51 protein-coding genes and 2 pseudogenes are annotated in these 42,930 nt (G+C 59.4%); 22 read left to right on the forward strand and 31 right to left on the reverse strand.

Going from position 1 to position 42,930, the window contains the following annotated elements; all coding sequences use genetic code 11:
* Window positions 1-332, forward strand: a 332-nt coding sequence (locus HK44_RS29120; RefSeq protein ID WP_031319799.1) for a methyl-accepting chemotaxis protein, incomplete at its 5' end; no start/stop codon positions are given.
* A 269-nt stretch (window positions 333-601) separates the two neighbouring features.
* Here HK44_RS29120 and HK44_RS29125 read toward each other — a convergent pair.
* Window positions 602-1,627: an IS110-like element IS1383 family transposase gene (locus HK44_RS29125; protein WP_019692570.1), complete on the reverse strand. Its 1,026-nt coding sequence runs from the start codon at window positions 1,625-1,627 to the stop codon at window positions 602-604.
* Window positions 1,628-1,922: 295 nt separating this feature from the next.
* Between HK44_RS29125 and HK44_RS29130 the strand changes: the two are divergent.
* Window positions 1,923-3,173: pseudogene (locus HK44_RS29130) on the forward strand (IS256 family transposase).
* A gap of 180 nt (window positions 3,174-3,353) precedes the next feature.
* Here HK44_RS29130 and mobF read toward each other — a convergent pair.
* The 3 genes from mobF to HK44_RS29145 are packed head-to-tail and all read right to left on the reverse strand — an operon-like array spanning window position 3,354 to window position 8,176.
* On the reverse strand, window positions 3,354-6,308 hold the full coding sequence (gene mobF / locus HK44_RS29135) for a MobF family relaxase (protein ID WP_019692571.1): 2,955 nt from the start codon (window positions 6,306-6,308) through the stop codon (window positions 3,354-3,356).
* Complete coding sequence (locus HK44_RS29140; protein WP_019692572.1) at window positions 6,309-7,847, reverse strand: type IV secretion system DNA-binding domain-containing protein; 1,539 nt, start codon at window positions 7,845-7,847, stop codon at window positions 6,309-6,311. It abuts the gene before it with no gap.
* A complete protein-coding gene (locus HK44_RS29145; RefSeq protein ID WP_019692573.1) occupies window positions 7,847-8,176 on the reverse strand; it encodes a hypothetical protein in 330 nt (109 codons plus the stop codon). The genes HK44_RS29140 and HK44_RS29145 overlap by 1 nt, the downstream gene beginning before the upstream one ends.
* Window positions 8,177-8,669: 493 nt before the next feature.
* Between HK44_RS29145 and HK44_RS29150 the strand changes: the two genes are divergently transcribed.
* The 4 genes from HK44_RS29150 to HK44_RS29165 all read left to right on the forward strand — a co-directional run bounded on the left by HK44_RS29150 (window position 8,670) and on the right by HK44_RS29165 (window position 11,190).
* On the forward strand, window positions 8,670-9,032 hold the full coding sequence (locus tag HK44_RS29150; protein WP_020723543.1) for a hypothetical protein: 363 nt from the start codon (window positions 8,670-8,672) through the stop codon (window positions 9,030-9,032).
* Between the two features lie 3 nt (window positions 9,033-9,035).
* Complete coding sequence (stbB, locus tag HK44_RS29155; RefSeq protein WP_019692575.1) at window positions 9,036-9,740, forward strand: StbB family protein; 705 nt, start codon at window positions 9,036-9,038, stop codon at window positions 9,738-9,740.
* A gap of 18 nt (window positions 9,741-9,758) precedes the next feature.
* Window positions 9,759-10,142, forward strand: coding sequence for a plasmid stabilization protein StbC (stbC, locus tag HK44_RS29160; RefSeq protein ID WP_232881935.1), 384 nt, complete (start codon window positions 9,759-9,761; stop codon window positions 10,140-10,142).
* Window positions 10,143-10,410: 268 nt separating this feature from the next.
* Window positions 10,411-11,190 carry a SprT-like domain-containing protein gene (locus HK44_RS29165; protein ID WP_019692577.1) on the forward strand — a complete coding sequence of 260 codons (780 nt, stop codon included), beginning with the start codon at window positions 10,411-10,413 and terminating at the stop codon, window positions 11,188-11,190.
* A gap of 46 nt (window positions 11,191-11,236) precedes the next feature.
* Here the strand turns inward: HK44_RS29165 and HK44_RS29170 are convergent, their stop codons facing one another.
* From HK44_RS29170 to HK44_RS29235, 14 genes are all read right to left on the reverse strand, one after another.
* A complete protein-coding gene (locus HK44_RS29170) occupies window positions 11,237-11,482 on the reverse strand; it encodes a hypothetical protein (protein WP_015272406.1) in 246 nt (81 codons plus the stop codon).
* Between the two features lie 60 nt (window positions 11,483-11,542).
* Window positions 11,543-11,719 (reverse strand): hypothetical protein, encoded by a 177-nt coding sequence (locus HK44_RS29175; RefSeq protein WP_019692578.1) that lies wholly within the window; start codon window positions 11,717-11,719, stop codon window positions 11,543-11,545.
* 70 nt (window positions 11,720-11,789) lie between these two features.
* Window positions 11,790-12,044, reverse strand: coding sequence for a hypothetical protein (locus tag HK44_RS29180; RefSeq protein WP_015272405.1), 255 nt, complete (start codon window positions 12,042-12,044; stop codon window positions 11,790-11,792).
* Between the two features lie 657 nt (window positions 12,045-12,701).
* Window positions 12,702-12,914, reverse strand: coding sequence for a hypothetical protein (locus HK44_RS29185; RefSeq protein WP_153334493.1), 213 nt, complete (start codon window positions 12,912-12,914; stop codon window positions 12,702-12,704).
* 47 nt (window positions 12,915-12,961) lie between these two features.
* Window positions 12,962-13,312, reverse strand: coding sequence for a TrfB-related DNA-binding protein (locus tag HK44_RS29190; RefSeq protein ID WP_015272403.1), 351 nt, complete (start codon window positions 13,310-13,312; stop codon window positions 12,962-12,964).
* A gap of 60 nt (window positions 13,313-13,372) precedes the next feature.
* Complete coding sequence (locus HK44_RS29195; RefSeq protein ID WP_015272402.1) at window positions 13,373-13,876, reverse strand: hypothetical protein; 504 nt, start codon at window positions 13,874-13,876, stop codon at window positions 13,373-13,375.
* Between the two features lie 16 nt (window positions 13,877-13,892).
* The gene (locus HK44_RS29200) at window positions 13,893-14,321 is read right to left on the reverse strand and encodes a hypothetical protein (RefSeq protein ID WP_015272401.1); all 429 of its coding nucleotides are present in this window, start codon (window positions 14,319-14,321) and stop codon (window positions 13,893-13,895) included.
* Window positions 14,322-14,376: 55 nt separating this feature from the next.
* Window positions 14,377-15,213, reverse strand: a complete 837-nt coding sequence (locus tag HK44_RS29205) for a DUF932 domain-containing protein (protein ID WP_015272400.1) — start codon at window positions 15,211-15,213, stop codon at window positions 14,377-14,379.
* Window positions 15,214-15,893: 680 nt separating this feature from the next.
* Window positions 15,894-16,154: a hypothetical protein gene (locus tag HK44_RS29210; protein ID WP_015272399.1), complete on the reverse strand. Its 261-nt coding sequence runs from the start codon at window positions 16,152-16,154 to the stop codon at window positions 15,894-15,896.
* Between the two features lie 127 nt (window positions 16,155-16,281).
* Window positions 16,282-16,443 carry a hypothetical protein gene (locus tag HK44_RS29215; RefSeq protein ID WP_015272398.1) on the reverse strand — a complete coding sequence of 54 codons (162 nt, stop codon included), beginning with the start codon at window positions 16,441-16,443 and terminating at the stop codon, window positions 16,282-16,284.
* A 6-nt stretch (window positions 16,444-16,449) separates the two neighbouring features.
* Window positions 16,450-16,887 carry a type II toxin-antitoxin system VapC family toxin gene (locus HK44_RS29220; protein WP_012477632.1) on the reverse strand — a complete coding sequence of 146 codons (438 nt, stop codon included), beginning with the start codon at window positions 16,885-16,887 and terminating at the stop codon, window positions 16,450-16,452.
* Window positions 16,884-17,120 (reverse strand): type II toxin-antitoxin system VapB family antitoxin, encoded by a 237-nt coding sequence (vapB, locus tag HK44_RS29225; RefSeq protein ID WP_012477631.1) that lies wholly within the window; start codon window positions 17,118-17,120, stop codon window positions 16,884-16,886. The genes HK44_RS29220 and vapB overlap by 4 nt, the downstream gene beginning before the upstream one ends.
* 9 nt (window positions 17,121-17,129) lie before the next feature.
* Window positions 17,130-17,555, reverse strand: coding sequence for a DUF192 domain-containing protein (locus HK44_RS29230; protein ID WP_015272397.1), 426 nt, complete (start codon window positions 17,553-17,555; stop codon window positions 17,130-17,132).
* A gap of 622 nt (window positions 17,556-18,177) precedes the next feature.
* The gene (locus HK44_RS29235) at window positions 18,178-18,828 is read right to left on the reverse strand and encodes a DNA-binding protein (protein WP_015272395.1); all 651 of its coding nucleotides are present in this window, start codon (window positions 18,826-18,828) and stop codon (window positions 18,178-18,180) included.
* A 194-nt stretch (window positions 18,829-19,022) separates the two neighbouring features.
* Here HK44_RS29235 and HK44_RS29240 point away from each other — a divergent pair, with 194 nt between their 5' ends.
* Window positions 19,023-19,235 (forward strand): hypothetical protein, encoded by a 213-nt coding sequence (locus HK44_RS29240; protein WP_015272394.1) that lies wholly within the window; start codon window positions 19,023-19,025, stop codon window positions 19,233-19,235.
* Between the two features lie 438 nt (window positions 19,236-19,673).
* Here the strand turns inward: HK44_RS29240 and HK44_RS29245 are convergent, their stop codons facing one another.
* The 11 genes from HK44_RS29245 to HK44_RS29295 form a co-directional block, all read right to left on the reverse strand.
* The gene (locus HK44_RS29245) at window positions 19,674-20,795 is read right to left on the reverse strand and encodes a replication initiator protein A (protein ID WP_187682511.1); all 1,122 of its coding nucleotides are present in this window, start codon (window positions 20,793-20,795) and stop codon (window positions 19,674-19,676) included.
* Window position 20,796: 1 nt separating this feature from the next.
* Complete coding sequence (locus HK44_RS29250) at window positions 20,797-21,414, reverse strand: recombinase family protein (protein WP_015272392.1); 618 nt, start codon at window positions 21,412-21,414, stop codon at window positions 20,797-20,799.
* Complete coding sequence (locus HK44_RS29255) at window positions 21,407-21,613, reverse strand: zinc ribbon domain-containing protein (RefSeq protein WP_015272391.1); 207 nt, start codon at window positions 21,611-21,613, stop codon at window positions 21,407-21,409. Before HK44_RS29255 ends, HK44_RS29250 begins: the two co-directional genes overlap by 8 nt.
* Before the next feature lie 136 nt (window positions 21,614-21,749).
* Window positions 21,750-22,010 (reverse strand): hypothetical protein, encoded by a 261-nt coding sequence (locus HK44_RS29260; protein WP_015272389.1) that lies wholly within the window; start codon window positions 22,008-22,010, stop codon window positions 21,750-21,752.
* A gap of 10 nt (window positions 22,011-22,020) precedes the next feature.
* On the reverse strand, window positions 22,021-23,109 hold the full coding sequence (locus HK44_RS29265) for a DNA cytosine methyltransferase (protein ID WP_019692580.1): 1,089 nt from the start codon (window positions 23,107-23,109) through the stop codon (window positions 22,021-22,023).
* Window positions 23,110-23,112: 3 nt separating this feature from the next.
* A complete protein-coding gene (locus HK44_RS29270) occupies window positions 23,113-23,463 on the reverse strand; it encodes a hypothetical protein (protein ID WP_019692581.1) in 351 nt (116 codons plus the stop codon).
* Window positions 23,463-23,831: a hypothetical protein gene (locus HK44_RS29275; protein ID WP_015272386.1), complete on the reverse strand. Its 369-nt coding sequence runs from the start codon at window positions 23,829-23,831 to the stop codon at window positions 23,463-23,465. Before HK44_RS29275 ends, HK44_RS29270 begins: the two co-directional genes overlap by 1 nt.
* Window positions 23,832-24,463: 632 nt before the next feature.
* Window positions 24,464-24,805 carry a hypothetical protein gene (locus HK44_RS29280; protein WP_019692582.1) on the reverse strand — a complete coding sequence of 114 codons (342 nt, stop codon included), beginning with the start codon at window positions 24,803-24,805 and terminating at the stop codon, window positions 24,464-24,466.
* Window positions 24,806-24,815: 10 nt separating this feature from the next.
* Entirely contained in the window at window positions 24,816-25,127 is a 312-nt protein-coding gene (locus tag HK44_RS29285; RefSeq protein WP_019692583.1) for a TrbM/KikA/MpfK family conjugal transfer protein, read from the reverse strand.
* A 4-nt stretch (window positions 25,128-25,131) separates the two neighbouring features.
* Window positions 25,132-25,548 carry a hypothetical protein gene (locus HK44_RS29290; RefSeq protein WP_019692584.1) on the reverse strand — a complete coding sequence of 139 codons (417 nt, stop codon included), beginning with the start codon at window positions 25,546-25,548 and terminating at the stop codon, window positions 25,132-25,134.
* Window positions 25,549-25,551: 3 nt separating this feature from the next.
* The gene (locus HK44_RS29295; protein ID WP_019692585.1) at window positions 25,552-25,824 is read right to left on the reverse strand and encodes an H-NS family nucleoid-associated regulatory protein; all 273 of its coding nucleotides are present in this window, start codon (window positions 25,822-25,824) and stop codon (window positions 25,552-25,554) included.
* A gap of 44 nt (window positions 25,825-25,868) precedes the next feature.
* Here HK44_RS29295 and HK44_RS29300 point away from each other — a divergent pair, with 44 nt between their 5' ends.
* The 14 genes from HK44_RS29300 (at window position 25,869) to HK44_RS29360 (ending at window position 37,854) form a co-directional block, all read left to right on the forward strand.
* Complete coding sequence (locus tag HK44_RS29300) at window positions 25,869-26,741, forward strand: lytic transglycosylase domain-containing protein (RefSeq protein WP_019692586.1); 873 nt, start codon at window positions 25,869-25,871, stop codon at window positions 26,739-26,741.
* Window positions 26,742-26,916: 175 nt separating this feature from the next.
* Window positions 26,917-27,216 carry a hypothetical protein gene (locus HK44_RS29305; protein ID WP_019692587.1) on the forward strand — a complete coding sequence of 100 codons (300 nt, stop codon included), beginning with the start codon at window positions 26,917-26,919 and terminating at the stop codon, window positions 27,214-27,216.
* A 75-nt stretch (window positions 27,217-27,291) separates the two neighbouring features.
* Complete coding sequence (locus tag HK44_RS29310; protein ID WP_019692588.1) at window positions 27,292-27,582, forward strand: VirB3 family type IV secretion system protein; 291 nt, start codon at window positions 27,292-27,294, stop codon at window positions 27,580-27,582.
* On the forward strand, window positions 27,582-30,230 hold the full coding sequence (locus HK44_RS29315; RefSeq protein ID WP_019692589.1) for a VirB4 family type IV secretion/conjugal transfer ATPase: 2,649 nt from the start codon (window positions 27,582-27,584) through the stop codon (window positions 30,228-30,230). Before HK44_RS29310 ends, HK44_RS29315 begins: the two co-directional genes overlap by 1 nt.
* A 1-nt stretch (window position 30,231) precedes the next feature.
* Window positions 30,232-31,005 carry a type IV secretion system protein gene (locus HK44_RS29320; protein ID WP_019692590.1) on the forward strand — a complete coding sequence of 258 codons (774 nt, stop codon included), beginning with the start codon at window positions 30,232-30,234 and terminating at the stop codon, window positions 31,003-31,005.
* A gap of 5 nt (window positions 31,006-31,010) precedes the next feature.
* Window positions 31,011-31,256, forward strand: coding sequence for an EexN family lipoprotein (locus HK44_RS29325; RefSeq protein WP_019692591.1), 246 nt, complete (start codon window positions 31,011-31,013; stop codon window positions 31,254-31,256).
* A gap of 12 nt (window positions 31,257-31,268) precedes the next feature.
* A complete protein-coding gene (locus HK44_RS30265) occupies window positions 31,269-32,312 on the forward strand; it encodes a type IV secretion system protein (RefSeq protein ID WP_019692592.1) in 1,044 nt (347 codons plus the stop codon).
* A 92-nt stretch (window positions 32,313-32,404) separates the two neighbouring features.
* Entirely contained in the window at window positions 32,405-32,596 is a 192-nt protein-coding gene (locus tag HK44_RS30340; RefSeq protein ID WP_032491391.1) for a hypothetical protein, read from the forward strand.
* Complete coding sequence (locus tag HK44_RS29335) at window positions 32,593-33,315, forward strand: virB8 family protein (RefSeq protein ID WP_019692593.1); 723 nt, start codon at window positions 32,593-32,595, stop codon at window positions 33,313-33,315. The genes HK44_RS30340 and HK44_RS29335 overlap by 4 nt, the downstream gene beginning before the upstream one ends.
* Window positions 33,315-34,193 carry a TrbG/VirB9 family P-type conjugative transfer protein gene (locus HK44_RS29340; RefSeq protein WP_019692594.1) on the forward strand — a complete coding sequence of 293 codons (879 nt, stop codon included), beginning with the start codon at window positions 33,315-33,317 and terminating at the stop codon, window positions 34,191-34,193. The genes HK44_RS29335 and HK44_RS29340 overlap by 1 nt, the downstream gene beginning before the upstream one ends.
* On the forward strand, window positions 34,190-35,347 hold the full coding sequence (gene virB10 / locus HK44_RS29345) for a type IV secretion system protein VirB10 (protein ID WP_019692595.1): 1,158 nt from the start codon (window positions 34,190-34,192) through the stop codon (window positions 35,345-35,347). Before HK44_RS29340 ends, virB10 begins: the two co-directional genes overlap by 4 nt.
* A gap of 11 nt (window positions 35,348-35,358) precedes the next feature.
* Window positions 35,359-36,390 carry an ATPase, T2SS/T4P/T4SS family gene (locus HK44_RS29350; RefSeq protein WP_019692596.1) on the forward strand — a complete coding sequence of 344 codons (1,032 nt, stop codon included), beginning with the start codon at window positions 35,359-35,361 and terminating at the stop codon, window positions 36,388-36,390.
* Window positions 36,391-36,441: 51 nt separating this feature from the next.
* Window positions 36,442-36,993, forward strand: coding sequence for a hypothetical protein (locus tag HK44_RS29355; protein WP_019692597.1), 552 nt, complete (start codon window positions 36,442-36,444; stop codon window positions 36,991-36,993).
* 360 nt (window positions 36,994-37,353) lie between these two features.
* Window positions 37,354-37,854: a hypothetical protein gene (locus HK44_RS29360; RefSeq protein ID WP_141651785.1), complete on the forward strand. Its 501-nt coding sequence runs from the start codon at window positions 37,354-37,356 to the stop codon at window positions 37,852-37,854.
* Here HK44_RS29360 and HK44_RS29365 read toward each other — a convergent pair.
* Both HK44_RS29365 and HK44_RS29370 read right to left on the reverse strand, forming a co-directional pair.
* A pseudogene (locus tag HK44_RS29365) lies at window positions 37,831-40,798 on the reverse strand (Tn3 family transposase). The gene HK44_RS29360 and the pseudogene HK44_RS29365 sit on opposite strands and share 24 nt — an antisense overlap.
* A 3-nt stretch (window positions 40,799-40,801) precedes the next feature.
* Window positions 40,802-41,374, reverse strand: a complete 573-nt coding sequence (locus HK44_RS29370) for a recombinase family protein (RefSeq protein ID WP_011078028.1) — start codon at window positions 41,372-41,374, stop codon at window positions 40,802-40,804.
* Window positions 41,375-41,599: 225 nt separating this feature from the next.
* Between HK44_RS29370 and HK44_RS29375 the strand changes: the two genes are divergently transcribed.
* Window positions 41,600-42,930: HAMP domain-containing methyl-accepting chemotaxis protein (locus tag HK44_RS29375; protein WP_019692599.1), on the forward strand; the 1,331-nt coding region annotated here is incomplete at its 3' end.

The raw sequence follows: 42,930 nt of genomic DNA on the forward strand, positions 1-42,930 counted from the left end.
AAAAGCTGCAGAGCGGCGCAAATCGTGCTGTTGCTGTCATGGAAAGCAGTTGCAGCAAAGCACAAGCTGGTAAGCAGCAGGCTGCCAGTGCAGGCCATATGCTGGAGCAAATCAGTAATGCTGTGGCGACCATTAATGACATGAATGCCATGATTGCTTCTGCAGCTGAGGAGCAAAGCTCTGTCGCGGAGGAGATCAGCCGTAACGTTACCAACGTAAGCCAGATTGCCGAAAAAACTAGCGAAGCCTCACGTCAGAATGTTGCCACCAGTACGCAATTGGCTTCTCTGGCAAGCCAACTTCAGCGTCTGATGCACATGTTCCGTCTTTAGGGAAACTCTTATATGGACGCCTCCCGGAGCTCAATAGGTAGCCATGCTGGCGCGTAGGTAGGAGCAGTCTTATATCCGGCCTGTTGTGCAGGCCGAAAAACCTGCTGGCCCTGATGGAATCCGCTGACGAGGCCCTCATCTGAAAATCGAGCTGAAGGCTGTGCCCGTGGCTCATATTCCCTACCAGGTTTACCCCGTCACGGTCTGACCTATTTCGCCATCACGTGCTTACCGCCTGTGCTCCTTGTGAAGTCTGTTGGTTACTGTTTTCAATGCCCCGTAGGGCATGCCGTAAAGAGTTCGGCCCGATACGTAGAGCCCTTGGCCAACACGGCCCAAAGGGTTCTGGCGAGCTTGTTAGCCACTGCGGCGACCGCCACGTTATAAGGCCGCCTGGTCAACAAGCGTTCAACCCACTCTGACCGGTGTCCTCTATTGAGGATCGAGCGAGCACCATGCATCAACAGCGTTCGCAGATAGGTGTCTCCGCGCTTGCTCAGCCCCAGTTGCCGAACTCTGCCACCGGTGCCCGTTTGTCGAGGAACCAGTCCCAGCCAAGCCGCGAACTGGCGACCAGAATGGAAGGTTGTCGCATCTCCCAGTGAGGCAACAGCGGCTGTAGCGGTCAACAAACCAATTCCGGGAATCTCTGCAATTTTCTGGCAGTCGGAGCTCTCACGCAGGCACTGTTTCAAACGCAGTTCGATTTTTCGAATTTCCTCATCCAACTGGATAATCCGAGTCCACTGATCGCGTAGGCTGTCCAACAACATGGAAGGCACTCGATGCTCAGCATCGGCGAAGGCCTCCGGAACGGCCTTGCTCAGCTGGGTATAACCTTCTGGCAGCACGATTCCGAATTCGTAAAGCAGCCCACGTAAGCCATTGCTCTGCATGATGCGAAATTTCAGCAACTGGGAGCGGATACGGTGTAGCGAGAGGATCGCCTGCTGATCCGCCTGCTTGATTGCCACCAGGCAAGCGCCGGGCTGCTGCACCGCTGTCCAGATGGCTTGAGCGTCAGCCGCATCGGTTTTGTTTCGCAGCACAAAGGGGCGTACTGAACGAGGGGCGAGTAGTCGTACCTCATGCCCCTGCTGTTGAAGCTGACGTGCCCACCAGTGGGCACTGCCACAGGCCTCGATTGCCACCAGGCTGGTCGGATAATTTGCAAAGAACGCCAGCACTTCATCACGGCGCAGCTTGATACGCTCGATCCTCCCAGTGCACTGATCAACGGTGTGCAGCTGGAAAACCTTCTTGGCGATGTCCATGCCAATTACGCTATGTTTCATGGTGGATCCTCCTGCTCAAGTGGTGTTTGTTATCCACTCTCCACTTTGGCACCTAGATGCCGGGGCAGCGAGGATCCTCTATTGATGTAGAGGTGCTGCGGTCGGCCCGCTGCCGGGGGGAGGCGTCCATACCATCTGAAAAGCCCCAGCTTCGCGGAATTGATGCGCTGTAACCCGCTCGGCTGCTGGGCTCTTTTTCCCGAGAAAGGACTTCCTCAGGCCATCCTGAGGAGGGTGTTTTTAACTTTGTGTAAACGGTCATTTGGCAGGAGACTGCCAGCCTCAAGGAGTACCCATGACCGTAGTAAAACGCACCAAGCGAGCGAAGCCCGACCCTGAACTCGTTAAGCTCGCCGACAGCCTGCTGGTCAATTACAAGAAACCGGAAGATTTGATTGGCGAAAACGGCCTGCTCAAGCCAGCTCACCAAGATGCTGGTCGAGCGTGCGCTGGAAGCCGAGATGACCGAGCACCTGGGCATGGCAAGAGTGGATCGATCTTCAACGCCGGCGGTAATGCCCGTAACGGTCACAGCGACAAAACCCTCAAGGGCGATTTCGGCGAACTGCCGCTGGCCATCCCTCGTGACCGCCAGGCGCTGTTCGAGCCGCAGCTGGTGGCCAAGCAGCAAACCCGCTGGACGGGCTTCGACGACAAGATCATCTCGCTGTACGCCCGCGGCCTGAGCGTACGAGAGATCCAGGGGCACCTGGAGGAGATGTACGGCACCGAGGTCTCCCCAACCCTCATCTCGACCGTCACGGACGCGGTAAGCGACGAGGTGAAGCTCTGGCAGGGCCGTCCACTCGATCCGCTGTACCCGATCCTTTATCTGGACTGCATCCACGTCAAAGTGCGCGATGCCGGCGCGGTGCGGACCAAGGCGGTGTACCTGGCTATCGGGGTCAATATGGACGGGCACAAGGAAGTGCTGGGGCTGTGGATCGCCCAAACCGAGGGTGCCAAGTTCTGGTTGCAGGTAGTCACCGAGCTGAAGAACCGTGGCGTGCAGGACATTTTTATCGCCTGCGTGGACGGCCTCAAGGGCTTCCCCGAGGCGATCGAAACGGTCTATCCGAAAGCCTGCGTGCAGTTGTGTATCGTGCACATGGTGCGCAACAGCCTGAACTTCGTGTCCTGGAAAGCGCGCAAGGAAGTGGCCGCCGATCTGAAGCTGGTCTACACCTCGGCGACGGTCGAACTGGCCGAGCAACGGCTGACGGAGTTTGAAGAAAAGTGGGGTGGTCAGTACCAGTCAATCGGCCTGTCCTGGCGGCGTAACTGGGCACGGGTTATCCCGTTCTTCGACCATCCGGCCGAGATCCGCAAGGTGATCTACACCACCAACGCCATCGAATCGATCAACATGAGTTTGCGCAAGGTGATCAAGACCCGGGCCTCGTTCCCAACTGACGAGGCCGTGAGCAAGCTGTTTTATCTGGCGCTGAACAACATCAGCAAGAAGTGGACGATGCCGATACGGGACTGGAAAGCGGCTCTGAATCGCTTCAGTATCCAGTTCGAAGATCGATTGATGCAGGATTAATAGAAATCCCGTTTACACATAATCCGGGACACCCTCATCCTTAGCGTACGTTATTTTCCGGATTCTGCGGGCTCCCCTGCTGGCCAAACTCGCAGGCGTGTCGCATGAGCGCATCGCAGACATGCGCCGGTCGAGAGGCGTCTAGCGGGCAGCAAAAAGGGGCCGAAGCCCCTTTGCTGATTACAGACCGAATGCCCTGCCCTTTTCTTTGGGCTGTTTGGTCGGCAACTGCTGGCCTTGCTGCTGCTTCTGCGCGGCATCCTTCTGTTTGCCGGCCTGGTCGTGGCCTTTGCGCTCGAGCGCGTGCCGCTGGAGCTGCTTGATATCCAGGGCGCCGGCCTTGGCGTTCAAGCGGCTGATCGCGGCCCCCAGCTTCTGCCGGTTATCGGTGAAGATTTCCGCCGCATGCCGTGCGCGGCTGATCGCCACGTAGTACACGTCCTTGGCGGTCGTGCGCGACTGGGTTTCTAGGTTGATGAGCACCTTGTCGCAGGTGAGGCCCTGGGCGCTGTGAACGGTCGAGGCATAGGCCAGGCCGACGAACATAGCCGACGCGGTGTCCAGCTCGACCTGGCGGCCCTTGTCACCTTCGAGCACCACGCGGTCGCTGTGGATCTCCTTCACCACGAATCGGTCGCCGTTGGCCAAGTCCTTTTCGGCGTCGTTTCGGGTGATTTTCACCTGATCGCCAGGGGCCAGCTCTGTTCTTTCGACGCTGTAAACCGAAAGCTTGGTGCAACGAGCTGGGGTGAATTGCAGCGTCTCGCCTTCCGGCCCGCGCACCGTGAGTTTGTTGCCGGGGCCGGTGTCGAGTACCACGTATTGCACGCCCCGTTGCAGCCCGTTCTTGTAATCGACCTCGGGCACGACAATGCTGCCCTTGCCGTAGTATTTGCTGTGTCGGCGCTCGGCCTGGGTCGTGTCCAGGCGATTGAGCAATGGATACTCCGCGCCCTGCCCTTTCAGGCCCAGCGCCTCCCGCACGCCTTCGTTGATCTCGATCCGACTGGCGTTGGTACCGGTGATAATCAGAGCCTGGTCACGCTCGGCCTTTGGCATCGAGGCGTATGCGTCGACAATCGCCTGGTAGCGTGCCCCGTCCTCCTTGATCTCGTGTATCTCGTTCACCAGCGGCAGCGATTGCTTGGCCTTGCCCTCGGCGGCTAGCTTCACCGCCTCCAGCAATTGCGGGTCTTTCTGCCGCTGAATGTCGGTGAGCCTTGACGTTTCCATACCGGCTTTCATCAACTGCTCGAATGGCTTGCCGGCCTCGATGGCTTTGGTTTGTGACACGTCGCCCAGGAAGACAACGCGGGCGCCGGCAGCCTCGATGGTTTTCATGGCTTCGTGCATCTGCCGCGCAGGAATCACGCCGGCCTCGTCGATGAACACGACGGTGTTGCTGTCGATCTTCTTGTCGCGGGCCTTGAGGAACGATTGCAGCGTGCGTGCTTCCAGGCCCTCGGCCTGGAGCGCTTTCACCTGGCTACCATAGGGCGCCAGGCTGGTGACACGGTATCCGTTCGCTTCCAGCAGATCCTTGGCCGCAACAGTCATGTAGCTTTTGCCGACGCCGGCAAAGCCCTGGACGCCGATGAACTGGTTTTGTGTGCGAGCGATCCGCATCACCGAGGCCTGCTGTTCTGCCTTCAAGCCCCGATCGGCAAGGAAGGCTTCGGCGGCTTCCTTGGAGATCCGCGGCTCAACCGTACCGCGCCCCATTCGCTCGATTTGCAGCACCTCGCGCTCGCGCTTCTGCGCGATGTGCGTGGTGAAACGGTTTTCACCCTGGCGCAGCCGTCCCGTGCGGATACCCTCATCAACGAGCCTGGCGGCCTCTGAGCGCGATTTGCCGGCGCGGACAAGGTTTGCCACCCATTCCTTGCGGCTGAGCTGTGGCGCCTCCTGGCGGGCCTTCTCGGCGGCCTTCCCCTTCTTTCCATCGGCTGGGTTCTGTGAGGCGTACAGCGGTTCCTCGCGGATCAGATGGCCAGATGCGGCTCGCCGCTCGATGCCGGCGCGCACGTCGTCAATGGTGAGGGCGCCGTACCCGTGGCGCAGCGCGGTATCCATCAGCTCCTTCTGACCGATCACCGCTTGGCGTTCGGTCAGACTCTTGATCGCGAATTCGATCACCTGGTCGGCACGGTATTCCAGGGGCTTCTCGATCTGTGGAGTGGCTGCGCTGTTTCGCTCCCTGCCGCCCTGGGCATCGGCGCCGACGCCGGCCCACTCGCGGCTGTGGTAGTCGATACCCAAGGCCCTCGACCGCTCAAGCCACACCTGGCGCAGCTCTTCGCGGTCGATTCCACCCTGCTTTTTGTCGCGGGTGGCCAGCGCGGCCTGGTTCTTTTCGGCATACGAAGCCGTGCTGCGGTCCAAGCCTTTCGCCGCTAACGCGGCCTCGATCTGCTGGCTGCGCGAACTGAACTCGCGGATCTGCTCGTCAGAGAAATGCGCCAGGTCAAATGTACCGTTGCGCTCATAGCGCAACTGGAAACCGGCCTTTTCCAGTTCGCGGGCCAGCTCCGCCTTGTAGACGTTGCCCAGGAACATGGACGAATTGAACACGCCGTCGTTTTTCAGCGCCCGCCATTCGCCGTCGCTACGCTGGGTCATATTCAGCACGAACGCATGGGTATGCAGGTCGGGGTCCAGGGCACGTGACGTTTCGTGTCGGAACTTGGCCACCACCAAATTGTTGGTGTTCTCGGTGCCGGTCTTCTTGTTGACCGTTATCCGGGCCTGGGACAGCCGTTCGGCTTCGCGAATGGCCGCTGCCACGGCCTTGTCGTGAGCTTCGATAATACTGGCGTCCCCGTGGACCAAGGCCTGGAGCGACACGCCTTTGGGCGCCGAAAAGGTGAGGTCGTACCCCAGCCTTTCCTTGCTGACCACTTTGCCGTCCGCTTCTTTGACGGTCCGCATGAGCTTCGTGCTGTCGCTAATGCGGCCATCCAATAGCTCACGGAACCGGGCCTGCTCTACCTCCCCGGACAGGCCCAATGCCTCTGCGCCGGCACCTTGCCATTGCATGGCGCCGCCGTCCTTTGCGTAGTAGTCATCCGCACCGTCCGCGTAGTACGACACGACTTTGCCCAGTGACTGCCGAGAAATGGTCGTGATATCCAGCATTTAGATGATCTCAAGGTTTGGGACGATGCCCGGTACCGGGTTCGTGCGAGTGAAGTTGATCGGCTCGATGGCCACCCGTGCAATCGGGATGCTACCGGGGAACGAAAGGAAGCCTTCGAGGTTGTTCAAGGCCATGATTTCCGACGACATTACGATGCGCTCGGGTTTCACATCCTCGTTCTCACTGCGAGTGCCCCAGTCACCCCAGCGCGAGCTGCGGCCTTCCTTTGTGCGCAGCACTTCATGCTCGCTCAAGGCTTTGGACATGCGTTCGGCGGTGGCCGTACCCATGCGGCCAACGGCCAGGGCGACCATCGTCCGGTGGTTGGCCAGCATGGTTTCGGCCAGTTTCTCGCCATACACGGATTCGAGCTGGGTGTAGGACTGGTAGCCCGATACCACGCAACCGCCCTTCTTCCGGCCCCGAGTCAACATGTCGCCCAAGGTGGGCAGCCGTTGCAGCGACTCCAGCTCGTCGAGGTAGGTCCAGATGCGGCGTTTGGGGTTGGATTTCATCCCAAGGATGCTGGTGAAAATGGTATCAACCCAGCAACTAATCAATGGGCGCAGCGCTTCGCGCATGTTCTCGTCCCAGGTGATAAACAAGTTGCCGCCGTTAGGATCTTCGCACCACTGACGCAGCGAGAAGTTGCCTGGTGGCATATCAAAATGCGCAGGTAGTTTATTACTGAGGACAAAACGAACGCTGCCTGTAGCGCGTTCGTTTTCAGTGAACAACGATACGGCACGGGTGCCTTTTACGAATCCCTGGAGCGCTTCCGAACTGCACTCGTTAGTCCATCTGAATACATTCCTCATGCCAGGATTGCGCGTGGTGTTGTACAGCTTTTTGGCCACTTCTGCGAACAGCAGGCGACCATACTGGTTCCACTCTTCCGAGTCGTTACTGTCTGATACTTGAATAATGGATTTTGCGTAGCGCTCGAAGTCGTAGTGACTACGGATCTCGTTATAGAAGTTCCAACCTTCGGTTCTGGCGTCATAGGGATTCAAGATTTTATCCCCCTTGCGATAGAAGGTGGATAGGAATTCCCCATCGGGATCAAGGATTACCATTCGATCTTTCCGCTGCATGCAGCCGTACATCATTTCGCGGAAAATCGTACTCTTACCCGTACCTGTAGCACCGCCCACTGAAAAGTGCGTCGCCTCGGCGGCAATAGGAACAGGCACCCCGGCAATAGTTATTTGTTCCTCTTTCTCCTTTGTCAGTCGTTTAAGCTCACGCTGGGAAACAAGTTGGCTACCACGGAAATACTTATCAAAGTGAGCGCCGGCAAAAGTCGTCTTGCTCAACTTCACGATAAGCACGCACAACGCAATCGCGAGTATCAGTCCACCAACTAAAGCAACCGCAAGCGGCCACAAGGCGAACGTGTTTTTCGCCAGGTAAAACACCCTGTCGCGGGCACCTTGCTTTTCAATCCCATACAGCAGCTTTGCGGTAAAGAACCATGCGAACAGTGGCACCAGCACCAGTACGGCGAGGCAGATTTGAGATCGTTGGCGTTCGTTCATCAGCTATCCCTCTTTGATGAATCCCATACGTCGAAGCCCAGGCGCTCGACCTCGGCCTGGGCTTCCCTCTTAGCATCCGGTTTGGACGCGGTGCGCAGGAGCAACAGCAGCTCGATCAAGATGGCCATCGACTGACGGTCGATCCCAGCGGTCGGTTGGCCGTCACTGCCAGGCCGTTGATCGAGGCGCTGGAGGATCATTTCTAGCGTGTCCTCCTGCTCCATCTGCCGGAAAAGCTGCCGGCGTACATACTCCGAAATGTCGCCTTGGGACCGCTCTTCCAGCTCGATTTTCTGTGTTTCGGTGCATCGAAAGCTCACTGTGGGCACGGATGGCCTCCTTGTCTGACGTGTGTAAGACACAAAATACAGCAAAATCAGGGCCTGCGCCTACTTTTGTCTTACGCAGGTATTACGCTTTTTCGCAAGTCGTTGAAAATGCTTTATTTTTCAACGACTTAGCGATGCGAAGCATTGCGTATGGTGTATAGCTCGTTAAGGGAAAATACCGCTCTGCTTTTAAGGGAAAAAATAGTCGTCTGCACCCCTCGGAGGCCGCAAAAAAGCGTCCTCCTGATCCCTCACGCGCAGCGTGAGGGGCTTTCGCCGCCCAGGGGTGCCACTGAGTACGCTTTGAAGACAACCGAGAGACGACGTGAAGACAACGAAGAGACAAAAAAGGTACTTGCCAGACCAAAAAGGGACGGCTAGAGTACGGATCAGAGACAAAGAGGGGACAAAAGTGCCCGAGGTCGATAACGAGGGGTAAGCGATGCCACTGTCGCGACTAAAACCACGGAGCGATTCGGCCCTGGTGCGGAACATGCTCGGCGAGATCGAGGCCGCACTAACAGCCGGAGCCTCACGGGAGGATGTATGGGAAACGCTCAAAAATGAGCACGGGATGACCATCGGGTTTAACGGGTTTTGCAAGGCGCTGATGCGAGCGAGGGCCGCCAGGCAGGAGCGAGCTGGACCACCAGCGGCGACCACTCCACCACTCCCCCGTCTGGAAAGCGGTGGCCAGGGGAATGACGTGGATTGCGCAATCCAGAAAGCAGAATCCACGCCACCCGAGGCGGGCGCACCCTTAAAGGGCCGCATCGTCACCAGTAGCGATTTTGAGAAAGTCCATACCATGGACTTCTCGGATCTTGATGATAAATATACGGGCAAAAGGAAATAGCGTATGAAACGAGCGATCTTGAACTACAGCGGTAGCATCGGCAAAACCACTATCGCAGCGCACCTGCTCTACCCTCGCATGCCAAGTTCGGTATTCTTTGCCATCGAGTCGATTAACCAGTCTGCTTTGGACCTGGGCATTGCTGAGGTCAAGACCATGCGTGGTCGCGAAGTTGGCGACCTGATCGAAGAGCTGGTACTTGAGGACGTGGCGATTATTGACATTGGCGCGTCGAATATCGAGTCCTTCTTTGAAGCCGGTTCGCGCTACCATGGTTTCATAGATGAAATCGAACAATTCATTGTTCCGGTAACGCCAGAGCAAAAAGCGTGGCAAGAGAGTTTGAAAACTGTAGAAGCGCTGGCGACGATGGGCGTTACGGCTGATCGCATTATTCTGCTGCCGAACCGCATTCAAGATAATCCCGAAACTGAGATCCCGTCGATCTACAACTATGTGAAGAAAACCAAAAAGGCCACTATCAAGCCAGGCGCGTTCCTGTTCGATAGTGATGTATATGGCTATCTCGCTGCTAATAAAATGTCATTCGATCAGTTGATTGGCGATGACACCGACTACAAGGCGCTGGCACGGGCCGAAGCGGATGAGGTCCAGCGCAGCAAGTATGTAAGCCTCTATCGCTGGACAAGTTATGCAAAGCCTATTCGTCAAAACTTGGACGAATGCTACGCCGCTCTGACGGCATAAGCGACCGGAGTACCAGTAATGGATTCTAGGAAACCGAGAGAAGAAGTATTAATTGAGTGGTTCCTGGGCGACTCTAGAGAGATTGTGGTCGATCTCCAAAGCGCGGTTGCGGCGGCCCGCGAGGTCCACCAGTCGATGCAGGAGGCCGGCGCAAGCCTGGCCTCCACGGTCGAGGATGCGCGTGCCGAGCTGGTGACGGCTCACCGGGAGCTGACCGCCGCGATTCGAGAAACCGAGGCGCGGCAGGACAAGGCCCTGGAGAAGCTGGACCGCCAGGCCAAAAGCCTGTTGGCAGCGACCCAGCGCCGGACGGTGTGGGTGGCGGCGGTCTGCGCCGGCATTGCCGGCCTGGCCGGAGGCCTGGGCGGTGCCCTGCTCTTCTACCGTCTGGTTGCCGGCTAGCGCCGGGTTGTGACACACACTGAGGCCGCCGCAAGGCGGCCTCGCCGTTTGTGGGAGTCGCCGCAGGCGCTCCCGTGCGGCAAGCGGAGCGCGCAGCGCCTGGGAACCGGGCGCGGAGGCGAGAGGGATGGAAGCCCGAAGGGGCGAGACGCGGCGCAGCCGTGGCTCGATGCGCAGCACGACAGCCCGCGCCGAAGGCCTCGCCCTGGATTGCGCAATCCACTTCTATTAAACTGGATTGCACAATCCACAAGACAGGATCGTCACCATGTCGCTACTGCCGACTCATGAGGTCTATGCCGAGCTGCAACTGGCGTATGAACACTTCAACGTCCAGCTGTTCGACGGCCAGCTACCGGACTGCCTTATCACCCTCCAGCGTGAACGCCGAACCTACGGCTACTTCTCGCGCAAGCGTTTCGCCCGTCGTAGCGGTGAAATGACCGATGAAATCGCCATGAACCCCGGCTACTTCGCGATTCGCTCATTGCGCAAAACGCTGTCGGTGCTGGCCCATGAAATGGTGCACCTGTGGCAGTTCCACTTTGGCGCGCCTGGCCGGCGTGGCTACCACAACAAGGAATGGGCCGCACGCATGGAAGCCCTGGGCCTGATGCCCAGCAATACCGGCGCACCTGGTGGCAAGCGCCTGGGCGAACAGATGGATCACTACATCATCCCAGGCGGGCGCTTTGACGTGAGCTGTGCGGAGCTGCTGACGCGGGACTTCTCCCTGTCGTGGTACGACCGATTTCCCCCGGAACGACCGCAAATTGACCCGCCGACCGGCTCGAATGGGCGCGGGTTTGTCGATGACGTAGACGGTGAGGACGAAGGCCAGGGGCAAAGCGTGGATCAGGGCGGCGATGACCTGGGGCCGCTGGGTGAGTTGGTCGAGCTGCCGCCCGAGGTGCCGCCGAACCGGTCAAACCGGGTCAAGTACCGGTGCCCGAAGTGCGCAACGCAGGTATGGGGCAAGCCTGAGCTGGCGATTCTCTGCGGTGGTGAACACTGCGGCGGGTCGCCATTCCAGCCGGTCGCACGATGACAAAGGCCCGCGTAAGCGGGCCTTTTGGATTGCGCAATCCACATTTTCAACGGTGGCCAGGTCCTGCGCCTTGGCCTCGATCCCCAGCTTCCCAGCAGGCGGCGGCCTTGCGCAGCAAGCCGGCGCTATCGCGGTGCGCCAGTTCGCCCGGTTTGGTGATGAACGTTGCGGCGGCCTCGTAGAACTCTGCGGCCACTTCCCAATCGTGTTGCAGCTCGGCCTTGCGCGCAGCGGCGGCAAGCGCCTGGCACGTCCTGGCGGCCTTGGTCGGCGTGGTCTGGTGTCCGTACATATCCTGTTCTCCAGCGGGGAGCGCCGGGGCGAAGCCGCGGCGCTCGGTTGGGTAGTGGGGTTAGGCCCGTTTAACAGCCCGTGCGAGGGTCAGAAGGTCGGCGGCCTCCATTAACTGGCCGCGCTCGGCCAGTTGCTGCATGGACGGCACCGGGCGAGCTGGGGCCGCTGCGCGGCGCGCAGAAGCGGCCAGGCGGGCCAGGAAGACACGGAACGAGGGAAGGGCTTGAGTAGCCATAGGTAACTCCTTTTTTCGCAGAGGAAGGCCCGGAGCGGTTGCCGCCGCTGGTATCCGGGCCGGGGTTGGTTTACTTGGTCAGGCGCTCGCTGCGCACAAAGCCTTCGCACATGTCACGGAAGATCGTGGCGTGCATTTCCAGCGGGAACTCCGCGATCACCTCGCGGCGACCGATGCCGCCACGCTGGGCAACGATCATGTACATGGTGACGTTGGATGGGGTCTGGTTCGGGCGAGCCTGATGGGACACTTCAACGGTGAAGCCGCTGAACTCGCGCAGGGCCTCGGCTTCGCTGAAATACAGGATGTGGGTTTCGATAGTCATGGGTTGAATCTCCTTTCGCAGATTGCCCCGGAGCGGTTGCCGCCGCTGGTGTCCGGGGTGTCGAGGCGGTATTGCTTCGACGTGGTTAGTATCTCAAATCGTGGCGCTGTCGTCAACTGTTGGTCAAACAATCTTTGACGAATAATTGACTTGACGCGGCACGCTTTTCGGAGCTGCTTAGATGCCGAGGTGGGAGCGGGAGGTAAACATAAAGCGCGCCCGCGAAGCGGGTGCTGCCCCGCTTTTGCCCTGGAGCGTGAGTCTCCCCCGGTGGATCTGCTCGTCAGCCTTCGGTTGGTCGCGGTAAGCCCCGACTACCCGGAGCTGGGCCGCCGTCATGGGGACCGTGGAATAGCGGAGCGACCGGAGGGAGTGAGCATATGCCGCGAAAGCCCCTTGACGGCATAGGCCCAGCGGAGGGTAGGCGAATAGGGCTGATAGCGGCCAGCCGGAGGGTGATGAGCACACCCAGGACGCGCAGGGGCGGCAAGGTGGCCAGCAGGCCGCCGCGCAGGCCGACAGGCCGGAGGGCAAGCGGAGCGCGCAGCGCCTGGCGGGCCAGGTGCGCAGGCGAGAGGGATTGAAGCCCGAAGGGGCGAGACACGGCGCAGCTGTGGCTCGATGCGTAGCACGAAAGCCCGGGCCGCAGGCCTCGCACTAGATTTTCTCGCTGGCCAGGTGGTGGAAGTACCAGGCCAATTCGGGACGGCCCCCGCCCATTTGTTGCTTGATCGCAGTCACCAGATCCTCGCGGACTTGGCCGGTCGCTGTTTCCAGGCGCTGGCGGATCTCTGCAACCTCGGCGCTGGCGACCCATTCAAGGCAGGCCAGGTAATCGAGCACGCCCTTTTCCTCTGTTGGTGTAAGCATCTGCAAATCCCTCAGCAGTCAAACTGTCCGTGACAGAAAGGCGCCATCTAGGCCTTTTTCTGTCGGTTAGGTGTCTTCTTTGTGGTCCCTGGTTGGGCCTCCTTTGGCTGCTCATGTTTGGCGGCCATCTGCTTGACCTGCTCGGCTTCCTCGGGGGTGAGCCAGACCATGACGGGCACAAGGCCGACGGTCTGGCGTTCCAGCACGGCGGTTACGCGCTTGATTGCAGCGTGTACAAGCTGCCGCGACTGGCCGATGTTGTTGGCCACCTCGATAGGTTCCTTGCCCTCCACCAGCACCGCCCTGGCAATGTCCAGGGTCTTGGTGGACATGCCCCGGAGCGCAGGCAGGGAAGCGGTCCATTGTTCGGCGGTGTATTTCGGCTGGGTGGGCTGCATTCGCGGTTCCTTACTGTTGGCTGAATGCCCTGCTACCGGCAGGGCTACGGGTCAAGCGTGCTACTGGTTCATTTGCTCGATGAAGCCCCGCGCATGCGCTTCCAGGCGGCGGGCATCTGTGGAACCGGCATGGAGCCGGTGCCGTTTGACGCCCTGGGCGGTGGCTTTCCAGATGACGTAAAACGTCCCCTCGTTGTTGCGCTCGATACTAATGGCAACGCCCTGGTCACTGGTACCAACCTTGGCGGCGACTGCCGCCACGGTTTCGCTTTCCAGTGTCTGGCGGTCCCATATCAGCAGGGGCACAAACTGCGGGTCGTTGATCGCGTCGGCTGTCTCCAGGCCGCCCGCATCGCACAACCACGCTTCGTCGTCATCGTCCCAGGCTTCGGCGGTGATCGGAAACATCCACGCCAGAAGTGGCCGACCGTCCTGCACCTGGCAGGCGTAAAGCTGGTCAGAGTCGAGCAGAAACGCCACGCAATCCCCAGGGATGAGCAGGCCATGCCCAGGGTTGGCCTTGAGTAACGATCGGTAGGCTTCCAACGTGCGTTCGTAAGTCATGGTCGGTTCCTCGATCTTAGGCCTTGGCCACGGCCAGGGAGTGGGTAGCGATGCGGCGCATGATGAGCAGGTGGGGCAGGGTGGCCAGGCCCGTCAAGGTCCAGTAGCGCCCGCCCCACTGGGCAAAAATGGTCGTCATGTTGCCGTGGTCCAGGTCGGCCAGCTTGAACGACGCGCCCAGCTCGTCGGCGTGGTAGTCGATGACGGGGCGCTGCGAAAGGTTGAACTCGAAACGGGCGGCGGTCGTGCGTGCCGGTGGCGTGCCATAGGCGCGTTCTTGATCGATCAAAAACGCCTCTTCGTCGCCCAGGATGGCGCCGGGGTAACGCACGCGCAGCTCGGGCAGCATCAGCCCGGAATGCTGGGCCATCCACATGTTTGGCCCGATCTGGCGGGCATAGTCGATGATCGCGGTATGGCCAGGGACATAGAAGACTTTGCACATGGTTCGATCCTCCAAGGGCGGGGGAAAGCCGGGCGTTTAACGCCCGGCTCGCCAGTTACGCGGCGGCTTGACCGCTGCGCAGGGCCTGGGCCAGTACCCACAAGGCGCGATTGAGTTTCACGTCTTGGTCAATGCCGTTAACGGCGCGGGTAGTTGTCCGGCGTCCTTGCTTGTTGCGGCCACGCAAGCCGCCCTTGATGGTGTTTTCCTGCACGCGGTTGAACGTGGTCCAGAGATCGCTTGCGCGGTCTTCGGCACGGCGCGGCATCAGCAGTTGCGACGGCGTGACCGGGGCAGGGCCTTCGGATGGGTCGTAGCGGTAGGCCAGGGCCGCCATGGCGAACGCTTCTTGCTCTTCCTGGCGCAAGTGGTAGTGCTGCATGTCGTCAAGGTTGGCGTCGATCTGCTCGAACTGGCCCAGCACCTCATAGGCACCTTCGATAACGTCGTTAACAACGTCAATGCGGCCGCTGTGGCGCACTTTCTGATCCATCGCCATGTCGCCCAGGACCAGCCCGTTAGCGCACACGAAACGGAACTTGCCGGCCATCATCTGGTAGCTGCTGCTGCCGTCGTGGCTGTTCAGCAGAATGATTTCGTTCGCTTCCTTGCTCATGATGTTGCTGGCATGGCGCAGGCGAATCATGTGCTTGGTGTGCTCGCGTTTGTCGGTGTTGCGGACGCGGGTCTGGCACGCCATGAACGGCTGAAAACCTTCTGTGCGCAGCGCATCGAGCACCTTGACGGTTGGAATGTACAGGTAACGTTCCGAACGGCTGTCGTGCGCTTCCTCGGCAAAGATCGAGGGCGCCACGCGGGCAATCTCGTCATTGGTCAGAGGGGCATCGCTGCGGATCATGCACGGATTACGGAAGTTGCTGGAAAGACGCATTTTTGTATCTCCTTCGCAGATTCCCCGGAGCGGTTGCTGCCGCTGGTGTCCGGGGTGTCGAGGCGGTATTGCTTCGACGTGGTTAGTATCTCAAATCGGGGCGCTGTCGTCAACTGTTGGTCAAACAATCTTTGACTAATAATTGACTTGACGCGGCGCGCTTTTCGGAGCTGCTTAGATGCCGAGGTGGGAGCGGGAGGTAAACATAAAGCGCGCCCGCGAAGCGGGTGCAGCCCCGCTTTTGCCCTGGAGCGTGAATCTCCCCCGGTGGATCTGCTCGTCAGCCTTCGGTTGGTCGCGGTAAGCCCCGACTACCCGGAGCTGGGCCGCCGTCATGGGGACCGTGGAATAGCGGAGCGACCGAAGGGAGTGAGCATATGCCGCGAAAGCCCCTTGACGGCATAGGCCCAGCGGAGGGTAGGCGATTAGGGCTGATAGCGGCCAGCCGGAGGGTGATGAGCACACCCAGGACGCGCAGGGGCGGCAAGGTGGCCAGCAGGCCGCCGCGCAGGCCGGCAGGCCGGAGGGCAAGCGGAGCGCGCAGCGCCTGGCGGGCCAGGTGCGCAGGCGAGAGGGATTGAAGCCCGAAGGGGCGAGACGCGGCGTAGCTGTGGCTCGATGCGTAGCACGAAAGCCCGGGCCGCAGGCCTCGCGCTATGCCTCGGATGACGGCAGGGCGATCACTCGCCGGCACCCTGCTCCAGCTCCAGCAAGCGCGCTGTGGCAGCCTGCTCGATCAACAAATACAGGCGCTCAACCTGCTGTTGTTCCAGCGCTTTCAACAATTCCAGGGCCTCCACCATGCCCTCGGCGCGGGCCTGGGAAATCAAGCAATTCGCCGCGCTGGTGGCGGTGTTCACTTCGGCCAGGCGCCTGCGCAATACAACCTGATAGCTCGGCGGCAGGATCAGGCCAGGCATCAACTCCTGTTCGTTTCGCATACCGGCCTCCCTCAGTTTTCGCCGACGACCTGGCGCACTTCGGCCATAACCTTGTTCCACTCGTCCACCGCATCAAACATCGCGCCGACCGCTGCCAAGGCGTGCTGTTGCTTGGTGTAAGTGCGGTTCATGTGCTCGGGTCGGCAAGCTGGGCCAGGCCGGTGAGCTGCCACCAGGCTGAGGTAAAGCCGTCGCTACGTTCGGGGCCATTGGGCAGGGTAAGCGCACCTTTCAACTGAGTGAGGTGCAGTTGGGCGCAATCAATGATGGCTTGTTCCAGTTCGGTCATGGCGTATCAACTCTTGGTAATGGCGGGTTGGGTCCAGTCCTCAAGGACTAGGCCAGGAACGCGAGCAAATTCGCGAGTGTTGTTCGTGACCAGAACACACCCAGCGGCCAGGGCATGGCCGGCTATCGCTGCATCGTTGTTGCCAATGGGCGTACCCAGGCGGGCGAGGGCGGTGCGGATCTGCGTTGTTTGATCTACGGCGGCGGCGTCCCAGGACAGGATGGCGTCCAGGCGCTGGATGAAGGCATCGACCATCGCTGCAACCTTGGGCGATGCCTTGGGGTTGGCGGCCCCGAAACGCATTTCGGAGTAGGTGATGGCCGAAACGACAATCCGGTGCTGATTAGTGACTGCCTGTTCCAGCTTGGCCAGCACCGCGTCGGGGCGCTCGCGCATGATGAACGAACAGATGTTCGTATCGAGCATGTACGTCTTTTTGCTCATGTGAAGTCACCCAGGAAACGGTCTTCCTCGATCACATCCTTTCGCTCGGTCAGAAAGTCAGGATCTGCGGCCGCCACGTCGCGCAACGATGCCCAGGAGGGGCGCACAGGGCGCAGGATCAGCGTTTCGCCGTCGCGGATAATCTCCAGCTCGGAAACGCCCTGGTACTCCATATCCCGAGGGATGCGGATCGCCTGGTTTCGGCTGTTCATGAAAATGGAAACGGTACGCATGGGAACCTCCTACAAGTTGAAACACGTTGAGGCGGTGATGGTGCTGCCGCGCTCGATGCCCAGGTTTGCAAGCTGGCCGCGTGGCACCTCGATAATGCCGAGGGCGGGCCGCAATGATGAATGCTTGGCGGTTGTGTGTGGCTCCAGCTCTTGTACGCTCTGGATAACCCCATCTGCTCCGATCCAAGCCGCGTCTAATGGGGCAGGGGTGTTCTTCATCCACACAAATCGCACTGCCGGCGTAGTCCAGAGAAACAGCATGCCTCGCCCTGGATCTGGCCGCCCGGCGAGGCCCTGCGCCTGTGCGGCTTCGGTGGTGGCCACGGGTAGGTCGAGTGTCGCGCCATTCTGGAACGACAACCGGCAATCATCGCTATAAGCCGGTGTGGTGAGCACGGCCCCCAAAAGCAACGCAGGTAAGCAGCGGTTGAGCATCGGAACCTCCTTCAATCTCCAAGAGAATCCTAGCATATGGCAAGCATATGTCAATTGAGCAATTGAGCGCGCTGGGGTGCGTCGTTATACTGCGGGCATGCGCTCCTTCGCAGAGCACTAGAAGCCCGTTTTGCATTGCTGTGCAGCGGGCTTCGCCATTTCTGGCCCTCCTGTAATCCCTCCCCAAGAATCCCTGAATCTTCGTAGAGCCTGGTGCGTGTGGCTGACTAGCGAGGCTTGCCCGAGTCTGTCCGGTGCGAGTGGCGGGCGGCTGCCGGCAGGCAAGAAAAAGCCCGCATCGCGGGCTTGGGGAAGTGCTGATACCGATCAACTCATTAAGTCGGTGATGGTTCGGCCCAGGTTGATAGCGAACAAGAGCAGGGTTAAAACCCAGTACAATGGCAGGCGCTTATCCTTGGCGCTGTAACCCTCGCTGAATCTGTTTTGAGGCGCCGTCGAGGCGTACAGAGCGCCCCGAAAGCCTTTGGGAATGACTACGACAAAGGCGAACAGTAGCCAATCGAAGCCCGTCTCTTGCATGGGGCCGTGATAAGCCAGCCACGCGGCAAAGCCAATCCAGATTAGTGCTATCCATGTGATTGATCTCCCTTTCGTTTGTGGGTTACTTGCCCTTCTTAGCCAGGCCAAGCTGTTTTTCCAGAGCCTCTACCTGACCTTCGGCGCGTGCTGCGCGGTCCAGGGCCTGGCGTTCGCTCTTGCGTGCCTCGATAGCTTCGGAGTCCTTTTCGTTGGCCCTGGTGACAGCCCGGTGGATCTCCTGGGCGCTGTGGTCCTTCTGGTGCTTCAACTCCAGCTCGGCACGTTCTTCCAGGGCGTGATAGTTGGCCTGTAGCTCGCGGTACAGCGCTGCGGTTTCCTCCAGGCCCGCGATCTTGGCGCGCAGGTCGTGCAGCTCTGCATCCATGCTATCAGCTAGGGCAATCGCTTCCTCGGCCTGCTCGCGGATCTGCGCGGCATTCTCTTCGATCACTCGGCGCTTTCCGTCCAGGGCCTGGTCGGCAGCAACACGGGCCAGGTTCCAGATATCGGCGCCGAAGTTCTCCAGCAACTGGGCCAGGGCAGGTGGTGGTGGGTCGATGAGTGGCTGGGCCTCTTGCTGCTTGCGGTTCTTCCACTCGCTCATGGCCTCCTGAATGGTCGTAAAGCTGCCGACGCCACCCAGGCGCTTGCGCACGTTGGCCAGGGTGGGCTTAGTGCCGTCAGCGTCCAGTTCGTCGGCGGCCTTCCAGATCATTTCCTTGGTGAGTGCCATGGGGCGTGCTCCTTTGTATGTTGTAGCGTGTAGTATTATACAACATACTACAAAATACAATACAGCCTAACGCGGCCAGTTGGCCTTGTTGGCTCCGCTCCAGCGCGGCGGGCGAGCCACCGCACCAGAGCGCAGCAGCCGTTCGATTCCACCCTCCTATACTTCAATGCCCCGCCTCCATAGGAGTTGCTGCCATGTATGACGACCAGCCACCCTTCGCACCGTTGCCTCCTAAGAATGACTGCCCGGACGGCATGAGCCACGACCGCACGGTCTACTACGGCATGGCGCAGGGCTTGCTGTCGGCCCTGTTCGTTTCGGGGATCATCAAGCCGTTTGACTATGAGCAACGCCGCGCTGGACTGGTGTGGGAGTACCAGTGGGGCAATCAGGACAACCCGGAGTGATCCCGTGGCGCGTGCACGGTGCCGGTGTCGAACGCTATCCGTGAGTTATCCACAAGCTCAGTCAAATCAGAGCCGTTAAAGGTTTAAGTTAAAAGGTTAATACGCGCGCGCGTTGTTAGCGTTTTGCGAGGCCTTGATTTACCTGGGCTGGCGGGTGGTTCTGGTCCCCGGAGTGACGAAATAGGCGGTCCCTGGAGTGACGAACCCCAGTCCCCGAAGTGACGAATCGGCGGTCCCTAGAGTGACGAATCGCGGTCCCTGGAGTGACGAACCGGCTAGGCCGCGAAATTGGGCGCGGTCCCTGGAGTGACGAATGCGCAGATAAAGCCCCCGAAGGGGCTGCGGTACAGCTCAAGAACGCATGAATCAATAGAGAAAAACCCTTACACATCAGTGGATTGACCCCTTCCGGTCCCTGGAGTGACGAATTGCCATGACTCATGCAGCGGGTGCGGCCTTTGCTTTGCGTGGCGTCTTGATACCGTTGCGCGTGGCTTTGAGCAAGGCCGCTTTGCCGGCGTCGGACTTGTTGAAGAACAACACCGCGTCTTCGTCGGGCAGGTAGGTCATGTAGTAGTCGAGCAAGCTGCCGGCCTCGGCCAGCTCCTTGACCTTGGCGCGAAACTTCTTTTCCGCCTGGGCGCTTCCGACCTTCTTTTGCAGCAGAGTCAGGCCGATCTTCCATTGGCCCTGGCCGCCGCAATGCTTTCGGCAAAGCTCATAGATGCGTTTGGCGATGGCGCTGCGTAGCCCGAAATAGTCGCCCGGAATGGTCAACACATCCATGGCTTTCGCAGCGTTAAATGTGGTGTCGGATACCTTGATCCGAATGGCGCACATGCGGTTCTTGGCGCCCCTGGTGATGATCTCCACGTCATCGAGCAGGCCCACCCAGCGCCGGCTACCGTCACGGTCTTTCGTCGATTCAAAGGTGGCCCGCATGCGAGTACCGGTGAGCCTGTCGAACGCCTTGCTAAGCAGCTCATAGCCGCGCTCGCTGGTACTGCTGCGCGTGAAGCTCAACAGTTCGTGAGCGGTCGTCTCGATAGTCGGTGATACGGCTATGCCGGCGTTGATCGCGGCCACCAGCTTCGACACGCAAAACAGCACGATATCCTTGTCATGCTGGGTCGCCCGACCGGCAACGCTGGGAATGATCTCGATCTTGTTCCCGTTGTGCTCGTAGGTGATCTGCCTGGTGTCTCCGTCTTCCACGGCGTAGATCGGGTGCTCCATTGTAGGCCGCTCGTCCTTGGGGATCGCCGGCAGGCCGGTCGCAATCCAGAAATCGAGCTGCGTTTCGAGCACCACAACTTGCTTGCGGCCCGCTGAGGCCTTCACCGCCTCGCGCCCTGGTGTCTTGTCCTTCGGCTGCTTCGCCTCTTCGCGTTTCAGCCGCTCCGCCGCCTGCTGGTAGGTTTCGCCTGGCCGGGCTTCGGCCTCAATGCGCTTGCGCCACTTGTCGATGTTGATTGCGTCCTGCCCGACCAAGGGGGCTTTGGCCGCAGAGCGACGTTTCGGCAGTGGCGAGGTGGCCAGGTCGGGATCGATATCAAACAACTCATTGGACGACATGCTGGGCCTCCTTGCTCAGATACTTGTAGATGGTGGTTCTGCTGACTTTGAACCTGGCGGCCACGTCGCTGACGGTCGTCAAGGGATCGGCCAGCAGGATCTTGATATCGCGGATCTCCTTCGCTCCAAGCGTCGGCTTGCGACCCCCTTTGCGCCCACGTGCGCGGGCGGCCTCCAGGCCGGCCATGGTCCGTTCGCGGTTTAGCTCGCGTTCGTACTCCGCCAGGGTGGCGAAGACGTTCAACTGCATCCGTCCGCCCGCCGTGCTGGTGTCGATGTGCTCGGTGAGCGATTCAAAGCGAACCTGCATGGCTTCCAGTTGCGCCATGAGCTGGAGCAGGTGGGAGAGGCTGCGACCGAAGCGGGAAAGCTGCCACACGACAACGGTATCCCCTGGGCGGAGTGCTTTTAGCATCTGCTCCAGCTCGGGCCGGTTGGCCCTGGCCCCGCTGATCTGTTCCTCATAGATCCGCGTACAACCAGCGGCGACAAGCGCGTCTCGCTGTAGGTCCAGGTTCTGGTCCTGCTTGCTGGTTCGGGCGTACCCAATGCGCAGGCCTCCGGTCAATATGTCCAGGGTTGAAGAGTCTTTGCCGTTACGCATGGTCACCTCCATGTGGTTGGCCTGGTTTGTCGGTCGATAGCACCACGCCGCCATCCCACTCGGCCACGACCTCGGCCCCGCAACATGTACAAGCGGTCGTCAACTCGGCAGCGGTTTCGGCCAGGTGTAGCTGGCCAGCATGGCCGCATGCGGTGCAACGGTACACGTACAGCGTGGTCGGGATGGGTTTGCTCATCATGGCAATTTCCGTACACCTAATGTAGACACTGAAAAGTTACGAGAAAGTTAACAGTTTATGCCCAAAAAAACGCCCCTGGGCGCTTTTTGAAAGTGTGCAGAAAACGACCGTTTACTGCACAGGCATTTGCCGGGATCTACGCGGCTTCCTCTGCGACAACGGTGCAGTGGTCCAGGGACACTGCGCCCGAAACATCCTCCACCATGATGACCGGTTCGCAGCACATGACGAATGCTCGACCGCAGGTTTTGGTCTGGATCGACTCGCCCGAGCCAAGCAACTCTTCATAGGTCACTGTCACGCCTTCTTTGTACTGGGCGTTCCAGTCGTAACACTGGATCTTGGCTGCATCCTCCTGCTCGCGCAGGGTCATATTTGGGCGCTTCGGTTTCGGCATAACGGCAGTCCTATGTAGGTGGGTTCTGTGTAGAGATCGCTTGGCGTAGCGCTGACTCGGCAGCGCTATCGTCCATGTCCATGTAGTAAGCATCCGCCACCAGCTCGTCGATCTCGCGGGCGCTCACATTAGCATCGAGCGCGGCGCGTAGCAGGCCGGCGTCGAGTCGGTCGTATTTGTAGGCTATGGCCAGCGCCGGGTTGTCCTGGGCGTTGTTGGCCATGAAGAACCCGTAGGAAAACCCTTCCGGGGTTGCGCTGCGGGCGTTCTTGGTGGCGAGGCGGTTGCCGCCGAACTTGCGGTGCATCTTCGAGCCGTCCGAGGCCTCGACCGGGGCAATGGGCAGGTTTGCATTGAAGCGGCCCCAAAGCAGGGTTTTCTTCGTGTACGGGTCGCCCAGGTGGTGCGGGTCGAAGGCTAGGCGCCACGGCGGCAGGCCGCCCAGCTTTTCGATCCGACCTACCGGGTTCTCGATGGCCCATACGGCAGGCCGGAAATATTCAATGGTGCGCAATGTCTGGTGAACGAGCTGCACGGCGGCAACCGTGCGCCCGTCTGCATCTTTGGCTGCGAAGTGTCGGGCGCCACTGGTGGCGAATTCTGTGCACGGGCACGCGGCGAGGATGGCGTAGATATCCAGGCCGTCGAAATCGCCAAACCAGTCACCGAAGAAGCCGGCGCCGAACTCGTTTACGTCGCCGGTAACGGGGTTGTCCTGTATGTCGAAGCGCAGGACCTGGTAGCCGGCATCCTCCCACGGCTGCGACCACTGCCCGGTATGGTCGAACAGCGACAGCACTACCTTGTAGGCATTGGCCCGCCCTTCGCCCTGGGCGAAGGCGTGGCGCTTCCATTCGGCAATGCGGGCTTGGGCGGCGGCCTGGTCAAGCCAGCCGTGTGACCGGGTGTGGCGGGCCACCTTGTCGGCCAGGCGCACGATCTCGGACGGCCTAGGCGCGTCGAACAAGTGGTGCTCCAGCTCGCCCGAGCTAATGGCGCTGAACTCGGCGGTGATCTGGCTTAGCTCGAAGTCGTCAACGCCCAGGGCCTGGGCGGTGAATAGCCCAGGCTGTGCTGGGCGGATCTGCGTACTGAGCATGGTTCACTCCCCCTTGAAGTAGTCGGGGCGCTGCTCCAGCTCGCGGGCGATCAACTCGTCAGCGAACAGCGGCGCGGCCTTCTCGATGCGCTTGGCCATCTTCTGCTTGCGTACCCGGTCTTTGGCCTCGGCACTCCAGCGCTTGACGGCGCGGGACTGGGGGAAGTCCAGGCAAACACCGTAACCCACGGGGCGGCGCTGCCATGCCTGGTGCATTTCTTCCGGCATCCGCGTCCCCGCTGGGGCCTCGATCACCAGCAACTCAAAGTCGCCAGGGCAGGGCTGGTGCGGCAGGCACCATCGAAGGGAGTAGCGCCACATGGGCGGCGCTACGTGATGGGCATTCGCAGCCATCAGACAAAATCCCAACTTGTCTGGTCCCAGCCCGGCAGCTTGGACTGAGCTATGCGGCGAATTTCATGCAGGGTGCGGAATGCCTGGGTAGCGTAATAGTCGGGGTTTTGGTTGGACTGATACTCCAAGCACTGGATGAGTTTGAGGGCTTCGAGCGGGGTAGGTTTGCGCACAGTTTCATCCAGGCCGAACAGCTCGCCCTTGAAGGTTTCGCCAGGGTAGCGGGTGCGCACGGAGCGAATGTTTTCGTCAAGCAGTTGCTGGCCTTGATCCGCAAGGATCTGGTAGGTGGTCGCATCCGGCTTGCCGGTGCAGGTGAACATGAGAATGGCGGAGATGTGAAAACGATTCAGGATATAAGCGCTCATGGAAACTCCTTCGCAGATTCCCCGGAGCGGTTGCCGCCGCTGGTTTCCGGGGTGTTGAAGCGGTATTGCTTCGACGTGGTTAGTATCTCAAATCGCGGCCCTGTCGTCAACTGTTGGTCAAACAATCTTTGACGAATAATTGACTTGACGCGGCGCGCTTTTCGGAGCTGCTTAGATGCCGAGGTGGGAGCGGGAGGTAAACATAAAGCGCGCCCGCGAAGCGGGTGCAGCCCCGCTTTTGCCCTGGAGCGTAAGTCTCCCCCGGTGGATCTGCTCGTCAGCCTTCGGTTGGTCGCGGTAAGCCCCGACTACCCGGAGCTGGGCCGCCGTCATGGGGACCGTGGAATAGCGGAGCGACCGGAGGGAGTGAGCATATGCCGCGAAAGCCCCTTGACGGCATAGGCCCAGCGGAGGGTAGGCGAATAGGGCTGATAGCGGCCAGCCGGAGGGTGATGAGCACACCCAGGACGCGCAGGGGCGGCAAGGTGGCCAGCAGGCCGCCGCGCAGGCCGACAGGCCGGAGGGCAAGCGGAGCGCGCAGCGCCTGGCGGGCCAGGTGCGCAGTAGGAAAGCCGTGGCCAAGGTTTCGCATGGGCAAGAAAAAGCCCGCTTGCGCGGGCTTCTGTGGAGGCTTATCGCCGTGGGTTGGTGTGCAGGCCCCAGCCGTACACTGGTGGTTGATCGCTGATGCGAATACCGCGTGTGTCTTCGCAAATCCGACCCGCGACTACTGCGCCTGGTGAGTAGATCTGACCGCCCAGCAGGCAGCCACGGGCAGGAGCTGGGGCAGGGCGGTTTGCCTTCGCTTCCAGGGCGGCGAGCTGGGCCGAAATGTTGACCAGACCTTGATTGACTTGGTGTAGCTGCTCGTTGGTCTGATCCGCCTGTTTCGACGTGGCGCAGCCAGTTAGGCCAACGGTGGCCAGCAACAATGCCGGCAGGAGTTTGGTGATAGTGCGAGTCCTGTTTTCCATAGAGATTTCCTTAACGTGTCATGCCGAACATTGAAATGATCGGGCTGATGGTGCCTTGGTTTTTGTCCGAGCCAGGGCAGGAATTCAAGAATTCTTCCCTGGCCCGGGCTGTTGCCTCGGGTTTGAATTTGCCCTTCTTCTTGACGACGATTGAGAAGAAGTCGGATACCGCTCCGCTGCAATCGCTGTCTGCCAGCGAACCGCCCTTGAGACCTGCTTTGCCTGCCATGCACATCATGGTCTTGCACGGGTCACGGGCTTCTGCGGTGCCTACCAGTACCAGGCTGGCCAAGAGGGCGACGACGACCGTTGATCGTTTCATGGGACTACTCTCCTTTTAGTCTGTGCTCGATGTGGAAAAATGCGCGGGCTAGGCGGTCGTAGCCGCCCGAGGCGGCAAGGAAGGCGATCAAACCGACTATGGACAGCACAACCAGTTTCGGATCGGGCCAGCCATTGGCGGCCTGGATGACGAATACCACCAGCATCGACACGGCGCCGAACGTCAGCACTAGGCTAATGGGGCGGCGCACAAGCCAAAGCAGTCGGCCTGCGAGGCCGAACAGGTTGCCGGTGGTGATACGCAAAGCATCGATGGCGAAGCGTTTAGCGCCCGAGGCAGCCCTTGCCAAGAACGACGGTTGCTTACCGTTCGCTGCTCGATCCTTCGTAGCCACAGTGCGGATCTTCTGCACCTGGCGGTTCCGCTTTCTGCCTGCGGGCAGCTCAACGACTTCACCCATATCTCAGTCCTCCTTTTCCTGTATCTCGAATTCCGCGAGCTGTCTGCCGGCGTCCAGATACTCCTTCAACCAAGCGGGGCGTTTACCCCTGCCGCTCCACGTATGAAACGGATTGGTTGGATCTCTATACCTGGCCTGGCCTCGCGGCGGTCTCTCTCCCAAAGGTACGAATTCCAGTTCGCGTGTTGTGGGCACGGATTTCGGTTTCCCCGCTGGTTTGCTCTTGTCGGCATCTTTGTCATCGCATTCGCTTGACATGTTCTCAACTGCCCTCATAATAGCGGTTACTCACTGAAATTGCAATTTCAAGGACAAACGGAATGGCCAACCATCAAACCTTCACCGCAGTCATTGCTCTTGCGCTCGTCGCCGCCGGAAATCCATTGCTGGCTAATGCGAACGGTAAATTGTCGATGAGTGTCATGGCTTTGGCAAAGCAATGTGCGCCGAACGTGGCGCCTGAGACGGTCGGTTATTTGGTTAGCCATGAGTCGAGAAACAACCCATTTGCAGTCCATGTAAACGGCGTGCCCTGGAGTAAGCAGCCGAAGACTGAAACCTTCGAGGACGCGAAGGGGGTAGTCGAAAAGCTTGCTCGCGAAGGCGCCAGTTTCGATACCGGCTACGGGCAAATCTGGTCGGGGAACTTGGCAGCGTTAGGGGTTTCTGCTGTGGACATGCTTGAGCCGTGTAAGAATCTGGCCGCCCTGGACCGAATCTTGTCGGACTGCTACCGGGCCGCTGTTGTGACTAATCAGGACGGGCAGGCTGCTTTGCGAAATGCCCTTAGTTGCTACAACACCGGCAACCAGCGGGACGGTTACACAAATGGATATGTGGGAAAGGTTCTTGCCGTGGCTCAAGCCAATAACACTATGAAAGTGCCTGCGCTGCGCGTCGATGGAGTCGAGAGTGAAGGCGGCCAGGTGGGAAGTAGCGTTGGGCAGGAGAACGCGCTACCGGCTGAAAACGCAAGGTTAGGTAGGTCTGATGGGTTCGATGATTCAACCCCGGACGGGTTTGCCAATAGCACTCAAGACGGTTTCGAGGTGATGGCGCGGCAACATGACGGAGCGCCCAATGAAGGTCTTTCTCATCCAGCAAAAACAATTAGAGGAAATGTGCAGCAAGAAGAAATTAATACGGACATGGATTCAGAGGTTGGAAGAAAAGAAATGGCTTCCACTCTTTGAAGTCATTAGCGACGACGGGCAAACGGTGTGTTGTTCGTTGCGCGTAAAGGATACAGGGGAGGTTAGAACGTGGGCTGATCTTCGACTGTTAGCCGAGTGGCTGAGGGAAAAGCTAAGCATCGAAAGGTGTGAGCTTCTATTAACGGACTTTGATTTACCAGTAACGGAGTGAAATATGGACAAACTGAATGTTGGTGTAAACGGCAAGAAACTGGGCATGGTCTGCATGGTTCTGCTGTGCATCTTTGGGTCTACCCTGGCCCAAGCAGCGGGGGTTGATACGGCAAACTCTTCGCTGACCTCGATGAAAACCTGGCTCGATACGTGGATTCCGCTGGCCTGCGCCGTGGTACTGGCGGTGCTGTGCATCCTCTGGTGGGCGCACGTGGTTCGCGCTGACTTCGCTACCCGTGGCGCCCTCGCAATGATCGGTGCTGGTTCTGCCAGTTACATCGTCAGTTTCTTCTTCAGCTGATACCAGTAGGGCGGGACCTACTGGTCCCGCCCTTGGGAGGTTATCGAATTGAATTTCTCACAAGGACGGTTCCCCTTGTTCAAAGGGGTAACTCGGTTGCCGACCTTAGCTGGTGTGCCTCGAACTGTGTTGCTCGTCACCTTCATGTTCTGCGGCGCGTTGTTCCAGTTCATCCACCTGTGGGCCATCGGGGTGTTCGTGTTCCTGTTTGTCATCGAATGGTGCATCACCAAACACGATGACCGAGCTTTTCGGATTCTCTACCTGGCTTGGAAAACCAAGATTGTGAACAGGTCTGAATCCTCATTTACGAACTTGTGGGGTGGGTCTAGTTACTCGCCCAGGGACTACGGAGATCAAGACTAATGGCCGTAACAACCCGCGATGTAAAGAGCGTCAAAAAATTCACGAAGGAACCTTCCTTCAAAAAATTCGTACCGTATCAACACCACATCACCGATCACGTAATCAGCACGGAAAACGGCGAGCTGCTGACGATCTTCAAGCTTCGTGGGCGCACGCACGATTGCGCCTCGGATCTCGACCTGATCCGCTGGCACCGCGACCTGAACACCATGTTCAGGCAGATCAGCACCGAGCACGTCAAGTATTGGACCCATCAGCATCACCGCGAGGTCAACGACTACCCTGAAACGGAGTGGAACCTGGCGTTCGCCCAGCACTTTGACGACAGCTACCGCAAGAGCTTCCAGTCTAAGCCGCTGATGGTGAATGATCTCTACCTCACGGTGGTTTACAACCCCGTAGGCGACCTGGCGCAGAAGGTCTTTTCCAAGATGGAGCGACCAACCCGCGAAGAGTTGGTAGACATGCGCAACGAGGCGTTGAGCGCCCTGGAAGAGATCAGCAGTCGTGTCATGCACACGCTCAAGCCTTACGGTATTGAGCGGTTGGGCGTCTACTATCGCAACAGCCGCGGCGAAATCGCCACTGCCGAGAATCAGGAAGATGACACCTGGCTGGCTGATGAAACCGGGCTTGAGGCTGATGCCTTCGATATCGATCCTGACGACCTTCTGGCCGATACGGTGAAGACCGCGCCGGCGCCGGCAGTTACTGCGTCAGAAAGCGCCGGGAGCCTTCGGGCATTTTCTACTGCCCTGGAATGGCTGTCGTTCCTCATCAACGGTTACTGGCAGCCAGTACCCGTTTGCCGCTCGAAGATTCGTTCGTATTTGGTGGAAACCCGGCCCGTATCCTCTATTTGGGGCGACATTATCCAGCGCCGCCGCTTCGATGGTATTGATTACTTGGCTGGTGTTGAGATCGTCGATTACGACGATGAGACGGAGCCTGGCCAGCTGAACCTGCTGATGGAAGCAGATTTTGAGTACGTGCTGACCCAATCCTATTGCTGCATGTCACTGGGGGCTGCTCAGACGTTCCTGTCTAACCAGCAGAAATCGATGCTGGAAACCAAGGACAAGGGCAAGTCGCAGATTCGGCAGTTGGAAGACGCCGAGGACGATGTGACCTCGCGGCGGTTTGTCATGGGTTTCCATCACGCGACTATCCACGTGTGGGCAAACACTGCGAAAGGCGTACAGAAACTAGCTCGCAAGGCCAAGGGCATGATGACCGACTGCGGTATCAAGGCTGACTCAGTTGGCCTCGCTTCCGAGGCTGCTTTTTACGCCATGCTGCCGGCCAACCATGCGTTCGTTCCTCGCCCGGTCCCCGTGAATAGCTGGAACTTCCTGTGTTTTTCGCCGTTTCACGGCTTCATGACTGGCAAGGCGAACAACAACCCCTGGGGACCAGCAGTCACGTTGTTCAAGACCACGGCAGGTACGCCGCTGTTCTTCAACTGGCACGTGTCGCCGATGGAAGAACAGTCGTTCGGCAAGCGCCCGCCAGGCCACACCCTGATCCTCGGCCAGACCGGTGCCGGTAAGACGACCTTGCTCAATGCGTTGATTACCCAGTCCAGCAAGTTCGAGCCTCGGGTGATCTGCTACGACAAAGACCGGGGCATGATGCCCCTGGTGACGTCCCTGGAAGGGCGCTATACCGTGCTGCGCGAGGGCGAATCGACGGGCTGGCAGCCGGCGCAAATCGAGCCGACTACCGCCAACGTGGCCATGGTCAAGCGTCTGATCAGGATTTGCGCGGAAACCACGAACGGCGGCCCGATTGAACAGACCGACGTGGAACTCATCGGCAAAGCTGTCGACCATGTGATGGTCAGTGGCCTGGTCGCCAAGGAGTTGCGTTCGTTCTATGCGATCTGGCGGCAGATCCCGGCAGCGGCACGAGTTAACAACCAGCAGAAATTGTCCCTGGCTGAAATGCTCAAGCCCTGGTGCCGAGGTGGCGAACATGGCTGGTTGTTCGATAACCCGTCCGACGCCCTGACCTTCGACACGCACAAGGTGTTTGGCTTCGACCTGACCGACTTTATCGTGGCCCCGGATCAGCCGGCCCCACAAGCGCGCACGCCGTTGCTGATGTATCTGTTTTATCGCGTGCGCCTGGCCATCGATGGTAGCTGCCGCGTGATTCAGGTATTCGATGAGTTCGCCCAGTATCTGGACGATCCCTACATGGATGTTGAAGTGAAGCGCGGCTTGAAGACCGACCGGAAAAAGGACGCGATCTACGTCTTCTCCACGCAGGAACCAAACGACGCCCTGGAAAGCCGGATCGGCAAAACGATCATGCAGCAGTGCGTGACCAAGATCCTGCTGGAAAACCCGGAAGCCGACCCAGTGGACTACATGAAGGGGCTGAAACTGACCGAGGCGGAATATCAGGCGCTGCTTAACATCCCTGAATTCAGCCGTCAGTTCTTGGTCAAGCAGGGCAGTCAATCGGCCATTGCCACCATGGATCTGCGCGGGATGGAGAAGGCAATCAGCATCCTCTCGGGCACCCCGGACAATGCGGATCGCCTGGAAAGCATCCTTGCCGCCAATCCAAACGCCAAGCCAGAGGTGTGGCTGCCGAAGTACTGGGAAGCGGTTTTACCCAAGCAACAGAACAGGAGCAACTGACATGGAAAAGTACGTATTCGCCGCTGCGGCGACCCAGGACGTAAAGCGTCTGCCGGCGTTCAAGGCAAAAGCCATTGTGCGTAGTTGCACGATGGCCATCTTCCTGGGTGTCGCGAGCGTCTCGCATGCACAGGTCATTGTCGAAGACCCTGGCGTGCTGGCCAACACGGTGCTGCAAGTCGAGAACATGGTCCAGCAGTTGGCCAATCTCAAGTCGCAGTTGGAAACCCAAGAAGGCATGTACGCCTCTATGACCGGCGCACGCGGATTCGGTGGGATGCTGCCAGGCAGTGCTGGGGAACTGCAAAAGAACCTGCCGGCTGACTGGGGCAAGGTTTACTCCGACGCGATGAACAGCAATTCGAGCATCACAGGTTCTGTGCGCGACATGCTCGGGCAGTTCGATAGCGAGGTGGAGAACATGGGCCGCAGCGAGGCCCTGGACCTGGTGAACCAGCGTCTCAAGGAGAAAGGGGCGTATGACCGCGTAATGGCGCAGCAGGCCTACAACAACCAGATGCGCGAACTGGAAGATATCCAGACGCTGACCAACCAGATCGACACAACCACGTCGCAGAAAGAGATCGCAGACCTGCAAGCCAGGATTTCGACCGCCCAGGGCGCGATCCAGGGCGAGCAGGCCAAGCTGCAACTGATGGCCATCCTCCAGCAGTCGCAAGACAAGGTACTGCAACAACAACAACAGACCGCCGTTCGCCGCTATGTCATTGGCGATAAAAACGACAGTCTCGAAGCCCCTAACCTCACGGAATGACCGTTATGAAAAAGATCGTATGCCTGCTGCCACTCTTCGCTGCCCTGGCCGCTTGTGGTGAGGCCAACACCAAAGAGTGGTACATGCAGCATGACAAGGAACGAGCGGTTCGCGTTGCCGAATGCCGTAACGATGCCAAGGAGCAGGTGAGCGCTGATTGCCAGAATGCACTTGCCGCTGAGGCTCAAGTAGTGACCATGGGCAAGGGGCAGTCGGATTACAGCATCGACCTCAAGCTCGACAAGAAGTGACGGGGGTGAACAATGGCCTATAACGCAACGACTCAGATTTTCAGCTACATGGACGAAGTGTCCAAGGAGTTGGTGGCGTCGAACGTGGCGACCATCATTGCTGCTGTAACACCGTTGGTTGCCCTGGGTTTAACCATTGTTCTCATGGTCGAAGGCACCTTCAAACTCTACGGCGGCGACGGCGAGCCGCTGACGGACATGCTCAAGAAGTTCGCATTTTGGGGCCTCATTCTGAGCATATCGTCGGCTGGCGGGTGGTATCAGAAACAACTCGCAGATGTCGCGTTGAAAACCCCCGATGAGTTCGCCTCGATCCTGATTGTCGATGGCAAGTCGGGTTCCAGCGTGCAGAACGAAGTCGCCAGTACCATCGACAAGGCGCTGGAAAATGGCTTGAAAACAGCGCAGAAGGCCTTCGACAACGCAGGCGTGACCAGTGGTCCGGGCCTTGCTAGCTTCTTGCTGGCTGCTGCGGTGCTTCTCTCTACGGTGCTGGTCTGCGGTATTGGTGCGGCCTTGATCCTGATGGCCAAGTTTATGCTGGCCATCGCGGTCTGTTTCGGGCCGATCTTTATCATGTGCCTGATGTTCGATTCCCTGCGCGAGCTGTTCTCGAAGTGGATCGGTTCGGTCATCAACTTCGGGCTGATAACCATCCTGTTGTCCGCCACCTTCGGCCTGCTGATGAAGTTTTACGGCAAGGCGGTGGCGGCGTCGGCTGATCCGGCTGCCAACTCCCCGATCTTGGTACCAATCATCACCTGCGGCCTTCTGACCGTGGTGACATGGTTTGTCCTCAAGAAGATCCCGGACCTGGCCGCGTCCTGGGGTAGTGGTGTTTCGGTGCAGTTCGTACCGGGCCGTCAACGCCCAGGCAAGGGTGGTGGTGGTAACGGCGGAAAAGGCGGCGGCGCCGGCGCTGGCTCCGGTGCAGGTGCCGGTGGTGCAGCTGCTGGAGCAGCGGCAGGTGCGGCAGCCGGTCCAGCCGGCGCAGCGGCAAGCGCTGTTGGTACTGCCATGCAGGGCATGGCCAGAGGTTCACGCCGAGCAGGCTAAAAGGAATCACATTCGGGCCGTAATAAGTCCTTGAAATTATAATTTCAGGGATTTATTATGGCCCTGTCTTTTTCTCATCTGAGGTAATTCACATGGTGCGGTTTTCGACGGGATTGGTCGGGATCTTACTGGTTGCGGCTCTGGCTGGATGCGCAAGCAAGCCCAAGCCCGCACCTGAGCCTGACATGACCAATTTGGTGCCGGTCAACAAGACGTTGCCCAGCGCCCTTGTAGGACGCCCCGGGGTAATTCCCCAGGCCACGAATGGAGAACGTAAAGAATGAGTCGGGCTGATAAGAACGAGGCAATTACCAAGGCCGACATGGCCGTGTTCCAAGAAGAACGCCAGAACCTGGAAACGGATCTGCTCGATGAGGTGCTGAAATCCCGTCGAGTTGCCTGGTGGGTAGCGACTGGCCTGGGTGCTCTGGCCGGCGTGGCGTTGGCCGTGACCGGCTTCACCATGTACCGCTACAGCCAGCCGGTCCCAGCGCACATGCTGGTTATGAATAGTGACGGCACTATCCAGCAGGTGTCGTTGCTGACCCCGCAATCCAGCTACGGCGATGTAGCAGATACCTACTGGGTTTCTACGTTCATCCGTCATTACGAAAGCTACGAGTTCAACACGGCGCAGGCAGACTATGACGCTATCGGCCTGATGGCCGGCCCTGATGTGGCTGAGGATTACCAGAAGCGCTACAAGTGGGGCACCAAGGAAGCCATGGATAAGACCGTTGGCGACCGCAAGTCGGTCAAGGTCAAGGTTTCCTCGGTCATCCTCGACCGTGAAACAGGTATCGCTACGGTTCGCTTCTCAACCACTGAAAAGTACCGTACCCGTGGTGCCGATGAGGCTCCGCAATTCTGGATCGCTACCCTGTCCTATCGCTACGACAACATGGAGCTGACGGCGGCGCAGCGCTACATCAACCCGGCTGGATTCCGCGTCTACTCGTACCGAGTCAACGCCGAATCTGTTGCCAGTGTGGGGGGCCGATAATGAATCTCAAATTCGCTATTGCAACTGCCTTGGCAGCGGCGCTGGTATCGGCGCCGGCCCTGGCCCTCAACGAGAAGACAGACAGCCCCTACGACTATCGGATCAAGACGGTGATCTACAACCCGATGGACGTTGTTCAAATCGATGGGGTGGTGGGCCTGCAAACCCTCATCCAGTTTGCCCCGGATGAGGTCTACGTGACGCATAACTTCGGTGCGAAAAGCGCCTGGGAGTTGGTCAACAAGGACAACAACGTATTTATCAGGCCGATTGCCGAGCTGAGCGACACCAACCTGACCGTAGTGACCAGCAAACGGACGTACTACTTCCTGCTGCACTACATCGGCAGCAATGCCGTCAAAGGCCCTGATGGACAAGTGAAAGAAGAGTTCATCAAGACGCCTTGGAGCATGCGCAAAGCCACGGTAGGCGTCATCTTCAAATACCCGTTTGAAGACATGAAGGTTGCTAACAAAAAGCTCGAAGAACGCCGCGTCCGCGAGGCGCTGGCCAAGGGTAATAACGGGCCAGTGAACATCGCCTATACCCGCTCCGATGAAGAGAGCAGCCAGGAAATCAGGCCGACCCACACCTGGGATGATTTCCGCTTTACCTACTTCGAGTTTCCGGCCAATGCAGCGTTGCCAAACGTCTACATGATTGGCCCGGATGGCAAGGAAACCATCCCACAGACGCACATCGAGGGCGAGTATTCCAACATCATCGTGGCCGAGACAACGGCGCGTGAATGGCGGGTTCGCCTGGGTGATCGCGTGGTGGGTGTAGTCAATGGCGGTTACAACCCGGCGTTGGGCGCTAGCAAGACCGGCACCAACTCGCCCGTGGTTAAGCGCGTGTTGAAAGGGGGTGAGGAATGAGCCGCGACGTAAATATCGACGAACTGGACACGTTCGAGGACGACCGGGGCGGGTTCGATGGTGGGCCGAAAAAGAAAGTGCCAGGCCTGCGAGCATTCATCGGCGTGTTGTTCCTGATTGCCTTGTGTCTCATTAGCTGGATCGTCTACAAAAATGTGATTGCGCCTAAACTCCAGCAGCAGGAACAGGCCGAAAAAGCCTCGCCCAACAAGGCCAGGAACTTGCCGGGTGTGAGCTTCGCAACCACACCTGCGAACGCCGAGGACGAACCTGTCGAACAGTCAGCCGAGCAGGAGCAAGCCGCCAGTACCTACCAGCAGCCGGTGCAACAGACCCAGCCCGGACAGCAGGGCAAGGTCGAGCTAACGCCTGAGCAAAAGGCCATGCAGCGCCGGCTCAGTGCGTCGAGCGGGACAGAGGAAATGCGCTCCCAGGGTGCAGTCGCTACGCCTAGTCGTGGTGAGAAGGCCGAGCCGGTACAAACCAGCAGTGGCAGTTCGGAGCTGGCCACGCGCATGAATAGCGCCCGGTACACTGCATCCAGGGCGACACTCATGAAAAACATGAGCATGTCGATAGCCGCTGGCACGATGATTAATTGCGGCACGATCACCGAGCTGGATACCACTGTTCCCGGCTTCGTTTCCTGCCAAGTGTCGAAGGAGGTTCGTTCGGCTGACGGTTCGGTGGTGCTGATCGACAAGGGCGCGAAGATCACAGGCGAAGTCAGTGGCGGCATCCTGATGGGCCAGGCCAGGGCCTTTGTGCTGTGGTCGCGGGTTCGCAACCGCGACGGCGCCGTGGCCTACCTCGATGCGCCTGGTACCAACCGCCTCGGTAGCGCCGGCATTCCTGGCCAGGTCGATACCCACTTTTGGGATCGCTTCGGTGGCGCCATGTTCATTTCCGTGTTCAGTGACCTGAGCCGTGGTCTGATGCAGGCCCTGGTGAACTCCACCGACAAGTCGGACAGCGACACGACCGTGAACCTCGACAACACCTCGAACACCTCCGATTCGCTGGCCCGCGAAGTGTTGCGCGCCACGATCAACATCCCGCCAACCCTGACCGTCAATCACGGCGAAGCCGTTTCGATCTTCGTGCCGCGTGACGTTGATTTCAGCGATGTGTATGGCCTGGAAATGGTGGAGTGAGGGAGGCACATATGGATATTGCGACCGAGCGCGACCTGGCTTTAGCAGACATGGACATGGCCCTGGCGGCGGCGAACTTCGCCCCGCTGCGGCAGTACCTCGACGATCCAGAAGTGTTCGAGATCCGGGTGAACAAGTTCGGCCAGGTGGTATGTGACACGCCCAAAGGGCGTGTCTTGCACGCCGACCCACGGATCACCTACGACTACCTGTGGGCCTTGAATGACCATCTACTGAGCCTGAACGGACTCGGCCGCACGCCTATCAGCTACGTGAAGTTGCCGGACGGATCTCGGGGGACGTTCTGCTGGCCTCCTGCGACTGTCGAGGGGACCATGCTCATGTCGATTCGTAAGCATTTGCCCGTATCGAAGAGCCTGGCCCAGCTTGCCCAGGAAGGCCGCTTTGCCAAGGTGCGACACCGTAAGCAGTCTGAGCAATTCTCTCTTGAGCCGTTCGAGGAAGAGTTGCTTGCGCTGTTGGAAAAGGGTGACGTGGAAGGCTTCTTGACGCTGGCCGTCAAGACTAAGCGGAACATTGCCGTAGCCGGTCCTACCGGCTCCGGCAAAACTACGCTTACCCGCTCGTTGATGGGGGCGGTGCCTACGGTTGAGCGTGTGCTGCTGATGGAAGATACGCACGAAATCGACGATAACCGGCTCGATGAGGTGGGCTATCTGATGTACGGCGAAGGCGACGGGCGAATGTCGGCGCGTGAATGCCTCAAGCTGTGCATGCGCCTGTCCCCGGACCGGATCTTCCTGACCGAGCTGCGCGACGATGCAGCCTGGGACTACCTGGCCGGCGCGAACACGGGGCACCCTGGGGGCATTTTCTCGACGCACGCTGACAGCGCGGCCAGCACCCCAGCGCGTATCGCCACATTGGTAAAGGCCTCGGAAATCGGTCGGGCGCTCGACTACGACGTAATCATGAAGACCATCAACACCACGTTGGATGTGGTCGTGTACATGGAAAAACGTGAAGTGCTGGAAATCCTGTACGACCCGATGTTCAAGAAACAAGCAATGGCTGCGGTGTAGGAGTTCAAGCCGCTGAGCGCCCTGCAGGGCAACAACCAAGGAGAAGTATGCATGACCGAAGCAACCAATATCTGGACCGCCACCGCTTCCGAGATCACCAACGCGGTGCGTGAGAGCCTTATCGCCATGGGTTGTGGCGAGCCACAAACAGGCGATGTATACGACCAACTGCTGCTGCTTGGTCGTAGTGGCGTGGAAGAGCTGGTGCCCTCCGTGAGCAAGTTTGGCGCCCGCGAGTTTGAAAGCGTCATGGCCGTGGTCGTGGACCTGCTGGGCGGTGATGGCATTGCCGTGCACGGTGAGCTGCCTATCTGGCTCCGTGTTTACCCCAGCGTGGAAGGAAAGCTCCCGGCCTTCAGTGTCGATGACTGGCGATGGATTCGCCTGTCCTCGATCCAAGAGGTTCAGCCCCGCCGCGCAATCGCCATTGGCGAAGATACGTCTAAATGGCAGCTCATGGTCAACGTTGTTGCCAATGGCCAGGTGTACCACGCGACACAGCGCCTGTTCCTCGGCGCATCGGTAGAGAAGCCGGTAGACCGTCTGTTGACGTTGGTTAGCGCCGCTGTGAGTGAAGAACAGCGGCGCCGGATGCAGCTGTGATAGTGCGCAGCAAGTAGCACACTCGCACCAAACCAGCCCCGCATTTGCGGGGCTTTTGTTTACCGCTATATCTTGTGCTCGATCAGCTGGCCAGCGGCACAAGATGTTGTGTTACGAGGGGAAATTTTGAAGCAAACAAACTGGACGGTTATTGGTGTGGCTCGATGGTACGACTAGAAGCTGGGCAAGTTTTCCGACCGGGACCTGGCCAAACTGGTCGGCACCAGCGAGGGCAGCATACGCCGCCGACGTGTTCAGTTCGGAATCGAGGTTTACTCGGTCGCGGTGGCCATCGCCCCTTACCAGCACCTGCTGGGCGTGGAGTCGGACAGGTCTGTCTCGGCCAAATGTGGTGTATCGGTGAAGAGTGTCAAAGCTTACCGCGAGTCCCAGGGCATCAAGCCCAGGTCCAAGGCCACACGGCGCATTCAGCGCCTTCCGCTCGATCATCCCGTCAGGCCGTACAAGAGCGCGCTGGGCCTGGTTCCCGATGAGGACATTGCCCAGGCCTCGGGCGTGGCCGTAGAAGTCGTGCAGGCGCTGCGCGAGGCGTTCGGCCTGGATGCTGTGGCGCCCTCCCCTGACCTGGCCAAGCCGGCGCCTGTCGAGGACTACCACGGCCCCGGACTCGGTTACGAATCGCTCCTGGGCACCATGTCTGCCGCCAAGATCAGCCGCGAAGTGGGCGTGCCCATTGGGGTTGTGGAAGCTCGCCAGCAGTACCTGGGCATTGCACCCTATCGCCGGGTGTCGCGTGCGGAGCGGTACGCGCACTTGTTCGGCCTGGTCCCGAATAACGTGCTGGGGGAGCCCGCAGAATTCGGAAAAAATCGTACGCTAAGGTTTTCCAGGCAACCGTAGCGGCCTGAACTTCCCGTCTTCCAGCCTGCGGCTCTGCCGCCAGCCGTAATCGCAGGTCAGGTTGATGTGCTCCCAGCCCAGCGGCGACAGGTATTGCAGCAGCTCGCCGTCCACCGGCTTGCCGGCTTCGACCAGTCCCTGGGTGGCGCGCTCCAGGTACACCGTGTTCCACAGCACGATGGCGGCCGTCACCAGGTTGAGGCCGCTGGCCCGGTAGCGCTGCTGCTCGAAGCTCCGATCCCTGATTTCCCCAAGGCGGTTGAAGAACACCGCCCTAGCCAGCAAGTTGCGAGCCTCACCTTTGTTCAGGCCGGCATGCACGCGGCGGCGCAGCTCAACACTTTGCAACCAGTCCAGGGTGAACAGCGTGCGTTCGATCCGGCCCAGTTCGCGCAGGGCGACGGCCAGGCCATTCTGGCGCGGATAGCTGCCGAGCTTGCGCAGCATCAGCGAGGCGGTGACGGTGCCCTGCTTGATCGAGCTGGCCAGGCGCAGGATGTCATCCCAATGGGCACGGACGTGCTTGATGTTCAGGGTGCCTCCTATCAGCGGGCGCAGCGCCGGGTAGGCATGCACGCCCTGCGGCACATACAGTTTGGTTTCGCCGAGGTCGCGGATGCGTGGTGCGAAGCGGAAGCCCAGCAGGTGCATTAGGGCGAAGACGTGATGGGTGAAGCCGGCCGTGTCGGTGTAGTGCTCCTCGATCCGCAAGTCGGACTCGTGGTACAGCAGGCCATCGAGCACGTAGGTGGAATCGCGCACGCCGACATTCACCACGCGGGTGCTGAATGGCGCGTACTGGTCGGAGATGTGGGTGTAGAACAGCCGGCCCGGCTCGCTGCCGTACTTCGGGTTGACGTGCCGGGTGCTTTCGCCCCGGCCGCCCGCCCGGAAGCGCTGGCCATCGGACGAAGAGGTCGTGCCGTCGCCCCAGTGAGCGGCGAAGGTATGACGGAACTGGTGGTTGACCAGCTCGGCCAGGGCCGCCCAGTAGGTTTCGTCTCGGATGTGCCAGGCTTGCAGCCAGGACAGCTTGGCGTAGGTCAGGCCGGGGCTCGACTCGGCCATCTTGGTCAGCCCGAGGTTGATTGCATCACCGAGGATCGCGGACAGCAGCAACGTCCGGTCTTTGGCCTCGGCCCCGTCCTTCAAGTGGGTAAAGTGGCGGCTGAAGCCCGTCCAGTCGTCAACGTCCATCAGCAGTTCGGTGATCTTGATGCGCGGCAGTAACTGGCTGGTCTGGTCGATCAGCGCCTGCGCACGATCTGGCACCGCTGAATCCAGCGGGGTGATCTTCAGCCCGGACTCGGTGAGGATGGCCTCGGGCATCTCGTTGTCCTTGGCCAGGCGGATGACGGTGGCCAACTGCTCGTCCAGCAGCGGCAATCGCTCTTCCAGATACTGGTCGCTGTTGGGATTGATCGTCAGGGGCAGGGCCTGTTCCCGCTTGAGCGTGGCGAACTTCTCTGCCGGCAGCAGGAAGTCGTCGAAGTCACGGAACTGCCGCGAGCCCTTGACCCAGATGTCGCCGGAGCGCAGGGCGTTCTTCAGCTCGGAAAGCGCGCAGATTTCATAGAAGCGCCGGTCGTTGCCTTCCAGGGTGATCACCAGCGGCTTCCAGCGGGGCTTGATGAAGGCCGTTGGTGCATCGGCCGCCACCTTGCGCAGGCTGTCGGCGTTCATCTCGCGCAGGGTCTGCACGGCTGCCAGCACGCCTTGCGCGGCCGGCGCAGCGCGCAGTTCCAGCACCTCCAGCAAGGCCGGCGTGTAACGGCGCAGAGTGGCGAAGTTCTCGCCGACCAGGTGCAGATGGTCAAAGCCTTCCGGCCGGGCAAGCAGCTCGGCCTCGCTGACGCTCTCGGTGAACTCGTCCCAAGGTATCACCGCTTCGATGGCTGCATAGGGGTCGCTGCCGCTTTCCTTGGCCTCCAGCAGCGCCTGGCCGATCTTCGAATACAGGCGCACCTTGTCGTTGATCGCCTTGCCCTGTTTCTGGAACTGCTGCTGATGCTTGTGCTTCGCGCTGCTGAACAGCTTGACCAGGATACGGTCGTGCAGATCGACCAACTCATCAATCACAGTCGCGGTGCTCTCCAGCACCACCGCGGCCAGGGTCGCGTAGCGTCGCTGAGGCTCGAACTTGCCGAGGTCCTTGGGTGTCATCTGCCCACCCTCGCGGGCCAGCTTGAGCAGGCGGTTCTGATGGATGTGCCGGCCCAGGCCTTCGGGCAAGTCCACCAGCTGAAATGTCTTCAGCCGCTCGATGTGTTCAAGCATGTGCCGGGAGTTGGGTTTCAGCGGTGCCTGTCGCAGCCAGGTCAACCAGGTGATGCTGCTGCCGGCCTTGAGCGTCAACAGCTCGTCCAGCTTGGCCCGATGCGAGTCCGTAAGTGGATCGACCAGGGCGCGGTAGACCCGCCGATTGGCCCGCGCAATGGCCTCCGAGCAAGCCCGGTCGATCACGCTCAACGCCGGCAGGATGCGTCGCCTCTGCCGCAGGCTCTCCAGCGCCTGACCGGCCAGCAGCAAGCCCTTGTCGGTCTGCTGGGCCAGTTCGGTCAGCTCGCGCACCAGGGCGCGGAAGTCGGACAGGCCGAACGGGGCCAGTTGCAGGTAGGTGCGCAGTTCCTGGGCGTGCTCGCGACGGGTCACGTCGCGCTCGCCGTACTTCTCCCAACTCGCCGGATCGGTCTGGACTTGCTTGGCCACCCACAGGATCACCGGCTCGGGCCGCTCGCTGTCGGTGCCCAACGCATAGCCGGGGAAGCGCAGCAGGCAGAGTTGCACCGCAAAGCCCAGACGGTTGGCGTCGCCAGCGCCGCTGGCGGATCAGCGACAGGTCGGAATCGTTGAAGGTGTAGTAGCGGATCAGGTCATCCTGGCTTTCCGGCAGCGCGAGCAGGGTGTCCCGCTCCGTGGCCGAGAGGATCAAGCGACGCGGCATGTATCAGTCGTCCGTGCGGAGGTACTGGTAGAGGGTTTCCCGGCTGATGTTGAATTCACGGGCGAGCTGCGCCTTGGGCTCGCCGGCCGTCGCTCGCTGCCGCAGGGTAGCAGCCTGCTCATCGGACAGGGCTTTCTTGCGGCCTCGGTACGCGCCGCGCTGCTTGGCCAAGGCGATGCCCTCGCGCTGCCGCTCACGGATCAAGGCGCGCTCGAACTCAGCGAAGGCCCCCATCACAGATAGCATCAGGTTGGCCATCGGGGAGTCCTCGCCCGTGAACACCAAGCCCTCCTTCAGGAACTCGATGCGCACGCCGCGCTGGGTCAGCTTCTGCACCAGGCGGCGCAGGTCATCGAGGTTGCGCGCCAGACGATCCATGCTATGCACCACCACGGTGTCGCCCTCACGGACGAAGCTCAGCAACGCCTCCAGTTGCGGGCGCTGATTATCCTTGCCCGAGGCCTTGTCGGTGAACAGCTTGCTCACCTGGGTCTGTTCCAGTTGGCGTTCCGGGTTCTGGTCGTAACTGCTGAATTTGTCAGGCTGAAATCTATGACTTTGGCAAGCAGAGGTCAAAAAATTAATGATGGACTCTATCTGACGGCGTAGCGCTGGGCTGCCTGACATCCGGTTAGGGTATAGCCCAACCTGACGGCCTTTAGGTCTTGTATTTGATTTGAGTACTAATATTTCCCCCGGCCATATGGCGAGAAGCCTTGAGGGGGAGCCTGACTCAAGATTTCAAATGAACCAGCCGATACAATGAAGGCACATTGAAATATCTAATAATGAGGTGACACGATGAGTGGTTGGCTAGCCCGTTTCTCAATAAAAACCCGTCTCATCGGCTTGCTCGTGCTTCTAGCATCTATGGCTGTCGGCTTGCCAATGGCTGGTCTTAATGGAATGCGCACCAGCAATGCAGTGATTGATCGGCTGTACAACAACATGTTGCTACCGATCGACAAGCTTGGCGACATCAATAACCACATGCACAACGCGCGTGCTCAGCTTTTGCTTGCCCTTCAGCATGAGCCCGGAAGTGCCTTCGAGAAGGCGCATGATCATCCATCGAGTATGCATTTCGATAGAGTGGATAAAAGCGTAAGCATCATCCGTGAGCGCCTTTCTGACTACCAGCGTATACCAATGAGCAAAGAACAGCAGCGCCTTAGCACTGAGCTGCAGAACAAATTGTCTGATTACTTGGATAATGGTGTTCTGCCGACGCTCAATGCGATGCGCCAAGGCGACTATGCGGGAGGGAACCAAATCCTGCTAACCCGCCTTGATCCTGCTTTTATGACTACCTATGCCAGCTTGCGCACTCTTATTGAGTCGGAGGCGTCGGCAGCTGAATTAAGCTTTCAAAACGCGGATAAGCAATTCGAGCGTCTTGTGGCGATGATAGGACTGGCGCTGGTAGTGGCTCTGTCTCTGGTCACAGTCACGGCTCTGGCCACTGTGCCAAGTATCACCAAAGGCGTTCGGGAGCTTCAAGTCGGCGGTCAGCAGCTCGCTGATGGCAATTTGGGCTATCGAGTTACCTATCAGGGGCGTGATGAGCTGGGCGAAATATCTAGCGCATTCAATGAAATGGCTTCGCGTTTTCACCACACCTTTCAAGAGTTGGCAGGTGCCGTGGAGCAACTGGCAGCTGCAGCTGAGCAGACGGCCCAGGCAAGTAGTCAAACCAGTGACGGTATCCGCCGCCAGCAGCTGGAGACAGACCTGATAGCTACTGCGATGAACGAAATGTCCGCTACTGTTCAGGACGTAGCGGGGAACGCTGCCAGTGCGGCACGGGCGGCACAGGAGGCCGATCAGCAGTCTGAAAGCGGCATGCGCGTGGTTCATCAAACAATCGCTTCTATTGACAGCCTCGCCAGTGAAGTTGAACACGCTGCCACTGTGATTCATGAGCTTGAGGCAGACAGTGCTGGTATTAGCTCTGTAGTGGATGTCATTCGAAGCATTACCGAACAAACCAACCTGCTTGCCCTTAACGCGGCTATTGAAGCTGCACATGCTGGTGAGCACGGACGAGGCTTTGCTGTTGTCGCGGATGAGGTGCGCTCGCTTGCTTCGCGCACGAAACAGTCAGCCAACGAAATTCAGGCCATGATTGAAAA

Origin of the sequence: Pseudomonas fluorescens HK44, assembly GCF_000217955.3 — a bacterium.
GTDB lineage: Bacteria > Pseudomonadota > Gammaproteobacteria > Pseudomonadales > Pseudomonadaceae > Aquipseudomonas > Aquipseudomonas fluorescens_AQ.

Excerpts from the sequence above, each read along its gene's own strand:
- mobF (WP_019692571.1), bottom strand. The coding sequence starts at position 6,308 with ATGCTGGATATCACGACCATTTCTCGGCAGTCACTGGGCAAAGTCGTG.
- HK44_RS29185 (WP_153334493.1), bottom strand. The coding sequence starts at position 12,914 with ATGCTTACACCAACAGAGGAAAAGGGCGTGCTCGATTACCTGGCCTGC.
- HK44_RS29350 (WP_019692596.1), top strand. The coding sequence starts at position 35,359 with ATGGATATTGCGACCGAGCGCGACCTGGCTTTAGCAGACATGGACATG.
- HK44_RS29165 (WP_019692577.1), top strand. The coding sequence starts at position 10,411 with ATGTCGCTACTGCCGACTCATGAGGTCTATGCCGAGCTGCAACTGGCG.
- HK44_RS29300 (WP_019692586.1), top strand. The coding sequence starts at position 25,869 with ATGGCCAACCATCAAACCTTCACCGCAGTCATTGCTCTTGCGCTCGTC.
- HK44_RS29340 (WP_019692594.1), top strand. The coding sequence starts at position 33,315 with ATGAATCTCAAATTCGCTATTGCAACTGCCTTGGCAGCGGCGCTGGTA.
- HK44_RS29285 (WP_019692583.1), bottom strand. The coding sequence starts at position 25,127 with ATGAAACGATCAACGGTCGTCGTCGCCCTCTTGGCCAGCCTGGTACTG.
- HK44_RS29215 (WP_015272398.1), bottom strand. The coding sequence starts at position 16,443 with ATGACCGAACTGGAACAAGCCATCATTGATTGCGCCCAACTGCACCTC.
- HK44_RS29315 (WP_019692589.1), top strand. The coding sequence starts at position 27,582 with ATGGCCGTAACAACCCGCGATGTAAAGAGCGTCAAAAAATTCACGAAG.
- stbC (WP_232881935.1), top strand. The coding sequence starts at position 9,759 with ATGGATTCTAGGAAACCGAGAGAAGAAGTATTAATTGAGTGGTTCCTG.
- HK44_RS29305 (WP_019692587.1), top strand. The coding sequence starts at position 26,917 with ATGGACAAACTGAATGTTGGTGTAAACGGCAAGAAACTGGGCATGGTC.
- HK44_RS29170 (WP_015272406.1), bottom strand. The coding sequence starts at position 11,482 with ATGTACGGACACCAGACCACGCCGACCAAGGCCGCCAGGACGTGCCAG.
- HK44_RS29355 (WP_019692597.1), top strand. The coding sequence starts at position 36,442 with ATGACCGAAGCAACCAATATCTGGACCGCCACCGCTTCCGAGATCACC.
- HK44_RS29175 (WP_019692578.1), bottom strand. The coding sequence starts at position 11,719 with ATGGCTACTCAAGCCCTTCCCTCGTTCCGTGTCTTCCTGGCCCGCCTG.
- vapB (WP_012477631.1), bottom strand. The coding sequence starts at position 17,120 with ATGCGTACCGTTTCCATTTTCATGAACAGCCGAAACCAGGCGATCCGC.
- HK44_RS29235 (WP_015272395.1), bottom strand. The coding sequence starts at position 18,828 with ATGGCACTCACCAAGGAAATGATCTGGAAGGCCGCCGACGAACTGGAC.
- HK44_RS29255 (WP_015272391.1), bottom strand. The coding sequence starts at position 21,613 with ATGATGAGCAAACCCATCCCGACCACGCTGTACGTGTACCGTTGCACC.
- HK44_RS30340 (WP_032491391.1), top strand. The coding sequence starts at position 32,405 with ATGGTGCGGTTTTCGACGGGATTGGTCGGGATCTTACTGGTTGCGGCT.
- HK44_RS29230 (WP_015272397.1), bottom strand. The coding sequence starts at position 17,555 with ATGCTCAACCGCTGCTTACCTGCGTTGCTTTTGGGGGCCGTGCTCACC.
- HK44_RS29280 (WP_019692582.1), bottom strand. The coding sequence starts at position 24,805 with ATGGAAAACAGGACTCGCACTATCACCAAACTCCTGCCGGCATTGTTG.
- HK44_RS29180 (WP_015272405.1), bottom strand. The coding sequence starts at position 12,044 with ATGACTATCGAAACCCACATCCTGTATTTCAGCGAAGCCGAGGCCCTG.
- HK44_RS29220 (WP_012477632.1), bottom strand. The coding sequence starts at position 16,887 with ATGAGCAAAAAGACGTACATGCTCGATACGAACATCTGTTCGTTCATC.
- HK44_RS29270 (WP_019692581.1), bottom strand. The coding sequence starts at position 23,463 with ATGGCTGCGAATGCCCATCACGTAGCGCCGCCCATGTGGCGCTACTCC.
- HK44_RS29200 (WP_015272401.1), bottom strand. The coding sequence starts at position 14,321 with ATGTGCAAAGTCTTCTATGTCCCTGGCCATACCGCGATCATCGACTAT.
- HK44_RS29240 (WP_015272394.1), top strand. The coding sequence starts at position 19,023 with ATGTATGACGACCAGCCACCCTTCGCACCGTTGCCTCCTAAGAATGAC.
- HK44_RS29140 (WP_019692572.1), bottom strand. The coding sequence starts at position 7,847 with ATGAACGAACGCCAACGATCTCAAATCTGCCTCGCCGTACTGGTGCTG.
- HK44_RS30265 (WP_019692592.1), top strand. The coding sequence starts at position 31,269 with ATGGCCTATAACGCAACGACTCAGATTTTCAGCTACATGGACGAAGTG.
- HK44_RS29205 (WP_015272400.1), bottom strand. The coding sequence starts at position 15,213 with ATGCGTCTTTCCAGCAACTTCCGTAATCCGTGCATGATCCGCAGCGAT.
- HK44_RS29265 (WP_019692580.1), bottom strand. The coding sequence starts at position 23,109 with ATGCTCAGTACGCAGATCCGCCCAGCACAGCCTGGGCTATTCACCGCC.
- HK44_RS29290 (WP_019692584.1), bottom strand. The coding sequence starts at position 25,548 with ATGGGTGAAGTCGTTGAGCTGCCCGCAGGCAGAAAGCGGAACCGCCAG.
- HK44_RS29335 (WP_019692593.1), top strand. The coding sequence starts at position 32,593 with ATGAGTCGGGCTGATAAGAACGAGGCAATTACCAAGGCCGACATGGCC.
- stbB (WP_019692575.1), top strand. The coding sequence starts at position 9,036 with ATGAAACGAGCGATCTTGAACTACAGCGGTAGCATCGGCAAAACCACT.
- HK44_RS29325 (WP_019692591.1), top strand. The coding sequence starts at position 31,011 with ATGAAAAAGATCGTATGCCTGCTGCCACTCTTCGCTGCCCTGGCCGCT.
- HK44_RS29125 (WP_019692570.1), bottom strand. The coding sequence starts at position 1,627 with ATGAAACATAGCGTAATTGGCATGGACATCGCCAAGAAGGTTTTCCAG.
- HK44_RS29295 (WP_019692585.1), bottom strand. The coding sequence starts at position 25,824 with ATGAGGGCAGTTGAGAACATGTCAAGCGAATGCGATGACAAAGATGCC.
- virB10 (WP_019692595.1), top strand. The coding sequence starts at position 34,190 with ATGAGCCGCGACGTAAATATCGACGAACTGGACACGTTCGAGGACGAC.
- HK44_RS29250 (WP_015272392.1), bottom strand. The coding sequence starts at position 21,414 with ATGCGTAACGGCAAAGACTCTTCAACCCTGGACATATTGACCGGAGGC.
- HK44_RS29260 (WP_015272389.1), bottom strand. The coding sequence starts at position 22,010 with ATGCCGAAACCGAAGCGCCCAAATATGACCCTGCGCGAGCAGGAGGAT.
- HK44_RS29210 (WP_015272399.1), bottom strand. The coding sequence starts at position 16,154 with ATGCGAAACGAACAGGAGTTGATGCCTGGCCTGATCCTGCCGCCGAGC.
- HK44_RS29275 (WP_015272386.1), bottom strand. The coding sequence starts at position 23,831 with ATGAGCGCTTATATCCTGAATCGTTTTCACATCTCCGCCATTCTCATG.
- HK44_RS29190 (WP_015272403.1), bottom strand. The coding sequence starts at position 13,312 with ATGCAGCCCACCCAGCCGAAATACACCGCCGAACAATGGACCGCTTCC.
- HK44_RS29195 (WP_015272402.1), bottom strand. The coding sequence starts at position 13,876 with ATGACTTACGAACGCACGTTGGAAGCCTACCGATCGTTACTCAAGGCC.
- HK44_RS29150 (WP_020723543.1), top strand. The coding sequence starts at position 8,670 with ATGCTCGGCGAGATCGAGGCCGCACTAACAGCCGGAGCCTCACGGGAG.
- HK44_RS29320 (WP_019692590.1), top strand. The coding sequence starts at position 30,232 with ATGGAAAAGTACGTATTCGCCGCTGCGGCGACCCAGGACGTAAAGCGT.